Source organism: Pseudomonas yangonensis (assembly GCF_009932725.1).
In the GTDB taxonomy this organism is placed as follows: Bacteria; Pseudomonadota; Gammaproteobacteria; order Pseudomonadales; family Pseudomonadaceae; genus Aquipseudomonas; species Aquipseudomonas yangonensis.
On record NZ_BLJU01000003.1, the window covers coordinates 395,718 to 452,523 of the forward strand.

The following is a 56,806-nucleotide window of genomic DNA, read 5'->3' on the forward strand; positions in this document are numbered from 1 at the left end:
AGGAAGAGGATCCGTTCGACGATTGGTTGAGAGGTCAGTTGCTCACTCGCGGTGATGGCAGGTGGCTTGCGGACCGGCGCGATCCTGAGATCCTGAAGGCCGCCTCGTCGGGTAGCGATCGATCAGATGCCTCATGGTGTTGGCATGTCGATAGACAGTACCTGGATGATCAACTGACAACTGACGATGGCATGACGGCCCTATGGGGCCATTGGACGACCACCGATGCGGCCAACGGTGAAACGGTGTCGATAAGGTCTGTACTCGTTCCGTCTTATCATGCGGCGGCCCTCCTAGCCGCCATGCAGACTAGCCCTAACCCAGGAGACATTTATCTTCCAGACGCGGATCACATCGACCATCGGGAGGAGGTTGATGATCCAGAGCTGAGGTTGCTCGGCTGGGTCAAGACGGAAAGCGACTCGTTGAGCCTTGACGAATATGACCCATGGGCTGGCAAGGTGGCCAACCCGGGCCCGCGGCCTTGTCAGGAAATCCTCAATGTCCTGAATCCGATGACGGATCCAGACGCGCGATCGTGGACGCTACCAGGGGGTGGCAAGGCTAGAAGCGAATCGTGGTCGCGCAGCACAGGCTACGGGGAGGAGCGCGATGTCCTGACCGGCACTCGGCTCAGCGCCGACGACAAATTCATTCGCGCACTGTTGGATGGGCACCCGAGCACATCTCTGATTGTCTGCGTCAAGGTTCGTCGCAAGCCACCGAAAGAGGAGGCAGCCAGCGATGACTACTCCTTCTACAACTATCCCTACAACCGCTACTACTTGATCGGACACGATGGAATCACTAGATCGCTCTAAGGCTGTCATCGAGCTCGGCAAGCGGATCGTTGCCGGCTTGACGCTCGGCGACGATGTCACTGCCCAATGGATGGCGCACCTAGTAGCCGAGAAAATCTCCGCTGCCGAGGATGCGCCCGAAACCGCGCGCGATTCAGCGGTGGCGGAGTGCGTGGATGTCATCCTGAAACTCTGGGCACACCGGTACACCTTGCCTCCGTACATGCGGCCGCTTAGGGAGCTAGACCCACTGCTGTGTACGCTCAATTCCTTAGGTGTGAATGAGGCAGATGCACCCAGATTTTTCGCGCGCCCTCCCAGCAGCGAAGAGCTTGAAGGTGCTTCAGAGGACGAGAAGCAACTCTTCGAGTTCGCGATCGGCATCGATCACGCGGCCAGGGAGCTGATCCGTTGCGCACTCAGCGTTGCCGCCGAACGGTCAGTCAACGTGGTCAAGCCATGGCTAGAGGAGGTCGTCAAGGGCGGCTTGGAAGCAACAGTGGAATTGCGGGTCTCAAGATTCGTCGCAGAAGGCTTGCTGAAGCGCCAAAAAGAGGCAAATAAACAGGCCATGCTCAATCGAGCCGATAGGCTGGAGAGCTTTGCGAAAGTAGCTTTGTCTCTGGCCAGCGAGATGAGGGAGACGCTTCCGCAAGATACTGAGGAGGTGGATGACTGAGAAGAAAGACTCCGCGCTCCACTGAGTTGCCCTAGTTTCGTCGGCAGCTTTTGGCCGACTCCGGCCTGACACGACAGGCTCAAAGCGGCCATGTGCTCAGCGAAATTTCCGCAGAGGACAGGCCAGCCATTAGTCCCGGTAAAGCTGCTAGTTACACAGGGCTGGCTCTAAGGTGCTCTGCATTAGCATCTCTGATAACAAGTGGTGAGTCGGCAGACCTCAGCCATGCGTCTAAGGTGTCAATTTGCACAAAGTACGTGGGCACCTCATACGGGGGGAACCGTAACCAAAAGTGCATGTCCTTCGACACGTAAAGCTCCGTTATTAAGAGCGGTTTCTCTGCGGGTTCTGGCCACCCAAGCAAGTTTCGCAAAGTGTCTGTATTTTGAGCTAAGAAGTTGCGCCTCCTTTCAACTTTTCCCAGCTGGCCGGAATCGCCTCCCCGCCCGAAAATCCGATCCCGAAGTCGACGTGTGTCCTTCAGGCAAAAGGCGGGCTGATTGTATTTACACTCAGCGGTCAGCCAATGGTTTTCCTCCGGCAGGTAAGCCAGTACATCGAAATCACCCACGTCCGGAAATTGCTGTTTTGGAAAGCGGCGCTTGAAGTCTATGCCTTTAATGACATAGGGGATGAGGCGAGAACAAACTTGGTATGCGCGGTCTTCCAGTCCGCCTTCCAACTCCTTCTTAAGCTGAGCTACGGCGGAATTTACTGCTGGCCAGGGGTAGTCAGCAGGCAGATAACCCGCTGAAATTGATCCAGTCCAGATGCGTCTAGCCCTTTCCGCTGCTGCTGCCCCCCATAGCAATCGACCGCCTGATAACTCAATGAGCGGTCGCACTGTGTAACGACTGCCTCGCTTGGAGTGCTCCCAGACCGGGACATCGTCTTCAGTGACATCCCTGCCTAACAAGCGCCAGGCCTGCTCGGGCGTAAGCAGGAGAAACTCTATTACCTCTTTTGCTGCGTCTATAGACATTTCTGGGTAAGCGTTCACTATCCGCTCTGCCATAAGTTGCCTGTTGGAGACGTAGCTGCAGGCGAGCTCTTGTTCGCCGCCGGCCGATACCCACTGGATGAGTGTGGAAAGTACCTGCAACATATGTGAGTAAGAGAACCGTAGGTCTTTCAGGAACGCGGTATCTAAGAGCTCAATATATGCTTGTACTGAGAGCTCCGTCGTGACCTTGTCTTCCTCCGTCACGTTGATACCCAATCGCAGGGCCGCCATCTCTCGCCCATACAAGTCTTCCTGCGAATTACGCACTTCTGAGTAAAAGACCTCCGGAACGTACTGGTCGTCTACCCGAAGGCCGCCCACCTCAATACCGTGATGTAGTACATCGCTGGCGCCATATAGAACAAAGAGCCAGTCGACCATAGCCAGAATAGAAAGGACCGCTTCAGCTTGTGCCGGCGATTTTTGACGCGAGGTCAAAACCAATGCACTCTCGAGCAGGTAGCGGTAGTTTCTACTCTCACGGACAAATTTCCCATGGGCCTCGGCTAGAGTTTCCTCTCGGTTGAAATCAACCTCATGGCGAAGACTTTGCGTAATTCTAAGTTCGTCGCGGTCATATGAAGCGATCAAAGCGTCGTGTTGCTCAACGCAATATTGCAGCAGGCTTTCGCGATCTAGTGCGCGAATGCGCTGGTGCACTGCATCTCGGTATGCCGCACGGGCCGGGTTGATCAGCGCCTTGGCGTCATCAAGCTCGTACATACCGGGGGCCACGCCTTGCGCTTTAAGCTGGATGGCTAGATCGCGTCGGGCCACTTTGTAGTCCTCAGCTCTCGGCACCTGTGACAGAGTAAAGTCCGGTACGTCCACTGTGCGCTGCATGTGATTGAGGGTAAAGCGTGGTCGGCGAGTACCTGTGTCCGTCAGGGCTTGACGCAGCTCGAACGGCATTGCGCTCCCCAGCACGGAGAACAGGTGGTCAACGATCACCAATGCACAGTCAGCTTCGAAACGTGCATTTTCGGCATCCTCCAAATCTTGCACGAGTTTAGCCAAGTTGACGGTGAGTCGGGCTTGGTAACTGTGGGCGTCCGGGTTAGGCATATCTGCCCAACCTGGGATGAGAGGCATAGTCGCTGACTGCCTAATCTGTTCTTCCCCTGCGGACGCCAGTAGGTGATCTGCACTGAAGCAATGCAGATTGATACGACTGAAGGGAAGCTGTAGGGACGGTGCGATAATCGATGCTCGCTCGCCGATGCTATCCGCAGCACAGTGCACAAAGAGCTCAAGTAACGAGCCATCTTGCGGCGCCAAACCAACTGCCTGTGCATCAAGGATAAAGTTCAAGGTAGTTGCACCTATCACCGACGACCACGCAAGTTTTGGAGCATTTTTGGCAATGACACATGTCAACGAACTTATGCCCTTGCGTTCACGTACCTCCCAGACACTGTCCTCGTCCGGAAAGATGAGCGGCGCATGTTTCCAAAATTCTTTGAGTTGCCTGTAGCGCCAAGACGCTCCCCAGTGGGGATCCAAGCTCAGAAAGTTAGGGGTCAACGCTCCTTCAATGATCTGCGCATGGACGTCTCGGAATGACCCAAACAGATCGCCCAAATCGCTGAATGAGCCGCCACCAAATTCTTCTAGGCCATCCACGTACGTCCAGAACCGTGCCAGCTCTTCCACCGATACAATCGAATCAAAAATCGTACATGCATCTACTAGAGGCATCAGGCGAGCGTCAGGGCTCGGCTGCTTGGCCATAGAAAATTCAGTAGAAACAGAAGCATTCACCAATAGGATATGCACCGCCCGGGGCCCGGGGACCTGGCCGTTGGCATCCCGGAGCTGGAACCCTTCGGAGGTGCCTGCGAGCTGGAGACCCCAGTCCTTGTTTCGCATGATACGGCGCATAGCGGTCACAGCTTTGCCGGCCAATGCTAGTTGGTCGGGTGGTACGGGGACCACCAAGAAGTTGTGTGAACCGTCGAAGAGGGCGGCGGCAATGGGGAGCGGCGCACGCTCACTGCCCGAGCGTAGTAGCAGTGGCCCGGTCAAGCAGGAATGACTCTGGATTCGCTTTGCCACGTAACTGCTCAGGCGCGTAGCAACTCGGGCAGGGGCGTCCTGCGCAGATTTGGCCCAAGAGTCGATTACAACAGTCACTGGGTTCCGTAGCGAAACGGCAAAGAGCACTCCATGGATCCTAGCCGCAAGCCAAGGCACTGCCTTGCCTGTTATCACTGCTTCGCTGAAGCTACTTGCATCATGCCAAGAGGTAGGGTGTCCCAGCTCTACGACGTAGGGATCTCGAAGCTTCTCAACCCCTGGCAACTGTTTTAATGCCAGCGAGAGAACCTCCCAAAAAGGCGTTGGTGGCACCTCGACATGCCCAGGAGTTGTTTGGTCTTGATCTACGCCATTATTAGGAACTATGCGAAGAAGTTCGCCCTGCAGTCGGATTGCATTCTCCAGATCGCACGTGGCCTGGGTGCCATCCGCGTGGCAGATACGGAATGCTTCAATATGATCGACAATGCGTTGTACGGGGCCGCCATGCAGAATGGCAACCGGCTCTTGCCCGAGAAGAACCTTCACCTCGCCCCAGTCTAACTCCGGCACGTAATCCTCCAGCATGTGGAAATCTGGCAAGGCCTCGATTAGTGCGCTGCAGAAATCTGAGAACTCCTCGTAAGTGGTCATGCGGGCAGGGGCGAAACTATCAGCCGGTGTCGACACCAACAGGCTGAAGGCGAGTTGATGCTTCACTTGGCTAGCACGATTTGGTTGCCAGAGATCCAAGATGTTGACGGCAGTGAGCGCGTCACCTGGACGGAAGCGGGTGAGAACCTCACGGACCCGGCTGCAGGATACTTGGAAGGCTTGGTCAAATATCTTCCGCCGTTCGTCTATAACACGCTGCATTTCAGTTGACAGGTGTGGTTTTTTAGCCGGTGTGCGAGCTGACTTCTTGCACTTTTTCTTTTTCAATTCCCTTATCCCGATACCCAATCTGGCTTGACGAGATCACAGTGCAGACCGCAGCCGCAGGAGATCACCCAGACTCAGATGTGTAATTTACGTCTTTGGTTGAGACTGCCTGCTCGGATACGGATGAGTTTCAACCAGCGTCCAGTTTTCGTGACCACAGCACTTAGAGATCCAGCCGGCCAACAGGCATAAACATCGACAATGGACCGATGATTGAACCGTCACGCAGCATGCTAATTCCGCTGTAGATATCTCTGACGAGCTCAACCTCAGGCAGGCCGTCTATCAGCCTCCTTTCACCGCGGGCCACGCGCACTAGATGTTTGAAGACTGAATACTCAATACCCACAAATGTCCCGGAGTGAACACCTAACCTGAAGGGATCCCAACTGCGATGCTTAATCTGGTTGCTTACGAGGTCAATTAATGGCTCGTTGGTTTCTTTTGCATAGTAGCCGCCTACAAAATGCATTTCTTGGCCTTCAAAGGCTAACCTCCAAAGAGTCACCGGGATGATGCTCTGCCGCTCCAAGCGCAATGATCGACGTATGGCAAAAGCTAAGTGCGGCTGGTCAAGCTTCATCAGCGCATCGCTGTAGTGGCTGGCGATGACTTGCTCGGACAGAAGGAGCGCCGTGAGTCCCGAGATCGGTTCCCGACCCTCTGTGCTCGGATCCTCCGCATACAGCTTGCTGTGAACATTGGGTTTAGATTCGGTCGCAAACCTGGTCGCGACGATATGGCCTTTCACCCTCACAGCATTACCGTTGGCATCAAGCACCCGAACCCGCTTGAACTGCTCTCGCCAACGCTTAAATTCCTCCGTGTCGAAGCCTACTGAGGAGTAGCGTCCTTTCGCCTCAGCAAGCACAACAGAGCCCGCTCCATCACTACATAGGTAGTCGGGAATGTCCCCTGGTGCAGCACGCTCTACAGTGAATCCCTGCAGGTTCTTACTAGGGTCATCAATCAATCTATCCAAATGCGCGAAGTACTTAATCCCCACATGCTCGTGCAGAAACCAACGACAGAATGCTTGCCCCATCTCGCTGGATTTGCTCCTCCTGGCATTGGTTGAAGCACCCACACCATCACCTTGAAAGCGAAGCTCGTCATCCGGCATCAAGAACCTCGTGTGCTCAAAATGAGCTGGATCTGGAGATGGGGGTTGAGTGCCGTAGGTATCGAGATAGAAGTGGTGATACAGGCCAGCAAGGTCCAGATCGATGATATTTTTGGCCTTGTCTTCGGTCGCTCCCTGAAGTGTAGGAGGGATCGGCTCGTATTTGCGGAGTGCTAGCTGCAGCTTTTTCTTCATGAAACCTTCTCGCATCAACCTTCATTCTCTAGCGCGTTCAGATTGGCGCTAGACGACTGCCCACCCGGCAGAAGCACTGTCAAAAAACACAACCTCAATTTCTTCACCCAAGTGCTCTCTCAGAGTACGGAACGCATCTTCACAGAACTGTTGGTTGCGCTGGTAGACCGAACACGCAACCCGAGCCACATTCGATTTCGAAAGCCGCTGGAGTAGATGTGCCTCCTGTGCCCCCATTCCCCAGCCGAGGATGGCGAGAGCTCCCTCTAACGACGGGATAACCTCCCGGTAAACCGTGGATAGGTAGTAGCTGTTCTGGATCGCCGAGAGCTTCTGAGCCGAAGTACCTTCGCTGACAAACAAGGGAATGAAATTGCCAGAGCTCCAAGCATGGAGAATTGCCCCAAGAAGTCCGGCACCCCGATCATGAATCTTGCCCTCTCTGTCCAACACGTCTCGATACAGAGCCAAGTTACCGTGGGGGTAAAAGACCAGCGTATTTGCCCGCTCCCCAGCATTCCTTCTAAAGCGCCCCCAGTCATCGTCGAAGCTTCCATCCAAGAAGCAGTCCTTGAACCTATGTTGATCCTGCACGTCTAGCCCGTAGGTCATTGTCCAGTACACAAGCAGGTCGTAGTTCAGAGAAAGGACCGTTCTGAACTGCTTCAGGAAGCGGTACATACTTGGAAGGCGAGCAGCTACATTGGCGTGAGCAGGATGCACAGCACGCACGGTTTCAATGAGCGCGTGGCGAATTTCTTGGTACACCTGACGTGTGACGCCATCAGGAATCTGAAGCGCAGAATTGACCATGGTTGCATGCCAAACCAGGCGCAGCGCCAACTCAAAGTCATTTGTATCGAATGACCTGAAAAGGTCTTCTACCTGGGCCGTAAGCAAGCCTCGCCGACGAGCTTCCTGCAGGAGGGCGTCATAGCCAAAGTTTCTATCGACCGCGATGCTTGCCCCGTTGCCGACCAGAACGGTACCCCGCTCGAAGTCACCGGCGATCTCTTCCCAATCACGAATCTCGTAAGGCATAGATCTATCCCTGGCATCCAGTCATTTGAGCCCTGACTTCAAGGCCGATCCTCAAGCACAGCTTTAGCACGTACCCGCATATGCATAAATAGCACCTTGCCAGTACATGATTCGACTGGGCCGTACATAGCACCGTGCTTGGCCATGTGTGAATTATCTAGAATTATCTCTGCATAGATAATTGATCATTTTTTGCTCAACGGCTGCATTGCCCTCATGGGAGAGATGATTCATACCTCACGGAAGAAGTCGCCTGCAAAGGCGGCTTCTCCAGTTATCACCCCATATCATCAGGGTGCTGCTTACTCAGAAAATGAAGGCTCCTTGATCCTGGAACCCTATGGTTGGCGAAATTGCCCGGGCGATTCGCCCCTGTACCGTCCGGCGAACGGCTAGATCGATACCCCCACGGTGGTCGTTCATGATCCAGGTGCCGTTCGCCCGTTCAAGCCAACCAATTGCAGTCGCCTCACCAGACTCAAACCCACCCGAATAGCGAATACGATCATCCTTTGGCCAGCATGCGACTTTGACGGTGAGCTCACCCATCCCGTTATCGTCCACCCAGGCCAGCGTCGGTACCCCCTCCGGCATCCATACATGGAAAAAGGTACCGGTCTTGGATCGGCCGGTTCGATTGTCGATGTCAGCGCCTGGCCAGAAGTTCTCCTTAGCGCCTAACCCGAACAGGCGTTGAGTGAGTCCGGAAATAATCGCTGCGGTTAACAGATTTCGCGCACACATTGCACGTTCTGAACGGTACATCGTGCCGATCCATTTCTGCTTTGCAAAGCGAGAAAAGCCAGGCCACTCTCCGGTGTCCTCGTAGTCAAATTGGCGTAGTCGCTCTAGGAACTTCCCATCGTGAAATTCAAGCGCCGGAAAGGACGCGGGATCCTTTCCTGGCTCCCAGAGTGATGCCCGAAGAGCTGCATTGGTTCTAAAGCCAGCAGAGGACGCGAGGGCTTCGGTGAGGTGCGACGACGATATATGGGGAAGAACAGTAGACAGGCGGGTTTTTACAGTACGGAGCGCGTTAGCGCACGGAGGCACGAAGAGCATAGAGCCTTCTCCCAATAAACGGGTCATGGCCACCGATTACACTTCGACCCTGATGGGGAAGACGTAAGGGTATTACCGCAGCTTCGTTTCACCCGGTGGCAGGTGTGGTTGAGCCGACCTGCGAAAAGGATATTGCGACCTTTGGGTGTGAGCAAGCCTCATGATCATCCGAGCTGTACTGAGCGTGAAGAGGGCTGCCGGTCTTTTTTAGCCCGGACGGAGCTCAAGACGGCTGGCCAAAGATCGCAGTGACGCAGTGGGATGCTGCGTTAACCTTTGTTGGCGACATCGTTATACATCGGCAATATCCTGCGTAGCTTTGGGGCCAAGCAGCTATTTGGGCTTCGATGTGGTTTGCTTCAGGCGTGATAACGTCACAATAATTTTTTGACAGTAAAGGACTGATGTCGTGACCGACTCAAAGAAGTTGCGTAGCGCTGGGGATTTTCCGAACAAATCGGTCGTGGAGTACGCGACGGTTCGAGTCGAGATACCCCACCGTCTTATCCCGTCGAATCTTAGTAATCCCCACTATAGAGATGAGGACATCGTTGCCGGGCTCTATGCGAGCCCTACCGGTCGCCTCTCGTACAAGGCGCTCTACCTGGATAGCGTCGAGCTAGCTGAGCGATTTGTAGCTTACCTCCGGCAGCTCTTTCAGAACCGTCCCTATGCCAATGACTTCGCCCTCAAGATTGAAGTAATTACAACCACCCAGAAGGTCACTGCAACCAAAGGTAGGGCCAAGCATTCTGCCGCAGTAGCTGAAACGCTCCAGAACACTCAGTTCTGACGAAGTCGCCTGAACCAACGCATAGATCGTATGGAGCGCCGTCGAGCCAGGGGGCAAGCTAGGTAAACGGAGGGCCGCTATTTATGAGCCCTCCCAAGCTTTTCCTTAAGTGCTCAATGTAGGATTGAAGGCCAGCCTGCACGCTGTCTTTGGAAGCTGGGGCGGATACGCCGAACGCATTTGTGAGGGCCTTATCTACGCCGGCGTTGGCTCTAACCATGTGTTGGATGGCCGGTAGATCTAGGTGGGCAAATCCTTGGATCAGCGCTTCCAGAGTGATCAGCTTGTTGGTCAGCCAGGAGGTAAGCTGCATGGGATCCTGGGCTAGTAGGCTGGATAGCGCGCGCTTATCCCCTGTTAGTACCCTGCCGTTGTCATCGCCTGCCGCTGCAGCGAAAAGGAGTGCCTCTCCAGCATCGATTCCTGGCGCAGCGTTGAAGATCTCTAACGTATTGAGGTCAACCACGCTAGGCGACAACTTCGTAGCGCTATCAAGAAAATGCTCAACCTGAAGAGCCACTTCCTCGCTTCCACAGAGTTCCAAGCGACTGCGCCTAGGTAGGAGCTTGTATTTGGCAGAGTCCAGAACAATTAATTGGACGTGCTCGCTCTGGTCGCTAAATAGCTCGGGCAGGCGCTCGAGGATCCCGTACTGGGCAAGCTTCAAAATCACGTCGTTGTCTACGAAGAGATTAAGCGCCATACGAGCCCCTATTTGGCCGGTGCCACGCGGCTTAGCAGTCCTAGGGTGTCATCGGGGAGGGCTCTATGCTCAATGCATCTCCATAGCAAGTCGTTGATGACTATACCCGCCGGGGGCTTTCCCTCCTGCAGCATGTTTGTGGCTGCCATTCCCAAGGGCCAAGCATCGTTGTGCTTAGCGAAGTTGAGGACTACGTGGCCTGGGTCCACCTTATTCGCTTTGCCATAATCCATAGCGGCCAGCGCTAGGCCCCGTGCGGACATGCTGCTTGTTCCAGAGGTATAGGTCGCGTTTTCCCTGCCGTTGAGCAGGGTGATGGCGAAGTGGTCAGCTGCTTGCTCATCTTCATCCGGATCATCGAGAGCATACGATTGCTCCCCGAGAGACTCATCAATGAGTATCTCGTCCGGCCCTATGTGTCCCAGAGCGCAATGACCAATCTCGTGGGCGATGATGAACAGCTGCCAAGCCCAAGATGTGCTCTTCTTGGACAGGATGATGACTGGTCGGCCATCTACGGCGGTGACCATGCCGTCCATCTTGGGAAGACCTTCCCCGACGTGATCCAAATAGATCACTGGTACGCCATGTCGCCAGCATGCTTGCAGCGCGTTACGCAGGCCGAGCCAATTACCGCCCTCAGTACCTAGGATTTCTGCTCGCAGCTCAAACGGATCAGTAGGGAACGGCTGATATTTGAAGGGGGTCGCGTAGGCAACCGATTCAGCTACGAACATGGCAAGTGATGTCGCAGCATTGAGGTTCTTGGATTTGTTAGGGATCGAGCGCTTGTACTTCGTATCTCGTCTGCGAAGCTCTTCAAGGCCTGGGTTATCAGCAAAGAGGGGGGCGACTCTCAGGCCCAGCCGCTTCGCCAAAATAGCCGCTACCTCAAGGGTTGCTCCTTCATCCTGGAGCACTTCGCTGGTTACCCAGTGAGGAAGAAGCGAATGCTGGAAATCTCGTGGATAGCCTGCTGACTCGAGCACTCCGAAAATACGGTCAATGTGCGTGTTCGGCATTTCGACCTCCTTCAGTGGTGGTCTCGGGCGTGTGCTGAGGTTGAGCGAGCCCTTTGAGGCTTCGAATAACCTTGATCAAGGCCCGCGCATGGGCTTCCGAGCCGTCCCAGATGTTCATTATTGCACCCTTTAGCTCGCCCTCCAATGAAGCCTCACGCAGCGGCTCCTGCAATTCATTAAGCTGGTAGAAGGCGCATAGCTTAATGAATTGGCCGCTAGCTCTTATCCTCGCGGTGCTTTGGTTGCGGAGACGCCAAATCGTGGGCTGAGAAACCCCGCTTAGCCGCGCTATTTCAGAATCGTTGCGGGAGTCCTGCCGTAAGGCAGTGGAAAGACGGGCATAAGACTCGTGGATATGATTTCTATTCATGATATTCAATATATGCTATTTTATTTAATAGATGAATAGAATTTGGTAGACTGTCTGCTACCAATCTTGGAAACCACTGCGATGATTCCCTCTACCTTCTGCTGGACCAAAATGGGTGTCGAATCAGGCGAGGCTCTCGACCTGATCATTCGCCGCAAGGAGTGGGAGCGTCAGTTGGGCGATGGGCTGTTTTTCTGGGGTATAGGCCAATCGCTAGGTGACAATGCTCGCGACGCAGCCGGGTCTATGGATGGCGAAATTCAGGTCTTGTTTTCTCCCATGCCTAGTAAGGCGAAGGCCATCGATGTGACGCCGGGTGATGTGTTGGTCTGGAATAGCTGGGTCGATGAGCGAGGTAATACCCAGCCATTGCCGAAGCATGTGTTGATCACCAGTCGAGCTGATTTGCCTTCTGGTCGGCGAAAATCCAGCCATTACGCACTGGTGTGCCGATCCGTCGACAGTTTGGGCGGGGGGACGGAAATGCAGGTCACGGCCGCATTCCTGAGGAACTTCTCAAGTGACAAGCCGCTGGGGGCGTCTCAGGTGACAGCGGTAGTGCGAAACGCTGAGTATGCGGTCAGCGGGAACGTTGCTAAGAAGTATCCGGTGAGTTTTACCGCCAACATGGCTGCACCCTATTCGGTACAGCTTTCTGATCCAGCCCTGCTTACCCAATGCGATGTTGAGGCCATCGTTGAGGTCTCATCCTACGGAACCGTGGAGGATTGGAATAGGCTTGTAACCAAGCTGCGCAGTAAGCGTAGCTCGGAGAGTCGAAGCCCCATTACTTTCGATCTTTTCTGCGCTGACCAAAGCTTAAGCGCTGCTATTTGAGCTCGGGTATGCGAGTGACCTTCAGAAAGTTGCTCAACACCTCTGCTCGTGATTTTGAGGCATCCAGAAAGTACAGAGATGCTCCGGTCTCAATGGCGTAGATCGAGGCGACCTGACTCTGTAGATCAACGTGCCGTTCAAGCTCTGATTTCGGTGGTAATGGGCGGCCAGCAGGGTCAGCCTTGATGCGTGAGGCCAGAGTTTCGGCATCAGCATAAAGGCAAACAATCACATCAGGAGCTAGCTGTTGGAGCATCTCTTTGGTGAAGGGGGTAACCCTAAAGCCGAAGGATTCGATCGTGACGGGGTGCGAATCGATGACCAGGTAGCCATCGGCTTGTTTGAGACGCCTTGCTTCCTGAATAAGCTCGACATCTACCACTTCAACGTCTTCTCGAGTTATCAGCTTGGCTGACTGCTCCCTCATATCGTTTTGGGTTACCGGGCCGACTCGTGTTGAGGTAACCCGGGCGAGCTCCTTGCTGTACGTGAAAACAGTTACCTGCGAAGCCCGCATAATCAGGTCTGCAGTTAGCGTGGATTTCCCTGTGGCCGGGGCCCCAGTCAGGTAGATGATTTTTCCCAACGCTCGACCCTCTGTCAGTTCCTTAAGAAGACGGCATACGGTGGCTTCACCCTGGCAATGAGCCCTATTTGCTTGGTGATGCGCTGCTCTGGGGGGGGAGGAATATGGGGCTCATGGAAAATCAGACAGCCCTTATCGTTCTGACCTTTCAGGTAGTCAGAAGCAGCTTTGCCCCGGGATTGTCCGAGCCCGACCTCAAACTCGTTGAGGTTTACCTCAAACTCATCAATCAACAGCTCATCGAGGACTAGGGCATAGCGTGAGCCGCGGACTTCAATACCCTTTGGAACCGCAAGCCAGTCGACGCCATCTTCCGAATACTCAGCAGCGGCCACTGGCGGGGCTGTATGCTTCGAGTTCATCTCGTGCATGATGATTAGGAGGTGCTTCCCTGCTTCCTCCATCGTCCTGCCGAATGGTTGCACCATCGTTTTGGGGTGGCAGGAGCTCCCGCCATATCCCCAGAAGATTGACCCGGCCTGCTCGTACTCTCGCTGCTTCCTCTTAACGATATCTTCAAGAGTCTCCGAGGCATGGAGGCCTACCTTCATGAAAATCACACCCTGTCCATCAGTGAGCGGGTTAGGCATCTGGAGTCTCCAGGTAATGTTCAAGTGAATAGCGCTGTTCTGCCTCCCGGTTGACATTGAGGTCTGGCTTCTCCCTCACGTACTTGTAGGTCAGCGGATTGTTCTTTCCATAGAAATTGCGCAGGCGATCGCTCGAAAGCTTTTCGGAGGACTTCTCCATCAGGTCTGGTTGTACCCTGCGAAATAGGCACGAGCACGAGCGCAAATCAGGGGCATCATCCAGGTGATAAAGATGCAGTTGGGGCAGCAGCTCGGAGACAACGTAGCCAAGGTCGATTGCTCGTTTCTGAGTGTCGCGGAGCACCTCTTGAGTCCAAGCAAGGTCGGGATCATCCGCGATCACTACAATTCCCAAGCCCTTGTCATGGGTGGCCTGGCTGCCACGCTCCAGAAATGCGGTGACGCTCTGACCGGCATTGCTCGCACCCCATGGAGGGTTTATGTGGAAGCCGTCGTAGGCTCCAAAATGCTCGGTGGGAAGCGGATCGGCTACGTTGTAGAGGTGAGCAGTGATAGCCACTTTCGGAGCCAGCTTTTCGCCGAACCGAAGAACTGAGTTAACGATGCGTTCATCAAAGTCCAATAGCGTAATCGACGAGGGGCCATAGTCGATCACACCTTGTGCCTTGAGGTGGGCGGCTGAAAGGGCGATGCCGTCGCCGTCTCCCACGAAAACGACCTTCTTGTTGTTGAAAACACGAGCGACGTACTCGGCCTGGACGACCATGTCAGCTACTTTCATGTAGATCTGATCGAACTCCCGTAGCGGGGCGGGGCGATTCATGACCACATCAGAAATGCTATTAATTGCGCTCCTCAGATCAAACTTCACTATTAACATCCTTGTGTAGATGAGTTCAGTTGTCGCAGTTGGTGCTCCACCCAAGGATAGCCCAGCGTCCAGCCCGATGGGCGTTTTGATGGGGATAGGATCATGCTACCTTCGATGTGCGGCCCATGAGCTTCCTCTCCCGGGCGTTTATACCGGTGATGAAACATGGTACGAGGAGGCCCTTTTAGGGTGACCTCGCTTTGCCATAGCCGTCTCCTGATCGGAGAACGGCCCCTACTACGACCAACGCGGTACTGAGACCCGAGGAGCAGGTCACCTGTGGCAAGTGCCACAGAGCCTGCAGTAGCACCTGCTCTTGATGCCGAGTATCAAGGGTAACCTGAGTGGCCCCGGCTAGTCCTCTGATACCAATTAAGGCTCAGTTGGTGAGGTTAGGAGGCAAACCCATCTCAATAGGGGGGACGATGAGAGAGTCCAGCGAGGCAATGGTAGACGCCATGCTTGAACGACTAGCCCAAGAGGTGTTTGTAGACCACAAGCAGGCCTTTGACTGGATGGATCGGCCTAACATCGCTTTGGGGGGAGCAACCCCTAGGAGTATGAGTCGGACTGCGGCTGGATATCAAAGTGCCAAGCGAGTGCTGCATGCTATTGAGCATGGCGGAGTCGTGTAGATAGGTCAGCGGCTACAGCCTTTCAGGGCGCTCTTCTGGAAATCACGGCCCAAGGCGACCTGATATCACCTTACGAAAGGTACAAGTGTATCGAGCAGATTTAAACTTCAATCGGCGGTGTGAGGATCGCAGGATCCAACACAATTAGGATGGGGTATGTCACACCATACTGCGGTTCATTCCCGGCAACTGCCTGGTAACCGGACTTAATCGCGCCGTCTACGATATCTTCAATGCACTGCCGAGTGATCATCTTGTAGTGGTCAACCCATCCCGGACAGTAGGTTGAGTTTTTCTTCGGCCACGGCGGGCGGTAGCCCGCCGTTGTACTGATGCGACCTGATCCAGTTGTAGCGGTGCATAAGGTAATGACTGATGTCCCGTTGCGCCTCCTGCGCCGCCAGGTAGCCCGTCGACGGGATCCACTTCGACTTCAGGCTGCGGAACAGGCGCTCCATTGGCGAATTGTCCCAACAATTCCCCCGGCGGCTCATGCTCTGCTGCATCCGGTAGCGCCAGAGTCGTTGCCGGAACAGGCGACTGGCGTACTGGCTGCCCTGATCCGAATGAAACAGCACCTGCTGTGGCTTGCCGCGCTGCTCGTAGGCCATGTCCAGCGCCTTGATCACAAGGTCAGCATCTGGCTTGGCCGAGAACGCCCAGCCGATCACCCGCCGTGTATGCAGATCCAGCACCGCGGCCAGGTATCTCAGTCCGATGGAGTTTGAGCGGCGAAATGCGAGCAGTAGCTCTTAACTACCTGTCCACCAGTTCCGAGACAGACCAATATCGTTAGCGCTGATTACGGCACTCGCCGAGACCCCGGTAGCGAATACTTCGCAATTCTTCGCTTGTGTCTTCAAAAACCATGATCTGAGGTATCACACCGCAGTACTCAATTTTCGGGCTTTGGTAGATGACCTTGGCTACGTTCAGCTTCATGCCATAACGATAGTCTTGGATTTCCGGCACTGGTTTACCGGTACTGTCGGCGTACTTCTCAGCAATCGCGATGCTTTTCTGCTCGATCTGTCTGACCTTTTCATCGGGAAAGGACTGCGCGTAAGTACTGCATGCAGTGAGTAGAAGAGCGATAGAAAGGGAGCGTTTAAGCAGATTCATAAGTAGGCCCATTGGCTAATGTTTTCGACGCAAACATTAGCGATCCGGGCCTTACTTAGGCATTGCACCAAAATTACAATCGCGAAATGCCAGTAGCAGGCAGGTGAAAGCATCTTCACCTGCCTGCTACTGGCTCAGAAGGCGTATTGCAAACGCATGACTACCCCATCACCGCTGTCGTCGCCGACCGAGTTGCTGACCTTGTCGGTGCTGGACTTTACGTAATTGGCACTGACCTTCACGACGTCGTTGGCGTACCAGTTGACGCCCAGGGTGTGTGCCTTGCCAGCCGCGTCACCGACCTGCCGTGTCGCGCTACTACTGGTCACGTTGTCATCTTCTATGTTGATCGAGTCGAATCGGTAGAATAACTCCCATGCGCCTAACTGTTTGTTGGCAGGTTTGATGGTGTCGAACTTGGCTCCATCGAGTTTATAGAGGCGCGGCTCACCTGTGAGCGTATAGGCCATCTGCACATAGTAGCCCTTGGCGTCTATATCGCTGCTAGCCTGATCGGCCTTGAGTGTGCGGCTAAGGTATTCGCCCTGAATCGAAAAGGCATTCAGTGCCCATGCACCTTCTACGCCCCAAACGGCATCGTCTTCCCAGAGGTCGGCAGTGGCCGCGCTACCACCGAACAGCGCACGGTTGCCGTTGGCGCCGGCACTGTTGCCACCGTTGGTATCGACGCCGCGCATCCCCATACGCGAGCGAATGCGAGTATCCACTGCACTGCCACTGAGGTCGCGATAGGCGTACTGCAGGCCTACATGCAGAACGTTACCCGGTTGGTTCAACGGCGCAAAAACGCCGCGAGCGTTGTAGCGTTTGACGCTGTCGCCGTCGGTATCGTTATTGTTCTCGCTGAAAACGCTGCCTGACAGGAACACGCTGTCAGCGAGTACGCTGCTGGCCTGTACGCCCATGCCCGAGTTGTCATTTGTCCATTCGGCCAGGTCGTATGAAAGGTTGCGTTCCAGGGCTGTCGTCCATTTGGAACTGGTAGCCTTTTCCAAGCCGAAGTCGGTGTAGAAACGCCCGAGCTTGATGTTCAGGGGGCTGAAACCAGTGTAGGTCACGCTGGCTTCATCGAAATAACCTGCGCTGTCGTTACCGGTGTTTCGTGACAGGTCATAGTTGACCTGGTACTTCCAGTCTTTGTAAGCAGTGCCACCCAATTCCAGATAGGCGCGACGGAAGTATGCCGCATCGGCAGCGTTGCCATTACGGGTGTAGTAGTCGTCGAACATCGCATAGTCGGCCTGTAGACGCCCACCGATCTTGAAGCTGAATGCCTTGTCGGTCGTCGCGACCTCCAGGCCACCTTTGGTCTTGATAACGATGTCAGCACCATCGGTGGTGACCGTGCCGGCCATTACCGAGAAGGCCGGCAGGCTTAGCAGAATGCCGAGTGCTAGTGGGGAGAGTTGGGTGCTTTTGATCAACATGCATGGCTCCTTATCGCCGAGTGCTGGGTGTTGGCGACGCGATGCTTTGCAGTTCGGGTGACGGTTATTGGTCTGTTTTGTGACGTTTTGATTGCGGGGTGTAGGCTGGTTCTGCCAGCCCAGAGTTGGCGGGTGTTGGGGCTTTTCGGTAATCGTCCGTGGGTGGTTTCACTTCAATTACCGTTTGGTGAAACCGCAGGCTGTGATGACCCCTACGCCGAAGGTAAGGGCGATCCAGCTAGACCAGCCGAAGTTTGAGTGCTCGGTGAGGGTCACGTTCCCGCATTACAGATAAGTAATTTTCCAGCAAGGCTGGTGATAGGTGGTGGTGAGTAGGCTTGCTTGCACGCAATCACTTCTCATCTGCCTTACATGATGCTTCTGGGTCACACATCGAATCGAATACCGGACGGCGCTTATGGGGGCTGCCGTGGCTGAGGTCGAACGGCAGGTGGCCAGAAGCTTCCTGACGACTGCGCGCTGTGCCAGTTTTAAGCAGGCTGCTCGCAGTCTGAACCTGCCTCCCATGGTGCTACGCAGGCAGTTGCAGCGGCTCGAGAAAACTGTTGGAGAGGCGCTCTTCGTGTATCAGGAGCGCGCCCTTGCTCTAACGGTACGCGGTCGTTCTTTGCAGGCAGAGCTGGCTGCCCAGTATCAAGATTTGCGGCCAGAGGCCGCGTTGCTTGAAAAACCCAAGCTTCGTTTGGCGTTACCCGACAGGGTGCTCAACGATATTCTGGGACGGCATCTGGTGGCCTTTCTGCGTAGGGATGCTGGTGTGCACCTGGAACTGATCCGCCAGGAACGTGGCCCGTTAATGCAGAGTGAGGTCATGATCTGGTTGGCCGATCCGAATCAGACTCGACCCGACCCAGGTTTCGCCATGACGCGACCGCAGCGTCTGGCCTGCATCGACTTTCAGGCGTGCATAGCCAAGCGCTATGCGCGTGAGCGGCGCCTCCCCGCCAGCCTCGAAGATCTGAATGACTACATGCTGGTTCAGCAGGCCGATATCCCGACATCGGCCCTGTTCTCACCGTGGAATGCTCTGGTGGACTCAAGGCGCAGCGCAGTGACGCGAGTGCATTCTCAGCAGTGGGCGATGGAACTGGTCAAGCATGCCGCCTGCGTTGGTCTGATGCCGAACTACATCACTCATCTCGATGCGAACCTGCAATCGCTACCCACCCTCTTCACGCAGCCCATGAGGCAATCGATCTGGCTGTCCTGCGCACCATTGTCCGCGCAGCGCGAGGACGTCGTTGGGCTGGTGGCGTTGATCCAGGCTGCGTTCGAGGAGCGGTGGCAGTGGTTTCTGCCTGATGACGGTCAGTGAAGCTACATGGCGAACTCGACAACATGGTTACAAGAACAACGATGCCTCACCCATGACAATTAGAGAATAAAGCATGAAACGATCCACCCTGGCACTGGCCATCACGGCGGCGGCACTCAGTCAGGCTGCTTCCGCCGATTTTCTCGGAGACAGCAAGGCGACGCTCGATATGCGCAACCTCTACTTCAATGAGGATGTGCGTGATCGCGACATTCCATCTACTCAGGAGTGGGGGCAGGGATTCATCCTCAACTATCAGTCTGGCTTCACCGAAGGGACGGTCGGCCTGGGGATTGATGCCATTGGCCTGCTGGGGGTACGCCTCGATGGCGGTGGCCGGTCGGGCAAGGCAGGTATTGATCGTAACCCTGGCGCCCTGTTCCCGCTGGATAGCGATGGTTCTGCGGTCAGTGACTATAGCAAGGCCGGTGTAACGGCCAAGGCACGTCTTTCCAAGACCGAGTTGCGCCTAGGCACTCTGCAGCCGAAGTTGCCGGTGGTGACTTTCAACGATGGTCGCCTGTTGCCGCAGTTGTTCGAAGGTGGTCAGATCGTCTCCAACGAGATCGAAGGGCTGACCTTGACAGCCGGTCAGTTGGAGCACGCAAAAGGTCGGAGCTCGACTGACTCACGTGGCTTGTCCATCGCCGGATCCAACAATGCAACCACTGGACAGTTCGTCAATACGTTCTATTTCGCGGGTGGCGACTACAAGGTCACCAAGGATCTCACCGCTCAGTATTACTTCGGCAATCTGGAAGATTTCTACAAGCAACATTTCCTGGGATTGATCCACAACTACGCACTGGGCGGTGGCAATCTCAAGACCGACCTGCGTTACTTCTACAGCACCTCCGATGGCAAGAACAGCAGTGAGAGCGGCCGGGCTGAGGGCTATCGCAGCAACGGTTACTGGACGGTCGGTGACAGCAAGCGTGGTGAGGTAGATAACCGTACCTGGAGTGCCTTGTTCACCTACAGCCATAGCGGTCATGAGCTGAGCGCGGGTTATCAGCAGGTGTCCGGCGATAGCGCCTTCCCGTACCTGAATGCTGGCGACGGGGCAACCAGTTACCTGATCACCGATCGGCAGATCGGTCGTGGTGGTAAATTCCTCAGTGCTGGCGAGCGCACTTGGTTGGCCGGCTATGCCTATGACTTTGGCAAGGTGGGTATCTCGGGGCTAAAAGCCTCGGTGATGTATTTGTCGGGTGACAATGTCGACAGCGCACAGGGTGAGCGCAGCGAATGGGAACGTGACCTGCGCCTCGATTATGTTCTGCAGGAAGGATCACTGAAGGGACTCGGCTTCTCTCTGCGCAATGCCAGTCTGCGTGGCAATGTTGGGGCAGACGTCGATGAGAATCGGTTATATGTGACGTACAGCTTGCCACTGCTTTAAACCATCCAAAGTTGCCTCTTCTGTTCTGTGCAGAAGGGGCAACATGCCTCACTTCAATTCGCTTTTTCATCGGTTGATAAAGATAAATTGTTACCGTGGCTGCTCAACCGGAGCACGATGCCACAGCATGCCGACTTTTCACCTCCCCCCTTGCAGTGCCCGTGTAATTCGCGCAACTGTTCATGCAGTGCCTGCAAGTTCTGAATGCGTGCCTCCACATGAGCGATGTGTTCCTCCACCAGTGTACTAATGAGCGCGCAACTCGCATGCGGCCGATCATGCATGGCCAGCAATCGACCTATTTTTCTTCCAATGTCATGTCGAGTGCACGGCAATTGCGGATGAATGTCAGGCGTTCGAAGTGCAGCTGGCCATATAAGCGATAGTTACTGTTGTTGCGCGAGGGGTTGGGTAGTAATCCCTGATGCTCATAGTAGCGAATGGTTCCGACTGGACAGCCGGCTCGTCTAGCGAGTTCACCAATTTTCATAATGTGGTTTCCAGGGGACGTCAGCGCGAGAACCTGATACTGCCGCTAGAGCAGTTTGACAGCGTCTAGATTGATGGTTTCGCGACAGCCTGGAAATGAACAGGTTCTTTGATTACGAAATTGTAATGCAGCGCTCATCTTCGAGTTATCTGGAGATTGCAAGGATAGAGGTGCCAAACCCACAAAAAGAAATCGGCCTATGTCAATCCCAGAACTGCCGGTAAGCATCAGGAGCAATGCATGAAAAAAAATCCTCTCACTATGGCGATCATCTCCGCGTTGGCATTGGGTGCAAGCGCAATGGCTCAGGCATCCGATTCCCAGGCCGCAGAAGGCTTCATCGAAGGAAGTAGCCTGAATGTTCTTAACCGAAACTTTTATTTTAACCGGGACTTCCGTAAAGGGGAGGCCAGGGTACTACCCAACGGTGAGCGCAGCAGTTACACCGAAGCTTGGGCGCACGGCATCATGGCCAACTTCGAGTCCGGCTTCACGCAGGGAACCGTTGGTTTCGGCATCGACGCCTATGCTGGACTGGGTCTGAAGCTTGATACTGGTGATGGACGTTATGGTCCCGGTGGTAGCGTCAACATGTTCCCGGTCAATAGCGATGATCGTGCCGAGGATTCGTACTCGAAAGTGGGGGCCGCAGTTAAGGCGCGCTTCGCTGATACAGTCGTCAAAGCAGGTGATGTATTCCCAACCACGCCTGTCGTGCACTACGGGGACTCTCGTTTGCTGCCGCAGAGCTTCAAAGGGGTGACAGTCGTCAACGAAAGCGTTAATGGCCTAACCCTACAAGGCGGTCGTCTGCATGCCATGAGCCAGCCGCAGGAAAGTACCTCGCGTGGAGAGTTCGCGACATTTTATGCCGGGCAGGTGGACTCTCCCTGGATCGGCTATTTTGGTGGTGACTACGAGCTCAACGACAACTTAGGCTTCAGCCTTTATAGCAGCCGCTTGAAGGATGCTTGGGATCAGTACTACGCTGGTATGTCGTGGACTTACCCACTCTCCGAAGATTTGTTACTGTTTGGCGGCCTGAATTACTACAACGCCACCGACGAAGGTAAGAAGCTGTTGGGTGATTTCAGCAATAACATCTATAGCGGTAGCATCGGCGTCAAATTCGGCGCACACCGTATAGCACTGTCTCACCAGCGCAACAACGGCGATGACGACTTTGATTACTTGCGCCAGTCCGACTCAATTTTCCTCGACAACTCCCTTCAGTACAGCGATTTCAACTCGCCCAAGGAACGCTCTTGGATGGTGCGCTACGACCTGGACATGGCTGACTTCGGTGTGCCAGGGCTGAGTTTCATGGCGCGTTATGCGCTGGGACGTGATGCGGATTATTCCAATGCCAATAGCACGTATATGCGCACGGATGACACTGGTAACCCGCTGACCGATCAGAAGCGCTGGGAGCGTGATCTTGAGGTCAAATACGTGTTCCTTGAAGGCTCCATGAAGGATCTGTCCGTGCGTGTGCGTCAGATGAACACTCGCGCTACGGCTTACGAAAGCGACCTCGATGAAGTACGTGTGATCGTCGAGTATCCGCTTCAGGTGCTGTAATGACATTCAGGGGCGGCACCACCGCCCCTGTCTGACAGGATTGTAATTCGTGCCTCATGCTCATGTTAGGTGCCAATGCTTAGCATGGGACTGTCTTCGGAGCGTTCGTTTCCACGTTTGCTCAGTCAATCAGTCAGAGGTGCATATGAAAGTTTTTTCCCAGTTTCTGCTTATCGTGTGTCTTGGGGCAGCCAGCATCGTTGCCTCTGCAGAAGATGGCTCGGAGCGCTCGCTCAATGCGGTCAAGCAATTCCGTGAGAATCAGCAGCGTATTCACGGTGACAAAGCCGTTGAAGAGCGAAAGTCTCCAAGTGTTCAGAGTGAGCAAAGCGATTGAGCGCATGAGTTAACGCAAGCCATCCTGCTCGCTCTCTCCAATCCATCTCTTGGTAGCTCCCGCTCCTTTGGTGAGAGATGGTTCCTTCGCGCCCCTTTTGGGGCGCTTTTTTTGCTCGCCAAAGAACTGAACTGGAACTGCATAATATTGTGGTCGCGACGTCTCTTTGTAGTGGTCGCCTCATCCTAGAAAGTAGGTTAATTTTTTCTTCGGCAATCACAGGTGGTAATTCGCCGTTGAACTGATGCGGCCTGATTTAGTTGTATCTAGAGCATCAAGCAATGACTGATGTCCCGTTAGACTTCCGTGCGGCCAGGCATCCGGTCGTTGAGGCCTATTTCGAATTCTGGATTCGAAACAAGTGCTCCATCGGCGAGTTGTTCCGCTAATTTTCCGGCGACTCATGCTCTGCTGCATTCGTAACGCCAGCCCCGCTGACGAAATAGGCATCTTGCGTAATAGATCCCTTGATCCGAATGGAGCATTACCTTTTTGGCTTGCCACGTTGCTCGTAAGCTATATCAGGGCCTTGGCTACAACCCGATGTCCGATTCACCGGAAATGCCCAGCCAAACCACCCGAGGGCATGTGGATCCAGTACGGCCGTGAATAATGCCAACGACCTTGCGCCCAAACACAGATAATGCGGATATGGGAGTCTCGTTCGTGATCTCGCGACTCTCTGCCGACTCGGAGTATCTGTTTGCTCAAGAGTGGCTTGGTTGTAGGGTTTTAAGCCAGGCTGCTTGCTGACCAGGCTCAGCTCATGCGTTCGGAGTACGCGAAAACGACCAATCACTTCGCCACTCGCGCAGTATGCTTATCAGACGGTCCTTAATGGCGAGGACTTTCGCCTAAGTCGGCGCGGGGTCAGTAGACTACTACATGAGTTGGCGGCTGACTTAAGAAAAAGCGTCGTCTGTTGAGGGCTTATGTTCAAGGCGGGGGAGACGGAAAAGGGGGGCGCCATCCCTGGCGCAATTCGATTAAGCAGTCTTTTCCGTTGAGCTTTGGCGGGCCTGCTCGATCAAGGGCTTTGGTAAAGGGAAGTACAGCGTAAAAACTGTGGTCTGATCTGCGATGCTGCTCACGCCCACGTGGCCATGGTGCAGGCTCATGATCGAACGCACGATGGCCAGGCCCAGCCCGGTGCCGCCATCAGCACGTGACCGCCCACGATCCACGCGATAGAAACGCTCGAACAGTTTGGGTAGGTGCTCGGGAGGAATGCCTGCACCTGGGTTGCTCACTGCCAGGGTGGCGTTCGTCGCGTTAGTGATGAGGTCAATATCGATTTTCGAGCCTTCCGGGCTATGGCGGATGGCGTTGGATAGCAGGTTAGAGATAGCTCTCTGTACCATCAAACGATCGCCATTAATTGTTGCGTACCCTGATACGTTGAGTTTGATGTCCTTTTCTTCGGCCGTGAGGCTGAAAAGCTCCACTACTTTCTCTGCCTCTTCGTGCAGTGCAATTGCCTCGAAGGGGATAAGTGCTGCCGGATGGCTGACGTGGGCGAGAAACAGCATGTCCGATACGATCCGCGTGACCCGGCCGAGCTCCTCAGTGCAGTTCTCCAGCACCAGTTTGTATTCTTCTGGCGGGCGTTCCCGTGAGAGCGTCACCTGCGCTTTGCCGATCAGATTGGTGATGGGGGAGCGTAATTCATGTGCCAGGTCGTCAGAGAATTGCGAAAGCTGTTGTACGCCACCGTCCAGGCGATGAAGCATGAAGTTGATGCTGTTAGCCAATTCGCGAAGCTCCTGCGGTAGGTTATCCAGTGGCAGGCGATGGCTCAGATCCTGGGTCGAGACGAGTTCTGCAACCTTGCGGAACTGATTCAGGGAGCTCAGGCCGCGATGAGCGATCCACCAGGCTCCGGCCGCGATCAGAGCCAGTACGAAGGGCAGGGCAATCAAGGTGGATTCGACATAGGCGTGTAGCAGTGCTTGGTCAGCGGAGCGCTCCAGTGTAAGGACGGCGCGTATTCGTGATCCGTCCTTACGCAGAATAAGCTGCGAGGCGGTCAAGAGCTGCTTGTCCTGCGCATCTCGCCAATGTTCGAAGGCGATGGTCTCGCTGGCGTTTTCTATAAAGGAAGGTAGGGCCTCCTGTGTCTGGCCCACGCTCATGATTTCCTTGGGAGACGAGCTGTCGTCATAAAGAGCGAGCGAGAGGCTGTCGTGGCCTTTGATCAAATCTCTGATGTTGTGGGCCTGGTCACCGACTTCCGGGCGAGTGTTGATTTCTCTCATGCCATGGCGGATTTGCTGAAGCTTGTCCTCGAGGCTTTGCTCTGCAATGTAGTTGAGCTGCCGGCTTAACGAGAAATAAGCCAGCGCACTCAGCAGTGCAACCAGTATCAGGCCCAGTATTGCGACCGACAGGCTGAGTTGGCTTGAGAGTCTGGCAGGCCTCATTGACGAGCCTCCAGTACATAGCCGACGCCGCGCAAGGTGTGGATCAGTTTGTTCTCGAAAGGGTCGTCGATCTTGGCGCGCAAGCGCCGGATGGAAACTTCGACGACGTTGGTATCACAGTCGAAGTTCATGTCCCAGACCAGCGAGATGATCTGGGTGCGCGAGAGTACTTCGCCGCTGCGTCGCATCAGCAGGTGCAGCAGAGCGAACTCCTTGGTGGTCAGATCGATTCGTTGACCATTGCGATAGGCGCGGTGGCGGGCTGGATCCAGCTCAAGGTCGTCGACCTTGAGCACGTCTGGCGCGCTGACCTGTTCACCTCTTCGTAGCAGCGAGCGAACTCTGGCCAGAAGCTCGGGGAACTCGAATGGCTTCACCAGATAGTCGTCGGCACCGGAGTCGAAACCTTTGAGCTTGTCGGCCAGGCGCCCGCGTGCCGTCAGCATCATCACAGGGGTGCGACTATTACGGCGAATGCTGGCCAGTACGCCCCAGCCATCGATCTCTGGTAAGTCGACATCAAGGATGATCAATTCGTAGGACGCTTGGGCCGCCATGTGCAAGCCGTCGACACCATTGGTGGCAATATCGACGACATAGCCGCTCTCGGTAAGTCCCTGGTGGAGATATTCGGCAGTTTTAAGCTCGTCCTCAACAATCAGGATTCGCATGTAGTAGTTGACCTTGGTGGGGGAGAGAAATTTTTATCGAGTCGCGATGATTGTTGGACTTGGGAGCGATCGGCATTTTCATGGCAGATGATGATCCCTGTAGTAACTACAGGGTCAAGCGTCAGAGCCCCTAATTTAGGGGGCTGTAGCCTCTGTCTTTGTAAGCCGTTTGTTGCTCTTCTGATGTTTTTTATATGTCCAGTTGTAACTTCATGACTCGAATAATCGTTGCGTTGGCGTCATGGTAATACAGCGTTAAATGGCTTAGTTGGGCATTACGTATTTGTAATTTTGCAGTCACCTCGACGATAGGTGAGGCTCCCTAAATTCTGCACCGAATGAAGGTCTCGGAGATTTCATACATGTCTCCGAATTTATACAGGTGTGGAGGAAAGGCCCTTGTCGAGGCGTTATTCGAGAGTTGCTGAGGCACTTTGCCTGGCTGTTGCCTGCTCAGTTGTAGTGAATCATGCCGTGGCATCAACGCCGATCACCCTGGGCGACGCATGGGGGCAGGCACTGCAGACCAACCCGTCGCTGATGGCAGGTGATCGTAATGTCGGCATCGCAGAAGGTGAGCGTCGCCAAGCCGGTGTGATTCCCAATCCGGAGCTGTCTTGGGAGGTTGAGGACACCCGCAGTGCTACGAGGACCACGACGGTACAGATCAGCCAACCTATCGAGCTGGGCGGCAAGCGCGGCGCCCGGATAGAAATGGCCGAACGCGGTATCGACAGTGCTGCGGTCGGTCAGGAGCAGCTGCGCAATGAGCTGCGTGCCGAGGTGGTCGGGGCTTTTCAAGGAGCCTTGTTGGCGAAGATGCGCCAAGAGTTGGCTGAGCAGTCACAACGCCTGAGCGAACGCGGCGTGGCGGTCGTTGATGCGCGCGTCAAGGCTGGCAAGGCCTCTGCCCTGGAGGCATCGCGCGCCCGGCTGCAGTACGAAGAGGTTCGACTGGAGGCCGCGCGGGCTCGAGATCAGTACATCAACGCCATGAATCAGTTGCTGGCCTTGATTGGGGGGGCATCCGCCAGTGGTGAGCCTAGCCTCAGTGGCGATGTTACCGATATGCCCGCAATACCCTCTGAAGTCGCACTTCTGAGCCGTCTGGACAAAGTTCCGCAGATGCGTCTTGCCAGGGTCGAGATCGACCGGCAAGAGGCCGGAATCGCCGTTGAGAAAAGCCGGCGGATTCCCGATCTGACGGTCAGCCTCGGCAGCCAATACAGCAGTGAGGATCGTGAGCGCGTCAACCTTGTTGGTTTGTCCATGCCTCTGCCTCTGTTCGATCGCAACCAGGGAAATGTTCTGGCCGCCTCGCGGCGGGCTGATCAGGCGCGCGACTTGCGAAATGCTGCCGAGTTGCGCCTGCGCAGTGAGGTGCAGCAGGCCTATCAGCAATGGCGAACGGCGCAGGGAGCGATTAGCGGTTTCGAGGGGGGCCTGCTTGCGTCCGCGGACACAGCTTTGGAAAGCACGACGCGTGGATTTCAGATGGGCAAGTTCGGCTTTATCGATGTTCTCGATGCCCAGCGCACCTTGATCGACGTTCGCTCCCGTTACCTGCAGGCACTCGGCGAAGCGCTCGATGCCTGGGTTCGCCTTGAGCGCATCTACGGCGACCTATCTGCCCAAGCCGATAACTACTGATTTCCTGTCACGACGATCGGCGCGATGCCGGTTACTGATCATCTTTTGGGGTTGTTCATGCAGAAGAAACTTGGTGTTGCCATCGCGGCGGCCCTGACCTTGGGGTTCGTCGGTGGTGCGTTGTTTTATAACAGCGGGCGCTTTGCCGCAGAAATCGGGCACATGCTTGCCAGTAGCGACAGCGTTGTTGCAGTCAGGGCTGGGCAGGTCAGTGAGGCCGGGGACGATCATGCCGATGATGATCATGGCGAGGCTGGCGATGATCACGGTGAGTCCGCGGGTGGGCATGCCGAAGAGGGGGGGCTGGTGCTGAGTGAGGCGCAAATAGCCGCTGCGGGCATTGAACTCGTCGACGTACAAGCGCGCGCCATGAGCACATACATCTCTCTACCTGGCGAGGTGAATTTCGACGAGGAGCGCACGGCTCATGTCGTGCCGCCCAGCGCTGGCGTTGTCGAGCGCGTGCTGGTCGGGCTGGGGCAGAAGGTGGCTGCTGGGGATGGCCTGGCGACTATCGTCAGTCAGCAGGTTTCCGAGTTGCGTAGTGAAATGGCGGCTGCCGCTCGACGCGTTGAGCTGGCCCGCACGACCTTCGAGCGTGAACGCCAATTGTGGAAGGACGGTATTTCGGCCGAGCAGGATTATCTCCAGGCCCGGCAAACGCTGCAGGAGGCCGAGATCGCTCTGGCCAATGCCCGACAGAAGGGCAAGACGATCAGCCCTCAGGGCGAGGCTGGCGATGGCAGCCGTTACAACCTGCGTGCACCTTTTTCCGGTGTGGTGGTGGAGAAGCACCTGGTACCTGGCGAAGTCGTCAGTGAGACCAGTAATGCCTTCACGGTGGCTGATCTGAGTCGCGTCTGGGTCACCTTCAGCGTTTCCCCGCGTGATCTGGAACAGGTGAAAGTCGGGCAGTCAGTACGTGTCAGTGCGCCAGAGTTGGGGCGCGAAGCTACGGGTAAGGTGGCTTACATCAGCCGCCTGCTGGGTGAGCAGACGCGGACGGCGACAGGCCGCATCGACCTGGATAACGCCGACGGCATTTGGCGTCCCGGCCTGTTCGTCTCGGTTGCCTTGGCGACTGAAAGCCATGAGGCCGGGGCCGTGGTGCCGGCTTCATCGATTCAGGATGTCGAGGACAAGACCAGTGTCTTCGTGCGTACCGCTGAAGGCTTCGAAGTGCGTCCGGTGACATTGGGCACCCGCAGCGATGGCTTCGTCGAGGTACGCGAAGGCCTGAAGTCAGGCGAACGTGTAGCTGCCACAGGCAGTTTCATCCTCAAGTCCGAACTGGGCAAAGGCAGCGCCGAACACGCGCACTGATCCTCACCGACGAGTACTTTTCATGTTTGAGCGCATCATTCAATTCGCCATAGAACAGCGTTTTCTGGTGCTGTTGGCCGTTTTGGCGATGGCCGGTGTGGGCGTGGCCAGCTATCAGAAGCTGCCGATCGACGCCGTTCCCGACATCACCAACGTCCAGGTACAGATCAGTACCGCTGCCGAGGGCTTTTCGCCGCTGGAAACCGAGCAGCGCATCACTTTCCCGATCGAAACGGCCATGGCCGGCCTGCCGCATTTGAAACAGACCCGCTCGCTGTCACGCTCGGGGCTATCGCAGGTTACCGTGATTTTTGAGGATGGCACGGATCTGTATTTCGCCCGCCAGTTGGTCAACGAGCGACTGCAAAGCGCCAAGGAGCAATTGCCCGAGGGTGTCGAGGCCTCCATGGGGCCGATTTCCACCGGCCTAGGTGAAATCTTTCTATGGACGGTCGAGGCCGAGGAGGGGGCACTCAAGGAGGACGGTACGCCTTACACACCAACCGATCTGCGGGTGATCCAGGACTGGATCATCAAACCGCAGTTGCGCACGGTGCCTGGCGTTGCCGAAATCAACACCATTGGTGGCTTCGCCAAGGAGTTCCAGGTCGCTCCAGATCCCAAACGCCTGGCTGCCTACAAGCTGACGCTGGGTGACCTGCTGCTGGCGCTGGAGCGCAACAATGCCAACGTCGGTGCTGGCTATATCGAGCGCAATGGCGAGCAACTACTGATTCGGGCACCTGGGCAACTGAGCACGCTGGACGATATCGCCAATATCGTCGTGGCCAATGTGGACGGCACGCCCATTCGGGTTAGTCATGTGGCGCAGGTGATGTTGGGCCGTGAACTACGTTCTGGTGCTGCGACCGAGAATGGTCGCGAGGTCGTGCTGGGAACAGTGTTTATGCTGATCGGCGAGAACAGCCGCAGTGTGTCGCAGGCCGTGGCCGCACGTCTGGAGGAGATCAACCGTTCGCTGCCTGAAGGGGTGGTTGCGGTGACCGTCTATGACCGCACCAATCTGGTGGACAAGGCCATCGCCACGGTCAAGAAGAACCTGATCGAAGGGGCTATCCTGGTCATCGTCATCCTCTTCCTGTTCCTCGGTAACATCCGTGCGGCGCTGATCACAGCCATGGTCATTCCGCTGTCGATGCTGTTCACCTTCACCGGCATGTTCAGCAACAAGGTCAGCGCCAACTTGATGAGTCTGGGGGCACTCGACTTCGGCATCATCGTCGATGGTGCCGTGGTCATCGTCGAGAACGCTATTCGCCGTCTGGCTCATGCGCAGCACAAGCTTGGCCGCGAGCTGACCCGTAGTGAGCGTCTGCATGAGGTCTTCGCGGCATCCAAGGAAGCGCGTCGTGCGCTGATTTTCGGTCAGTTGATCATCATGGTGGTGTACCTGCCGATCTTCGCCCTGACCGGGGTCGAGGGCAAAATGTTCCACCCAATGGCCTTCACCGTGGTGACCGCCCTGTTCGGGGCCATGATCCTTTCGGTGACCTTCGTCCCGGCGGCTATCGCGCTATTCGTCACTGGTAAGGTGAAAGAAGAGGAAAACGCGCTGATGCGTGTTGCCCGGCGCACCTACGAGCCAGTGCTGGCCTGGGTCATGCGACGGCGTACGTTGGCCTTCAGTGCGGCCGTGGCGCTGGTTCTGTTCTCCGGTCTGCTGGCATCACGTATGGGCAGCGAGTTCGTGCCTAGCCTCAGTGAGGGGGACTTCGCGCTGCAGGCGCTGCGTGTACCGGGTACCAGCCTGACGCAGTCGGTGGAGATGCAGATGCGCCTGGAGGAGACCATTCTGGCCAAGGTGCCGGAAGTGGAGCGAGTATTCGCGCGTACCGGTACGGCGGAAATCGCCTCCGACCCGATGCCGCCGAACATTTCTGACAGCTACGTGATGCTCAAACCGCGCGATCAATGGCCCGATCCGAAAAAGTCGCGTGATGCTCTGATCGCCGAGCTGCAGGCCGCTGCCGAGTTGGTTCCGGGCAGTAACTACGAGCTGTCGCAGCCTATTCAGTTGCGTTTCAACGAATTGATATCGGGTGTGCGCAGCGATGTCGCGGTGAAGATATTCGGCGACGATATGGACGTTCTCAATAGCACGGCAGCCGAAGTGGCCGAAACCCTAGGCGGTATTGATGGGGCGTCCGAGGTGAAGGCCGAGCAGACAACGGGTCTTCCGGTGCTGACCGTGGCCATCGACCGAGACAAGGCGGCTCGCTATGGTCTGAATGTCGGTGACATTCAGGAAACTGTCGCCGTGGCTGTTGGTGGGCGCCGGGCGGGAACGCTGTTCGAGGGGGATCGCCGTTTCGATCTGGTAGTACGTCTACCGGAGAACCTGCGTACCGATATCGAGGGGCTTTCGCGACTGCTGATACCCGTTCCAGCAACGGGGGCAGCCACCAGCGTCGGCTTTATCGCGCTCTCCGAAGTGGCCAGTCTGCAACTGGCGCCAGGGCCAAACCAGGTCAGCCGCGAGAATGGCAAGCGCCTGGTTGTGGTGAGTGCCAACGTGCGAGGGCGTGACATCGGATCCTTTGTGCAAGAAGCCGAAGAGAGGATTCGCAGCGATGTGAAGCTGCCAGCCGGTTATTGGACGACCTGGGGCGGACAGTTCGAGCAGCTGCAATCGGCAGCCAAACGCCTGCAAGTGGTGGTGCCGGTCGCCCTGCTGCTGGTGTTCATGCTGCTGTTCATGATGTTCAACAACGTACGTGATGGCTTGCTGGTGTTTACCGGTATTCCTTTTGCGTTGACCGGTGGGGTGATGGCGCTGTGGCTGCGTGACATACCGCTCTCGATCTCCGCCGGGGTGGGCTTTATTGCTCTGTCTGGGGTAGCGGTACTTAATGGCCTGGTGATGATTTCGTTCATTCGTAACCTACGCGAAGAGGGAATGGGATTGCAGCAAGCGGTTACCGAAGGGGCCCTGCAGCGCCTACGTCCGGTATTGATGACGGCCTTGGTAGCTTCGCTTGGCTTCGTGCCAATGGCCTTAGCCACCGGAACCGGCGCTGAAGTACAACGTCCTTTAGCGACTGTTGTCATCGGCGGCATTCTTTCGTCTACTGCGTTGACCTTGCTAGTGTTACCTGCGCTCTATCGCTGGGCGTATCGGAAAGAGGAAAAGGAAGAAATGTAGTGTAGACGCACAGAGTCCCGTGGCCATATCACGTCTCCGCTGGAGCCAAATCAGAGTTCTAGGATGCTTCTGGAGCGGCTATTCATCTGAGCAGTCCATGGAACATGGTCTGTCCCGGAGTTAGTGGACACTGACTTAAGGTGGATAATGTCCACCACAAGGAGTGTTCATGACCCGTGACCAGACGACGTTTTCCTGCGAGGCGAGAGCCTCCGATCTGCAGCCTTGCCCCTGCGCCTTTGGCTGGCGCAGTCGCGCAGGCGTATTGCCGAAAACAGGCGAGGAGTAGGAGACGCCTGGCATCGGTAGTTTTGTCCGGAAGCCGTCAGAGCAATCGACGGTTAAACATCCCTGTCTATGCTCGACAGGGTATTCCTAGGTTCAGGAGGTAGCGATGACGATGCCCAGCGAGCGATCTCGCTCAGTGGTACAGACTCGCGAGTTTCTCGTCGAACTGAGCCGGAACAAAGAACTGCCCGAAAGCGTGCGCGACCAAGCGCGATTTCTATTGCGCCACTTTCCCAAGAAGGATGATGTGGTGTTGGCTGGGAGGATAGAAGAACAGTCGGAGACTCTGCCGATCGGCGTGATGGGACCTGTATTCAGCTCAGTTTTCACTGGGTAGCGCAGCGGACACTTCACGCCGGTCATCGGGATCGCCGTTGAGCGGGTTTGGGGCGACTGAAGCTGAGGGCTGATATCCTACGTCTGCAGCCCAAGAGCTTCCTCTCCCGGCCCTATTACCGGTGACGAAACTTGGTTTTCGAAGGCGGCTCATGGCCGCCTTTATTATGGTTCTTCACGGAATCCCGGGAAAGATAGAAACAAGAACGCCGGTTTGATGGATGATGTTCGTGCGAGCAAACACATCTACAAACCGGCGTTCTTGTGCACGATGTTAATACGTTCCTGCCCTTTTGGGAGGGCTTTTCTGTCATTGGCATCAGACCTGACGGCGAAGCGCTGTTGATCGATCTGATCCCCAATCCCCGCAGATTTCCTACCTGCAGCGGCTGCCATCAGCCCAGCACCACCATCCATGAATACTGTCAGCGCTCGATCCGTGACTTGCCCATTCTTGGCCGCTCGGTACGATTGAATGTGGAGCTGCGACGCGTCGAATGTGGCGCATGCGGTAAGCGAATGGAGTCAGTTAGCTGGCTTGACCGCTATTCGCGGATGACCAGACGGCTGGCCGAAGCGGTGACTCAGGCTTGCCGGCGGTTGCCCACACTGCACGTCGCTGAGCTGTTCGGCTTGCACTGGATAGCGTGCGTTTGCTGGAGCGACGAGCATTACAAGCCGCCTTGGAGAAGCTACCGAAAGCTCAGCCGAAGCGCTTGGTGATGGATGAGTTCGCCTTGTTCAAAGGGCATCGCTACGCCAGCGTTGTGCTGGATGCCGATACCCGACGGGTACTGTGGATTGGCGAAGGACGCAGTCGAGCTGCCATCAGGCCGTTCTTTGAAGAGCTGGGGCCGGAAGGCTGCGCTCGGATAGAAGCAGTGGCGATGGACATGAACACCGCGTTTGACCTAGAGGTGCGCCAACATTGCCCGCAGGCGCGGGTGGTCTATGACCTGTTTCATGTGGTCGCCAAGTACGGTCGGGAAGTGATTGATCGAGTGCGAGTGGATGAAGCCAACCGTCTGCGTCATGACAAGCCTGCACGTAAGGTCATCAAGCAAGCGCGGTGGCTGTTGCTGCGCAATCCAGAGAACCTCAAACGCGAAGAGCAGCAAGTACGCCTGCAGGACCTACTGGCCGCTAACCAGTCGCTGATGACGGTTTACCTGATGAAAGCCGAACTTAAAACGCTCTGGTCGCCCACCACTGCCTGGAGCTGGCGATCAGCCTGGAAGCAATGGCTGCGCTTGGCTGGAGAAAGCGAGATACCGGCACTGAAGCAATTTGCAAAACGACTGAGGGGCTACTGGCGCGGCATCCTGAGCCGAGTGCGCTGGCCCATGCACACGGGTCAGCTAGAAGGGATTAACAACCGGATAAAGGTCATCAAACGGATGGCTTACGGCTACCGGGACAGCGAATTCTTCTTTATGAAGATCAAGAATGACTTCCCCGGTAATCCGTGAAGAACCTTTATTATTTCGCCCACAGATCTATGTCATGGGCCGTTCTAGCTTGTTAGCACCAGCTCCTAGATTTTGCTAGCCATCTTTTGCAACTCGCAAACCTACTCGTCTGTATCCGGTACGGGCGACGTTGTTAGGAATTCGAGTGGCTCATCCAGAGAGCTCGACCAGCGCAATCTGCCGACAGACTTCTCAAGTAACCTAGAATGGCTCGTGTAGATCACAGTAGGCGTACAGACCACACCTATAATCTGTGGGAAGCCCGAAAAGTCGAAATTGTCTCCTGCCCTCTGCGCGTTAAGCTGATCGATGATGCCTGACCAGTAATCAACGCCTCTATCCACCGTTGAAGCAGCATTACGAATAGCGTTGTGGGCGCCTTGGTCATACTCGCGCGCGTATGGGATGCTCTTGTAGGAGAAACCGGAAGAAGGGTGCTATTGAATGCGCCGATAGCGTCGATGTCGGTCAAAGCTCGGCCACAAACATCCAGTGTTTTCTGGCGGAGAGCTCGGGTGGGCTGGCCGCCCCAGCGGGTTTGGTCAATGACGTCCTGAAATAGGCCCTCGAACTTAATCGCTCGCGCGTTCGCTACCTGGCCTTGAATCCTTGAATCCTTGGGAACTGGAGCCAAGCCAGGAAGCCCATAGAGGCGGCCCACATGTCGATGCAAACGTAGTCGTCGATAATTTTTACCGGGGCTCCGTGAGCAAAGGGCCAGACTTCCCCTTTGAAGGCCATGCAGTTGCTGCTGAATGCCGCGAAGTTGTTGGGCGCTTGGAATTGCGGAAGGTGCTGCCTGATATCATTACAGACGTTTGTTCCCAGCTCTTCGCATGAGGGCGATCGCAAGAGCGCCTTCTCGAATGCAGTCGCGCTTCAGTACGGCTTTTGCCAGCCTAGCGGGCTAGGTGGATTGACTGCTCTAGCACGAGCTTTATAGGGGTTTATAGTTAATTATAGAGCGATTATAAAATCCTATTTTGGACGTCCGATTTGTCCTGAAACTGGTGGACTGGTAGTTAAGAGCTGCGGTTCTGCTACCCCGCTCCGGTAGTTGCCTCTCACCATTTATAGGCGGAACTCAGGGATGAGGGTAGGCTGATATTGTCAATCTATGTTGTTCCAAGGTCGGTAATTTATTCGATGCGGCCATAGCCTTGTGTCAAACTATGTTACCGAAGTTGGCGACTAAGCCCTTGGTTTTTCTCAGTGTTTTCAAGGGGGCTTGTGTCAATCTATGTTGTTGCCGACCACCCGTCCAGATGGACGGGCTTTTGCGTTTCTATCACGCCGAAACGCCGCTCAGGTGCAGCTCTTCGGGACGCAGCGTAAGCACACGAACGCCTTCGCGGGTGACCGCCACGGTGTGTTCGAACTGCGCCGAGAGCTGGCCGTCGCAGGTCACCACCGTCCAGCCGTCGCGCAGGGTACGGACATCCGCCTTGCCCTGGTTGAGCATTGGCTCGATGGTGAAGGTCATGCCTTCGCGTAGCGTCAGGCCGGTGCCGGCTTTGCCCCAGTGCAGCACTTCCGGCGGCTCGTGCATTTCCCGGCCAATACCGTGGCCGCAGTAGTCGCGAACCACCGAATAGCCGTGGGCGCGAGCGTGTTGTTCGATGGCATGGCCGATATCGCCGAGGCGGGCGCCCGGCCTCACGGCTGCGATGCCCTTGCACATCGCTTCATAGGTCACTCGGGCGAGCTGACGAGCCTGGTCCGACACCTCGCCGATCAGGTAGGTCTTGCTCGAATCGGCGATGTAGCCGTTCTTTTCCAGGGTTATATCGAAATTCACCAGATCGCCGTCGCGCAGAATTTCGTTTGCGCTGGGTACGCCATGGCACACCACTTCGTTGCGCGACGTGTTCATGGCGTAGGCGAAACCATACTGCCCCTTGCTCGCCGGACGCGCCTCGAGTTCCTCCACGATGTACTTATCCACAAGGTCGTTGACTTGCAGAGTGGACATGCCGAGCAGATCCAGGCGATCCAGATAGCCGAACACGGACGCGAGCAATCTGCCGGACTCCGCCATCAGGGCGATCTGTTCGGGCGTCTTGCTCATGAGGCGTCCGCCATACGCGGCGGTACCGCCACGCCGGCCGCGCGCATCTCGGCGGCCATCACCTCATTAAAGCTCAGTGTCGGGTTCATCTCGCAGAGCATGCCGATGCGAATCCAGAAGCCTGCCTGGGCATTGATGGAACGGCCCGAGACGCTGCTCGCCCGGCGGATCTGGTCATGCAGCTCGTCATCGATATTGACGATACCCATGCTGATTTCCTTTATATGTTTCGTATATGAAGCGTATATAAACATGTATCGGTTCAGTTCGCCAGCGGGGGCAAGTGGGGCCCTCTCATCCCTTACACTGTGCGTCCGCCCGCCAGGCATTTTGGCAGGCGCACCCCTGACAGGCTGGAACGGGAGAACGGATGAAGCGCGCAGATGTGAAACGCAGAACGGCCGAGGGCGTTCTATTCGACACCCAGATCATGGCCAATCCGGCCAATACGGCTGAGTGGATCGTGTTTTTCAAGAAAGATGCCGGACGCAGCTTCTTTCTGGTGGATGAAACCGAGCAGGTAGAAACCTTTGCCAGTCTGGATGAGCTGGTGCCGGAGCTGCGGATTCTGGGTATCAAGCGGGTCGAGGTGCAGCTCTGAGCAGTTGCTCACAGTTGCCGTGGATCAACATGTGGATATCCTCGTGATACCTGGCTGTAGGCCTTATAGATAGGGGCTTTTAGCGACTTGTACAGAAACTGTTCGCTAACATTCAGGTTGTCCACAGAGCGTTTGGATAAAAGGCTGGTTATCTTGTTGATAAGTGGCCGAAGGCCTTGTCTGGCAGGGCTTTCAGCGAACTGTACGGTTTCTCGCCAGGCTCAGCGGCTGCCGGGACGGTAGAGATGGCGATGAGTGGCGTCATAAAGCGTCGACTCGGCAAACGCACCGGGATCCAGTACCCGCCCGACAAGGATAAGGGCCGTGCGGCGAAAGCCCTTGGCGGCGACTTTCTCCTCGATATCGGCCAGGGTGCCCACCACCCAGTCCTGATCCGGCCAACTGGCTCTGTGGATAACGGCAATGGGGCAGTCGGCGCCATAGTGCGGCAGCAGTTCGCTGACGATAGCCGGCAGTTGGCGTACACCGAGGTGGATGGCCATGGTTGCGCGGTGCCTGGCCAGGTCATGCAGCTGTTCGCCCTCGGGCATTGGCGAGGTGGTGCCATAGCGGGTGAGGATCACCGTCTGGGCGATACCCGGCAGCGTCAGCTCGGATTCCAGCAGCGCCGCGCAGGCGGCGGTGGCGGTGACGCCGGGAATGATTTCGAAGGGAATGCCCAGGGCACGCAGTTCGCGAATCTGCTCGCCGATGGCGCCGTATAGCGAAGGGTCGCCGGAATGCACTCGCGCTACATCCTGGCCACGCGCATGGGCCTGATGCAGCAGGGTGACGATTTCTGCAAGATTCAGCTCGGCGGTATTCACTACCTGTTCGGCGCTGTGGCCTTGCAGCACCGCTTCGGGCACCAGCGAGCCGGCATAAAGGATCACCGGGCAGCTGCGGATCAGGCGCTGGCCCTTGACGGTAATCAGCTCGGGGTCGCCGGGGCCGGCGCCGATAAAGTAGACGGTCATGCGGGTTCTCTATCGAATATGGCCAGCGCGCAGGTGGCCCTGGCGCTGCGGGTTTTCTCGCCGAGCCGGCGCGGCGCTGTGCCTATCTTTGCCGCCAGCGCCAGGGCACAAGGCTCGGCTACGGCGGGGCTGCCGGCGGTGGCTTGGCTAAGGGCGCTTGCGCCTGTCGGCGTCTGATAGCCAGCCAGTTGCTCGGGCGAGAAGAACACCAGCTCCAGACCCAGATGTTCGGCCAGGCCGTGCAAGCCGGCTTCGTCGCGTTTGTGGGCGATGCTGGCCAGGCCCGCGAGATTGTCCACCGTCAGCTCATGCCGAGCCAAGCTGTGGATAAGCAGTTCGAGCAGCTCGTCCCGGCTGCAGCCGCGGCGGCAACCCAGCCCGGCGACGATCTGTGTCGGTGAGGCGGATGGGTGGTCGGAGGCAGTCGGCAACATGAGTGGCATTCGGGCTGAGCGGTGGCGTAGCTCATCATGGCACCTGCCAGCGGTCAACCGCGATTGACCGGCCGCCGCGGCCTGCGTAGCCTTCTCGCTTTCGAGGTTCTTCCCGGCAAACAGTCGGGGAGCTAAGAGGGAACAGGGTCGATGCCCTGGCTGCCCCCGCAACTGTAAACGGTCGCAACTCCTTCGATACACCACTGCCTCAAGCGGGAAGGTGAAGGACGCACAGCGTGCAGACCGTGAGCCAGGAGACCTGCCTCGACTGACCAGCCACTTGCTCGGACGGGGTGATCCGACGCGGCCAGCATGCCTCTGCGTGCCCGCCTGCGCGTACCCGTCCGCCGAACTTACCGACGCCACGGGGCCTTCCATGAAAACCCTCGCCAAACTGCCTGTCACCATCGTCACCGGTTTTCTCGGTGCCGGCAAAACCACGCTGCTGCGCCATCTGCTGGCCAATGCCGGCGGCCGCCGTATCGCGGTGATCGTCAACGAGTTCGGCGAGCTGGGTATCGATGGCGAGATCCTCAAGCAATGCTCAATCGGCTGCAGTGAGGAGGAAGCCAATGGCCGCGTCTTCGAGCTGGCCAACGGCTGCCTGTGCTGCACCGTGCAGGAGGAGTTCTTCCCGGTGATGCGCGAGCTGGTAGCGCGCCGTGGCGACCTCGACCATATCCTCATCGAAACCAGCGGCCTGGCACTGCCGAAGCCGTTGGTGCAGGCCTTCAACTGGCCGGAAATCCGCAACGCCTGCACCGTCGATTCGGTGATTACCGTGGTCGACAGCCCGGCGGTAGCTGCCGGCACCTTCGCTGCCTTCCCCGACCGGGTGGACGAGCAGCGCAAGCTCGACCCCAATCTCGACCACGAGTCGCCGCTGCATGAACTGTTCGCTGACCAGCTGGCGAGCGCCGACCTGGTGATCCTCAACAAGGCCGACCTGCTCGATGCCGAGGCGTTGGCCGCGGTGCGCGCCGAGGTGGCCGAGGAACTGCCGCCGGCGGTGAAGGTAATCGAGGCGCACGGCGGCGAGCTGCCGCTGGACGTGCTGCTGGGTCTGAACAGCGAAACCGAGCTGCATATCGACAGCCGCCGCACCCATCACGACGATGAAGATGACGACCACGATCACGAGGAGTTCGACTCGTTCCACGTGGAACTACCCGAAGCCGAGGAGGCGCGCCTGCTAACCGCCCTGAAGGCCGCGGTGGCCAAGCACGGCATCCTGCGGGTGAAAGGCTTCGCGGCAATCCCTGGCAAACCCATGCGCCTTCTGGTGCAGGGTGTCGGCCAGCGCTTCGACCGCCACTTCGACCGCGCCTGGCAGGCCGACGAGCCGCGCCTGAGCCGCCTGGTAGTGATCGGCCAGCAACTCGACCGCGCGGCCATCGAGGCCGAGCTGAAGGCGGCGCTGGCCTGAGTGATTGTGGGAGGGGCTTTAGCCGCGACCCGGTTCGCTGCCAGTCGCGGCTAAAGCCCCTCCCACAGAACGACTATGCACCTCCTGCGCACCCAGCCCGGCGCCCAACTGCCGGCCGACAGCATCGCCGACCTCGGCCAGACCCCGGCCGAGCTGGTGATCCTGTGTACGGGTGATTCGCACCTCTCACTGTTGGCCGAAGCGGCACGGCAACTGCCGGACGACTACCCCAGCTTGCGCCTGGCCAGCCCGGCGCAGCTGAACAACAACGCCTCGGTGGACTACTACGTCGAGCAGGTGCTGCAGCATGCCAAGGTCATCCTGATCTCGGTGCATGGCGGCGTCAGCTACTGGCGCTATGGGGTCGAGCGCCTGGTTGAGCTGGGTGCGCGCGGCGCCACGGTGATCATGGTCCCGGGTGACGACAAGCCCGACCCGGAGCTGAGCGCCCTCGGCAACGTCGCTGAGGAAGACAGCCAGCGCCTCTGGCAATACCTGCGCCAGGGCGGGCTGGACAATGCCCGCCAGCTATTCCGCTGCATCGGCAGCCGCTGGCTGGGGCGTGACGATGCCTGGCAGGAGCCGCAAGCGCTGCCGCGCGTCGGCCTCTATCACCCGCACAGTCCAGCCACGCTGGCCGACTGGCGTGCGCAGTGGCAGCCGGACGCGCCTGTGGTGGCGCTGCTGTTCTACCGCAACCATGTGCAATCGGCGAATACCGCCTTCGTCGATACCTTCTGCCAGCACCTGTTCGGCCAGGGCCTTAACCCGCTACCGATTGCGGTGGCCAGCCTCAAGGAGGCGGCCTGCCTGGATCAGGTACAGACCTGGCTGGACGAGACGAGCGCTGCGCTGATCATCAATACCACCGGCTTTGCCCTGTCCAACCCCGAGGCGCCGCAGGAGCGGGTGTTTCGCCGGGATATTCCGGTGCTGCAGGCCATCTGCTCGCTGGACAACCAGGCGCAGTGGCAGGCCAGCGCCCAGGGCCTGGGCTCGCGCGACCTGGCCATGCATGTGGTGCTGCCGGAGCTGGATGGCCGGCTGATCGGCACGGCCATCAGCTTCAAGGGCCTGGCCTGGCGCAGCGAGCGCAGCCAGAGCGATGTGGTGTGCTATCAGGCCCATGAGTCGGGCATGGCTTATGTCGCAGAACTGGCGCGTAACTGGTGCCAGTTGGCGCTCAAAAGCAACGATCAGAAGCGAATCGGCCTGATCCTGGCCAACTACCCGACCCGCGATGGCCGCATCGGCAACGGCGTCGGCCTGGATACGCCGGCCGCCGCGTTGAATATCCTCCGCGCGCTGCAGGCGCAAGGCTATCCAGTGGATAACCTGCCCGATAGCGGCACCGCACTTGTCCACAGCCTGCTCGGTGGCGTTACCAACGATCTGGATGGTCTGGATACGCGGCCCTGTGCGCAGAGCCTGGCGCTGGACGACTACCTGACGTTTTTCCACAGCCTGCCGTCCGCCAATCAGCAAGCCGTGCGCGAGCGTTGGGGAGAGCCGCAGGATGACCATATGTTCCGCAGCGGGCGGATGATGGTTGCCGGCTTACGCTTCGGTCTGACCTTCGTCGGCATCCAGCCGGCGCGCGGCTATCAGCTCGACGCCGCGGCGGTGTATCACGACCCCGATCTGGTGCCGCCGCACGGCTATATCGCCTTCTACGCCTGGCTGCGCACGGCCTTCGCCGCCGATGCGCTGATCCACGTCGGCAAGCACGGCAACCTGGAGTGGCTGCCGGGCAAGAGCGTCGGCTTGTCCGAGGGCTGCTGGCCGCAGGCGCTGATCGGCCCGCTGCCAAATATCTATCCCTTTATCGTCAACGATCCGGGCGAGGGCGCGCAGGCCAAGCGCCGCACCCAGGCGGTGATCATCGACCACCTCATGCCGCCTTTGACCCGTGCCGAAAGCTACGGCCCGCTGCGCGATCTGGAGCGCCTGGCCGACGAGTACTATGACGCCAGCCAGCTCGACCTGCGCCGCGCCGTGGAGCTGCGTGGCGAGATCCTGGCCAAGGTGCGCGAGGCCAGCCTCGACCGCGAGCTGGGCCTGCAGCTCAACGACGATGCCGACAGTTGGCTGCCGCAGCTCGACGCCTACCTGTGCGACCTCAAGGAATCGCAGATCCGCGACGGCCTGCATGTGTTCGGCGAATCGCCGGCTGGGCAACTGCGCCGCGACACCCTGCTGGCCTTGCTGCGCATCCCACGTGGCGATGGCCAGGGCGCCAATGCCAGCCTGCTGCGCGCGCTGGCGCGCGGCCTGGAGCTGGGCCTCGATCCGCTGGATTGCGATATGGGCCAGCCCTGGGAGGGGCTGCGTCCCCAGGCATTGCAGGCTGTGGATAACAGTCTGTGGCGTACCGTTGGCGACACTCGCGAGCGCCTGGAGCTGCTGGCGCTGCGGCTGATCGAACAGCGCCTGGCAGGGGAGCGCAGCGAAGCCTTTGGCGCCGAGGTGGCGCTGATTCTCGATGGCCTGGCCGAGCATATCGCGCCGTTGCTGGATGCCTGCGGCGACGCCGAGATGGGCGGCCTGCTGGCGGCACTGGAAGGGCGTTTCGTGCCCGCCGGGCCGAGCGGCGCGCCCAGTCGCGGGCGCCTCGACGTGCTGCCTACCGGGCGCAACTTCTTCACTGTCGACGTGCGCCACCTGCCCACTCCTACTGCCTGGCGCCTCGGCGTGCAGGCCGCGGATCGCCTGCTGGAGCGCCATCTGCAGGATGAGGGCGACCATCTGCGCCAGCTCGGCCTGTCGGTATGGGGCACGGCAACCATGCGCACCGGTGGCGACGATATCGCCCAGGCGCTGGCGCTGATGGGCGTGCGCCCGGTTTGGCAGCCCGGCAGCCAGCGCGTCGAGCGCTTCGAGGTGTTGCCGTTGGAGCAGTTGGGCCGTCCGCGAGTGGACGTGACCCTGCGTGTGTCGGGCTTCTTCCGCGATGCCTTCAGCAACCTGATTCGCCTGTTCGACGAGGCCGTGCAGGCGGTGATCGAGCTGGACGAACCGGAAGACATGAACCCGCTGTCGGCGCGGGTCTGGCGCGAGTCGCTGGCGCTCAAGGATGGTGGCCTGGATGAAGCCGAAGCGCGGCGTCAGGCCGGCTGGCGGGTGTTCGGTGCCAAGCCGGGGGCCTATGGCGCCGGGGTGCAGAACGCCATCGAGGAGCGCCTGTGGCAGAGCCGCGCGGATCTGGCCGAGGTGTATCTGAACTGGGGCGGCTACGCCTACGGCAGCGGCGCCGAGGGCGCACCCGCGCGGCAGCGCTTCGTCGAGCGTCTGGAACAGATGCAGGCGGTGCTGCACAACCAGGACAACCGTGAGCACGACATCCTCGATTCCAACGACTACTACCAGTTCCAGGGTGGCATGCTGGCGGCGGTGGAAACCCTGCGCGGGCTCAAGGTCACGAGCTACTTCGGCGACAACAGCCAGCCGGATACGCCACGCATTCGCACCCTCAAGGAAGAACTCAACCGTGTCGTGCGCGCCCGCGCCGCCAACCCCAAGTGGATCGCGGGCATGAAGCGCCACGGCTACAAGGGCGCCTTCGAGCTGGCCGCGACCATCGACTACCTGTTCGCCTTCGACGCCACCAGCGAGCTGGTCGATGACCACCAGTACGCGCTGCTCACCGATGCCTACCTGCTCGACAAGGACACCCGTGACTTTATCCAGCAGCACAACCCCGGCGCGCTCAACGATATCCTCGAACGCCTGCTGGAAGCCCAGCAGCGTGGCCTGTGGGAGAATCCCGGCGAGTATCGCGAAGCGCTGGAAAACCTGCTGCTCGATAGCGAGGAAAGCTGATGCGCGCGCTTTTCTCTCCTCTCCCGTTGATGGTAGAGGGAATATTTCGTAGCCCGGATGCAATCCGGGGCGATCTGAGTCATCACTCCCGGATTTCATCCGGGCTACAGTCGCAACGCATTTATCCACAGGCCTGAGCCATGACCGAACATCACTTCCCCCTCGCCGCCGTGGTCGGCGCCGATTCGCTGAAACTGGCGTTGTGCCTGGCGGCCATCGATCCGGCCATCGGCGGCGTGTTGATCGAGGGGCCGCGCGGCATGGCCAAGTCGACCCTGGCCCGTGGCTTGGCCGACCTGCTGGAGGGGGGGCGCTTCGTCACCCTGCCGCTGGGCGCCAGTGAGGAGCGTATCGTCGGCACCCTGGATCTGGACGCGGCGCTGGGCGAGGGCCGGGCGCAGTTTTCCCCCGGGCTGCTGGCCCGTGCCGACGGCGGCGTGCTCTATGTCGATGAGGTCAATCTGCTGCCGGATCATCTGGTCGACCTGCTGCTCGATGCCGCCGCCAGCGGGGTCAACCATGTCGAGCGTGACGGCATCTCCCATCGGCATGCCGCGCGCTTCGTATTGATCGGCACCATGAACGTCGAGGAGGGCGAGCTACGCCCGCAGCTGCTCGACCGTTTCGGCCTCAACCTGGCCCTCGATGGGCAGCCGCAGCCTGCCGAGCGTGCCGAGATCGTGCGTCGCCGGCTGGCCTTCGATGCCGATCCTGCTGCTTTCCTGCAACGTTGGCAGGGCGAGCATGATGCCCTCGCTGCCCGTTGCCAGAACGCCCGCCAGCGCCTGGTCGATATCCCGCTGGATGACGCCGCCCTGGGTGAGATCAGCCAGCGCTGCTTCGCTGCCGGCGTCGATGGTCTGCGCGCCGATCTGGTCTGGCTGCGCGCCGCCCGCGCACATGCCGCCTGGCGCGGCGCGGCGGCTATCGAGCCTGTGGATATCGACGCAGTGGAGGACTTCGTTCTGCGCCATCGCCGTCGCCAGCAACGACCGCCAGCTGCCACGCCGCCCGAGCAGAGCCAGGCGCCGCAGCAGGCGCAGGAACAGAGCCAGGGCGAAGGCCAGTGGGGTGAGCTGCCGGCCCAACCACAGGCCACAGGTGAGCGGCGGGTGCCGCCGCGCTGGCCAAAAAAGCCCTGAGCATCCGCCCGCGCACAGCCACAGGCGCGGATGCCCGTAACCGGCCCGGACGACTCGGCGGCGGCCTGCATGGCGCCGCACGAGCTGGCGTGGCCGACCGTATCGACTGGGCGGCGACTCTGCGCCAGGGCCGGCCGCAACGCCGCGAACAGCTGGTGCTGCGCCCGCGCAGCCAGCAGGCCGACGAGCTGTGGCTGGTGCTGGTGGATACCTCCGCTTCCACCCGTCGCCACGGCGCGCTGAGCCTGGCTAAAGGCGTGCTCGCTGAAATGTTCGACAGCGCCTATCGCCAGCGCGCGCGCCTGGCCGTTTTGCAGGCCGGCGGCCGTGAAGCGCAATGGCTGTGGCAGGGGCGCAAGGCCAGTGCCGAGCTGCATCGCTGGCTGCACGAATTGGGCGCCGGTGGCGGTACGCCGCTGCTCGACGCGCTGCGCCAGGCCGGCGACTGGCTGTTGCGTCGGCAGCGCGTGAAACCGTACGAACGCCAGCGCCTGCTGATTCTCACCGACGGTCGCCTGCGCGACCTGCCAGCGCTGGCGCCGCTGCCATGCCCAACCCTGCTGCTCGACACCGAGCGCGCGCCCATCCGCCTGGGCCGCGCCCGCCAGTTGGCGCAGGCGCTGCAGGCTGACTACCACCATATCGACGACCTGGCGCCGAGCGCACCGGGCCGCACCTGGAGAACCCCATGAAAACCCTGCTGCTGGTCGGCATCGGCGCCGGCGACCCGGACTACATCACCTACCAGGCGATCAAGGCGCTGCGCCGCAGCGACGTGATCTTCCTGATGGACAAGGGGGCGGCCAAGCACAAGCTCAACGCCCTGCGCCGGGAAATCTGTGCGCGCTTTCTGGAAGGCCACACGCCGCGCTTCGCCGAAGGCCTGCAACCGGAGCGTGAACGTGATGCCGCCGACTATCGCGCCAGCGTCGACGAACTCAACCGCGACAAGCAGGCGGTGTTCGAGCAGCTGATCGATGAGCAGATGACCGATGGCGAGACGGCGGCATTCATGGTCTGGGGCGACCCCTCGCTGTACGACAGCAGCATCCGCATCATCGAAGCCATCGCCGCGCGCCGTAGCGATTTCGTCTATGACGTGATCCCCGGCATCACCAGCCTGCAGGCGCTGACCGCGCGTCACCGCATTCCGCTCAACAGCATTGGCCGCGCCGTGGAAATCACCACCGGCCGCCTGCTCGCCGAAGGCTGGCCGCAAGGCGTGGACAGCGTGGCGGTGATGCTCGACGCCAAGGACACCTACCGCCGCTTCGTCGGCCAGGGACTGCATATCTACTGGGGCGCGTACGTCGGCACGGCCGATGAAATCCTGATTGCCGGCCCGTTGGATGAGGTGGCCGAACGCATCGCCGCGACCCGTGCCGAGGCACGGGAGCGCAATGGCTGGATCATGGATAGTTATCTGTTGCGCAAGGAAGGGATGGAGCAGGGCTGAGAATAGAAGTGGTGAACGAGAAGCAGACGTAGGGCGGACATCGTTTTTTATGTCCGCCAGTCTGTGGACTGCGCCCCCAACTGGTGGATGAGAAACGCGTCAACCACCCTACGCGGCTGCTGGACAGTAGCAAGTTCTCCGCATAGCAGCGCAGCGTTATCCACAGGCCTGCAGCGTCTTTTCCATCACCACGGTGCGTTCCGCCCCGTGGTATTCATCGCGCACTTTGCGATAGCCCAAGCCGGCGTAGAAGTCTTCGGCGGTGAGTGAGGACGGCACCCTCAGCTTAGCCATGCCGGCGTTGATTGCCTGGGCGTGGAGGGTTTCCATCAGCCGGCGGCCTACTCCGTTGCCCTGGTGTGCGGGATCGACGAAGACCGATCTGACCACATCGCCGTCGAGGCTGGCGGTGGCAATCAATGCGCTGTGCAACGAGGCGACGAAGACCATGCGCTTGCCGAGCAGCGCAGCAACAGCTTCAGGCGTGAAGCTTTGCTCGACCCGATCGATCACCTCGGGTGGGTAGTCCAAGGCATTCGACTCGCGTAGTGCGGTGATCACAATTCGGCTGATTGCTGCCGCATCTTCCTTTGTCGCCAACCTGATCATGCAGTCCATGCGTTCTCCCTCCGTTGCCGCTCGATGACTCAATCAGCGTTATTGTCGATTGCTTCCTTATAAACCTGCACGCCCCCCGTGCCTTGTGGTTGGCCAGCGTTGCCGGACGGTTGTTCACCGTACGCGGGCGGGTGGCTTACAACCAACTCCAGGACAGCCCGGTATACACCCCAAACCCTTCCCCGGGCGTGGAGCGCGCCGCGTCTGCGCCCTTGTCGTTATAGCCCGGCGTCACGGTGGCGGCGTAACGTTTGTCGGTCAGGTTGCGCAGGTCGAGCCAGGCTTGCCAGTCGTCTTTCGGCGCGGCATAGCCGAGGGTGGCACCGATGGTGGCGTAGGCGTCGGCATGGTAGGAGTTGGCGTAGTCCACCGCCACCTTCGAGGCGTACTGGGTATTCACGCCGGCATAGAAGCCGCTCGGGTGGTCGTAGCGTAGTTCGGCCTGGTAATAGTGGCGCGGCAGGCCAGGCAGGCGGTTGTCGCCGAAGGCGTCATCGTCGCGGTAATGGAAGTCGCTGAAGGTGTAGGCCTGGCGCAGGCTCAGGGCGCCGGCCGCGCCGCCTTGCCACAGCGGGCTGGTCAGGCCGGCTTCGATGCCCTGGTGCACGGTGGGACTGGCGTTGGATTCAGCGAAGACGTTGGGCTCGATCTCGACGGTGAGCAGTTCATGGCGCACCTGCGAGTAGTAATAGGTCAGCTCCCACTGGCCCGGTGCGGAATCACCTCGGCCGCCAATCTCGAAGGTGGTGGCGGTCTGGTTGTCCAGGCTGATGGCGGCGCGCTGGCGCGCGGCATAGGGTTGAGTGGTGGTGCTGGAGAAGCGCAGCGGCGAGCCCCAGAGCATCGACCAGGCATGCGGCGGCTCCACCGAGCGGCTGATATTGCCGAATAGCTGCACATCCGGGTTGAGCTGGTAGCGCAGGCCGATACGTGGCGCGTAGTCCCAGGAGCTTTCGTCGAGCTTGTCGTCGTTGGCCGGCCAGGTTACCTGCACTTTGCGGCGGGTATTGATCAGCGCCAGGCCGCTGGTCAGCCACAGGTCGGGCCTCAGCTCAGTGTCGTTGCTGAAGTGCAGCACATTGTCCGAGCCCAAATGTTCATAAGCACGCATCAGGGTGCCGGCGGGATAGGTCGTGCCGTTGACATCGATCGGCAACGCTGCGGTTTCCTTCGCTTTGCTACTCGGCAGATTGGTGGTGCTGCGCCAGCCGATGGTCGTGCTGCTATTGAGGCCGAACAGGGTGTGGCGGCGCGTGTAGTTCAGAGTGCCGCTGATATCGCTGTAGTCCACACGGATGCGATAGGCGCCCCCGCGATAGGCGGTCTCGGTGATATCCATGGGATAGTGGTGGTAGGCCAGGCCGGCGACCAGGGTGGAGTCGTCGTCGATGCGCCAGGTGGTCTTGTTGGCCAGCCAGGTGCTGCCGGGCTGGTCGCGGTGGGCATCGATGCGCAGGTTGTTTACGGCAGCCTGGCGTGGATCGTCCTTGAGCTGGGCCTTGGTCAGGCGGCCAGGCGTTTCGTGTTCGGTTTCGCGATAGCGCAGGTAGAACCGCGTTTCCAGGTTCTCGTTGAGCCGGTAGCCGAAGTTGGCGGCGATGCCTTTGCCCTTGCCGGAGGCCTGATCCTGATAGCCGTCGGTGTGGCTGTCGGTCAGGGCGAGGTAGTAGTCGAAGTCCCCCAGCACCTGGCCGGAAGCGATGTTGCGCTTCTGGTAGCCATAGCTCCCGGTTTCATAGCGCAGTTGCAGCTTGGGTGCGGTGTAGCCGGTGTGGGTGATGTAGTCGATGGCGCCGCCCAGGGCCAGGGAACCACGGTCGAAGCCATTGACGCCGCGCAGCACTTCGGCGCGACTTATCCACAGGGGTTCCAGCAGCTCGTAGGGCGTACCGCCGGAGCCAGTCAGCGGCAGGCCGTCGAGCAGAATATGGGTGCCGGAGGCGTGCGAGCCGGGGCCGCGGTTGATGCCCGAGCCGCGCAGGCTGATCTTCACACCCTCGTTGCCGGGAGACTGGGCGTAGACGCCGGGCTGGTAGGCCAGCACATCGGCGACACCAGCCACGCGGCCCTGCTCGACCTTGCCCATGTCCACCAGATTGGTGGCGCCGGGTACGCGGGCGAGTTCTTGCGCTGCTTCCTCCGTTTCGCTCAGCTGCCTGCCGCTGACTTGCAGCGAGTCGAGCTGCAACGGCTCGTCAGCCATGACGCTGGGGGCGGTCAGGCAGGCGAGGGCGAGCAGGGTAAGACGTGCAGGTTGGCGGGAAAATGGCAGGGGTGGCATGCAGGGCTCCATTGAGCGGGCGGCGAGTCTGTCTGATGGTGGTCGCGGGGTGTAGGTCACCGTCGAGCCGCCAGCCGGTGCAGGTTGTGCGCCTGACCGTTGGCGGCCTGATCCTGCCGCTGCTAGATCTCGTAGCCTTCGCGGCTCAGGCGCGCCTTGATGCGCTCATCGATCAGCGGCGCTATCGACTGCCCCCAGGCCTGGCCGGCCTGCATGCTCTGGCCCATCAGGGTGGGCATGACGGCGATGGTCTTCTTGCCAAGGTCGGTCGAGTAGAAATCGATCATGCCGCGGATGTCTTCGCGAGTGAAATGCTCGTGGTAGACGAGCACGATCAGCTCCTTCAGGTCATCCTGCTGTTCGACCAGCACGGCATTGACCTCGCTGGGCAGGGTATCGAGTACCTTCTGCGGAATGTCGGGGCGCAGCTTGCGGATCATCTGGTTGATCTGCGCGATCACCCCTCCCCCGAATTGCCGGCCGATATCCAGTGCGTTGGTAACCTGCAGCAGGTGTTCGATATCGGCACGTTTCTGAGCGGAAAGCTCGTCAGCGTGGCTCAACTGGCTGAGGCTGGCAATCAGAAGAAAACAGAGCAGGCGGATAGTATTCATTGGGCGTCCTTTCGAATGGCGACCATCTGGCGATGGTGTCCTTGTGGGTCTGCGATCTGCTGCGGTTGCGGCAGTATCGGCGAGCCTTGGCAGGCTGCGCGGCAGACTGTGTATAGGACTGTGGCGGTGGATGCAAGGAGCAGGGCGCGGTTGCCAAGGTGTGCCGCCGGCAGGCGTAGCCTCTGCTGGGGCGGTCGTCATCGGCGTGGCGGGCGCCACGGGGTAGATGAAAGCGATATCGGCGCTCAGCACATCCAGCGGCTACCGGCTGGATGTGCCGTCGAAGATCTGTCGCGACAGGCGCAGGTTCCTGGTGCGGTCGCGCAACGGGCCGACCGCCTCCTGTGGATAAAGCTTCAGGCCAGCCCGGACTTGTCCAGCCCGAACTGCTTGTCGGCGGTACCCGGCACGGTGCGGAACGCCACGTTAAGGCGGTTCCAGCCGTTGATGGCGACCACCAGGAAGGTCAGGTCGGACAGTTCCTGTTCGGAGAACTGCTCGCGCACGCTGGCGTAGATGGCATTGGAGACACCCTGCGGCGCCAGCTGGGTCAGCGCCTCGGTCCACTCCAGAGCGGCGCGCTCGCGTTCGGAGAACAGCGTCGACTCGCGCCAGATGGCCACGTGGTGCAGACGCAGCTCACGCTCGCCATGGATCTTGGCTTCCTTCACATGCATGTCGACGCAGAAGGCACAGCCGTTTATCTGCGAGGCACGCAGGGTGACCAGATGGCCGATTTCGGCGAGGAAAGGCGTTTTGTTCAGCAACATGGAAAATTCCACGTACTTGCCGGAGGCCTTGGGCGAAAGCTGGAAATAGTCGAGACGCTGGCTCATGGTTTTCATCCGTATTCTGTTGAGAGGAAACCGATGCCCCTCTGCGACTGGCAGTACCACTGCGGCCCGGTGCGAATGAATGTACGCACCAGTGGCCTAGCCACATAGATCCATTTTTACGGATTGTTATTGGTCCACTTTTCGCGAACACACTCCTGAGTGGCCAGCGACCATCGAGGCAGCTGTTCTTGAAGTGAGGCGTGCGACTGAGGAGCGGCAAGCCTTTAGCCACGTCTGTTGCCGTTTCAGGCGGGTTGATAGTTCAACGGCCGCTTCGAAGACTCCGGCAGGGCCAGGCCGCCGGCCAGCGCCAGCAGAGCGATGACGATCAGGTAGTAGGCTGGCGCCATGCGGTCGCCGGTCTGCTCGATCAGCCAGGTCGCCACCAGCGGCGCGGTGCCACCGAAGATGGTGTAGGCCAGGTTGTAGGTGAAGGCCGAGGCGGTGTAGCGCACCCGGGTCGGGAACTGCTCGGACAGCAGCACGGCGGTGACCACGCCGCAGATCACCGCGCCGACGGCCAGCAGCATGGCGCCCAGCGCCGAGGGCAGCAGCGCGCCGGAGGTGGCCAGGGTAAAGGCTGGGTACACCGCAACGATCAGCGCGACCCCTGCGGTCAGGATGGTGCGGCGGCGGCCAACGCGATCCGAATAGCGTCCAACCAGGGGGCACAGCAGCGCAGCGAAGATCAGCGCCACCAGGCTGGCCAGCAAGGCGGTCGAGCGTGCCGCACCACCGACCACCTGCATGTAGGTAGTGAGATAGGTGGTGAACATGTAGAACGACAGCGCCGTGGCGGAGATGAACGCGCCCAGGCAGGCGATGGTGGCGCCGTGCAGGCGCAGAGTTTCCTTCAGCGGCGAATGCTCCGGCGCAGGTTCGGTGGCCATTGCCTTGAACGCCGGCGACTCGTCCAGGCGCAGGCGCATGTACAGCCCCACCAGGCCCAGCGGCGCCGCGATGAGGAAGGGCAGGCGCCAGCCCCAGGCCTGCATCTGCTCGCTGCTGATGATCTGGTCGAGGCCGAACACCAGGCCAGCCGCGCAGGCGAAGGCGAGGAAAGTCGACACCGGCACGAAGCTGCCGTAACGGGCCTTCTGTTCGGTGGGTGCGTGTTCCATGACGAAGGCACAGGCGCCGGCGTATTCGCCACCGGCGGAGAATCCCTGCAGGCAGCGCGCCAGCGCCAGCAACAGCGGGGCGAGCAGGCCGATGCTGGCGTAGGTCGGCAGCAGGCCGATCAGTGTGGTGGCGCCGGCCATCAGCAGCACGGTGATCGACAGCACGCGCTTGCGTCCTATGCGGTCGCCGAGGATGCCGAAGAAGATCCCGCCCAGCGGACGCAGGGCGAACGACACGGCGAACACCGCGAAGGTTTGCAGCAGCGCCAGGGTCGGATTGCCCGGTGGGAAGAACAGCGAGGCGATGGTCACGGCGAGGAAGCCGTAGACGGCGAAGTCGAACCACTCGACGAAGTTGCCGATGGCCGAGGCGGCGATGACCTTGTGCAAGGTGGCCGGGCTGACTTGCTGACCCCTGTGGATGGCATTCATGCGGCGCTCCTGATCCCTGATTCAGACGGTTTCAGGCAGGTTACGGAGCCATGGCGCGCCTGAGGGCTTCGCAGGCGACGGTGGCGTTGCCGTGAGCGACGCCTCTGCAGCCTCAGCGCGCCAACGGCAGTGCGATGCCGATCAGCACGAAGAGCACCCCGCAACTGCGATTGAAGGCGCGACCGCCGCGCTGCAGCCAGGGCCGCACCCGAAAGGCCAGCAGCGCCAGTAGCAGCTCGACGAGAAACTCGACCACGGCGAAGGTGGCAGCCATCACCACGAACTGCACCGCCAGGCCGCGCTGCGGGTCGAGGAATTGCGGCAGGAAGGCGCCGTAGAACAGGATCACCTTGGGGTTGGACAGCGCCGACAGCAGGCCCTGGCGAAACAGCCGGCCGGCGCTGGGGCGGGCGCCGCTATCGGCCAGCGTGAGGTTCATCGGTGGCGAGCGCCATAGCTGCACGCCCAGCCAGATCAGGTAGGCGCCGCCGATCCACTTGAGTGCCAGCAGCGCGGTGGGAGCGGTCTTGAGCAGGGCACTGAGACCGAACATGGCCAGGGCGATCAGCACGCTGAAACCCACCACACCACCGAGGATGGTGGCCAGCGCCATGCGCGCGCCGTAGAGCCCGCCGTGGGTCAGCGCCAGCAGGCTGTTGGGGCCTGGCGTCAGCGCCAGGCCGAGGGTAGCGACGAAGTAGACGAGCCAGAGTTCGACGGCCATGTGGGTCTCCTGAGAATGCGCGGCCAGTCTAATCAGCAGCAGGGGCTGGATTGAGGTAAATTCTGGTCATATAACAGTCGATTCTGGACTAGGCATGAGCGAAAGCCCCGATCTGCGTTTCCTTCTGCTGCCGCTGCCGGAGTTCGCCCTGCTGCCGTTCGGTGGCTTTCTCGACAAGCTGCGTTTCAGCGCCGATGACGAGGACTACAGCCGCCAGCGCTACTGCGCCTGGACGATTCTCGGCCTGCAGCCGGGGCATGTGTCGTCGAGCAGCGGTGCGGCGTTGCGAATCGAGGTCACGCCGGAGGAACTCGATCTGGCCGACTACGACTATCTGGTGCTGTTCGGCGGGCGCAGCGCACAGGCCACGGCGGCGCTGGCGCCGGCCTACCGTCCCTTGTTGCGGCGCGCCGTGCGCGCTGGCGTGAAGCTGGCTGCGATCGACAATGCGAGCTTTCTGCTGGCGTCCTGTGGCCTGCTCGATGGCCATCGGGTTGCGCTGCACTGGCGTCACGAGGCGGAGTTTCGTGCCAGCTTCCCGCGCCTGCGTCTGGCGCGCGAGCGTCTGTACAGCATCGAGTCCGAACGGATTTCCTGTGCCGGGGGCACGGCGGCCATCGACCTGGCGGTGGAACTGCTGGCGCATGGCTGTGGCCGGGCGCGGGCGCTCAAGGGCCTGGCCGATATGCTGGTGGACGAGACGCGTAGCGGCCAGCACGCGCTGCGCTCGCTGCAGGGCACTTCCAGCGGCGAGCGCCACGTCGATCGTGCCATCGCTCTGATGCGCCAGGGTCTGGCCAGCGCCGAGGGCATCGAACGACTGGCGGCCAGCGTGGGGATCAGCCGTCGTCAACTCGACCGCCTGTTTCACGCCCGTCAGGGCATGAGCGCGCGCGAGTACTGGAACGAGCTGCGCCTGCAGCACGTGCGCTGGCGCCTGCTCAATTCCAGCCACAGCCTGGCGCAGATCGCCGACGAGGTCGGCGCCAGTGATGCCAGCCACCTGGGCAAGCTGTTCCGCCAGCGTTTCGGTACCACGCCCGGGGCGATGCGCCGCCAAGCCAAACCCACGGCGTAGGAGCGGCTTCAGCCGCGAAGCTGTGACAGCAACGGCACCCACACCGAGGCCAGCAGCAACAGGGCCATGCAGCGGTTGAACAGCAGCAACCGCGACGGTTGCCGCAGCAAGCGCGTGCTGCCGATGCCGAGCAGGCCCCAGGCCAGCAGGCAGGGCGTGGACACCAGCAGAAACAGCGTCGCGTAGCTCGCCACCGCGCCGAACGAGGCCCGGCCGTCGAGGAAGATCGCGGTGACCGACACGGTCATCAGCCAGGTTTTGGGGTTTATCAGTTGCAGGCCGGCCCCCTGGATGAAGCCCTGACGCTGGTCGACCCCTTGCTCGTGCAGATCGGACGCGTCATGGCGCATCAGCTTGCAGGCCATCCAGCTGATCCAGATCGCGCCGGCCCAGGTCATCGCTATCTGCAGCAGCGGCGCACGGGCCAGCAGTTCACCCAGGCCCAGGCCGACCAAAAGCAGCATCAGGCTGGCGCTCAGGCTGGCGCCGACCGCGATGGCCAGGGCGATTGACAGGCCGAAGCGGGCGGCACTGCCGAGGATCAGCAAGTTGGTCGGCCCTGGCGTGATCGAGGCCGCCGAGGCGAAGAGGATGAAGGGCAGCCACTGGTTCATGGCCAGCCTCGGGATGCGGTAACAGGCATGGGGTTCGCTCCATAACGGGTATGGCGCGATTGTCCGGCGGCCGCATTCAGCGGTCTTGAAGCTTTGTGCAGAGGCTGCGGTAGGCGCCGGGGGTGAGGCCATTGGCGCGGCGAAACCATCGGCCCAGATGGCTCTGGTCGGCGAAACCCAAGTCACTGGCGACCTGCGCCGGTGCCGTGCCGAGAGCCAGCAGCCGGCGGGCGCGCACCAGACGCAGCTGGATCAGGTAGCCATGCGGGGCGATGCCGAAGGCCGCCTTGAACGCGCGGCTGAGGCGAAAGCGGTCGACGCCGCAGACCCGTGCCAGTTCGTCGAGGCCGATGTTCTCGTGAAAGTGTGCGTGCAGGTACTCGCGGGCACGCAGCGCCACGCTGGGAATCTGCGGGTTGCCCGGCAGGCGCTGGCGCCAGTGCAGGCTGCGCGAGATGCGTTCGAGCAGCGCATCCAGCGCGGCGTCGCGCACCATGCGCGGCTCGTCGTCGTTCAGCGCTTGCAGGGCATTGGCGATGCACGGCAGCAGGCCGGGGTCGTCCGGCTGGGTGCGCGGTACGCCGGGCAGGCAATCGCTGGGCGCCTGTTCGAACAGCGCCGGCAGCGCGCGCTGCAGCCAGGCCGGCTCGAGGTAGAGCGTGGAGTAGGTGAAGCCGCCCGGTGTCGGTGCGTGGCCGTCGTGGATGTCGCCGGGTTCGAGGAAGAAGGTCTGCCCGGCGACGCTGCTGAACAGCGCACGGCGGCAGTGGAACTGCTGCACGCCCTGTTCGGTGAAGCCGATCAGGTAGCTGTCGTGCCAGTGCGGGTCGTAGGCGTGGCCCTCGAAATGCGCGCGGATCACCTCGATGCCGGTATCGGCATCCTGCTTGAGGTCGACCCATGATTGCGCGTTCATTGCTTGCTGCCTATCGCTGCCGTTGACCGATGAGCTTAGCGCGTTCGCCGTACAGGCCTAGAAGGTTTGTGCAGATGCGCCTGGCCGAGTCTGTTGAAACTCGAACACGAGCAGTTTTGCTCCGCGCTTGCCTGGATGCCATCCCGACCCGCTGACTCGGATTGATCTGCGCCAACAGACGAGATGAACCGGCTCATTCGATGGAGCCATGAAGGGCCCAGATGTATCCGAATGGATCAACCAAGACGCCAAGCTCCATTCCGTCTTCCGATTGATGCGTGAGTGAGTCACCTAACCTTTGAGATGCCCCGAGCTGAATCGCCCGATTCATGACGCCAGGAACATCGTCGACCAGAACCGGGATCAGAGTGCTAACACCGCCCAGTCGCCCGGGACTGTTTGCCCAGCCGTGCCGAGGAGCTGTTTCGACTCGTGGGTTCACCGAGATAAGGCGGAAAATGCCGTTGCCTATTCGAATATCGACCGACGGAGGACGGGACGGCTCGATAGAAGTCCAACGCTGAAGAACCTGCGCCCCGAATCCATTAACGTAGAAGTCTAGGGCTGCTACTGAATCGGGGACGAAGAGGCATAGGCCTACCCAATATCCTTGAGTTGCTGATGCACTGGCTGCGATCAGGTCACTTGGAGTCAGATCGAACGCAGAGGCCAGGGCCATTTTCGATTCTGTGGAGCACACTCCACTGCGCTCTATACGTTGAATGGTGCGAACACTGAGGCCTGATATGGTGGCCAATTCATCCTGCGACCAGAATCGCTGCTGACGAAGCTGCTTGAGCCTAGCTGTGTCGAATGTTGGTTGCATCCCTGACCTCCTTGTTATGCGGTGCCGAGAGAATCGCATAAGACTCTCTTCAAGAGGACGTCAGGCACGCGACAGGGGCAATAGCCCGCGCCCATGGATTTGGCTTCCCTCTCAATCCGCAGCCAGATCGGTGAGTCGGCGAACGTGACGGCAGGCAGCATGATGGGGCAGTTACCGGGAGGACAGCAGCGCCTGTTCTACTTGTTCAATCTGGAAGATCATGTCCCGGACCAACACCTCCTGCGCAGCATCGACTGAAGAATCGCCACGGCCGGTTCCGTGACGGCGATCCGTTCCGCTGGTTGTTCAATGAAGTGCTGCGGCGCTGCTTGGCGCCCTGCCTGATAAAAGGGGAAGGTTTCTCCGTCGACGCCAGCATCATCAGTCTAATGCCAGTCTTAACGTGGACTGGCTGGTGATGAAAGCTCGCGGACAAGTCCGCTTCCATGCAATGCCGTCAGAGTTGTTGTGGACGCGGACTTGTCCGCGAAGCTGTTTCTCCCCGGCAGGCACCTAGGGTTCGGGGTACCAACGCGGTGTGTAGACCCACTCGCCGCC

General features: G+C 59.1%; 48 protein-coding genes, 4 pseudogenes and 1 riboswitch (2 of these 53 only partly in view). Of the genes and pseudogenes, 23 read left to right on the forward strand and 29 right to left on the reverse strand.

Annotated elements, in window-relative coordinates; all coding sequences use genetic code 11:
• On the forward strand, positions 1-821 hold the end of the coding sequence (gene avs3a / locus GYB81_RS07415) for an AVAST type 3 anti-phage nuclease/ATPase Avs3a (protein WP_161864276.1). 5,437 nt of this gene lie to the left of the window's left edge; the window shows 821 of its 6,258 coding nt (coding positions 5,438-6,258); the start codon falls outside the window, past its left edge; it ends in the stop codon at positions 819-821.
• The gene (gene avs3b, locus GYB81_RS07420) at positions 799-1,479 is read left to right on the forward strand and encodes an AVAST type 3 anti-phage protein Avs3b (RefSeq protein ID WP_161864277.1); all 681 of its coding nucleotides are present in this window, start codon (positions 799-801) and stop codon (positions 1,477-1,479) included. Before avs3a ends, avs3b begins: the two co-directional genes overlap by 23 nt.
• Positions 1,480-1,630: 151 nt before the next feature.
• On the opposite strand, the gene GYB81_RS07425 is transcribed toward avs3b, so the two are convergent.
• From GYB81_RS07425 to GYB81_RS07440, 4 genes are all read right to left on the reverse strand, one after another.
• Positions 1,631-5,440 carry a hypothetical protein gene (locus GYB81_RS07425; protein ID WP_161864278.1) on the reverse strand — a complete coding sequence of 1,270 codons (3,810 nt, stop codon included), beginning with the start codon at positions 5,438-5,440 and terminating at the stop codon, positions 1,631-1,633.
• 163 nt (positions 5,441-5,603) lie between these two features.
• Complete coding sequence (locus tag GYB81_RS07430; RefSeq protein ID WP_161864279.1) at positions 5,604-6,758, reverse strand: hypothetical protein; 1,155 nt, start codon at positions 6,756-6,758, stop codon at positions 5,604-5,606.
• Between the two features lie 48 nt (positions 6,759-6,806).
• On the reverse strand, positions 6,807-7,799 hold the full coding sequence (locus tag GYB81_RS07435; RefSeq protein WP_161864280.1) for a DUF4917 family protein: 993 nt from the start codon (positions 7,797-7,799) through the stop codon (positions 6,807-6,809).
• 306 nt (positions 7,800-8,105) lie between these two features.
• Positions 8,106-8,888 (reverse strand): hypothetical protein, encoded by a 783-nt coding sequence (locus GYB81_RS07440; RefSeq protein ID WP_161897778.1) that lies wholly within the window; start codon positions 8,886-8,888, stop codon positions 8,106-8,108.
• A 382-nt stretch (positions 8,889-9,270) separates the two neighbouring features.
• Between GYB81_RS07440 and GYB81_RS07445 the strand changes: the two genes are divergently transcribed.
• Entirely contained in the window at positions 9,271-9,654 is a 384-nt protein-coding gene (locus tag GYB81_RS07445; protein WP_233787498.1) for a hypothetical protein, read from the forward strand.
• 58 nt (positions 9,655-9,712) lie between these two features.
• Here the strand turns inward: GYB81_RS07445 and GYB81_RS07450 are convergent, their stop codons facing one another.
• Together GYB81_RS07450 and GYB81_RS07455 are read right to left on the reverse strand one after the other, a co-directional pair.
• Complete coding sequence (locus GYB81_RS07450; protein ID WP_096825039.1) at positions 9,713-10,357, reverse strand: hypothetical protein; 645 nt, start codon at positions 10,355-10,357, stop codon at positions 9,713-9,715.
• Positions 10,358-10,365: 8 nt separating this feature from the next.
• Positions 10,366-11,379: a M78 family metallopeptidase domain-containing protein gene (locus GYB81_RS07455; protein ID WP_096825040.1), complete on the reverse strand. Its 1,014-nt coding sequence runs from the start codon at positions 11,377-11,379 to the stop codon at positions 10,366-10,368.
• Between the two features lie 203 nt (positions 11,380-11,582).
• Between GYB81_RS07455 and GYB81_RS25065 the strand changes: the two genes are divergently transcribed.
• The gene (locus GYB81_RS25065; protein ID WP_124169872.1) at positions 11,583-11,648 is read left to right on the forward strand and encodes a GlyGly-CTERM sorting domain-containing protein; all 66 of its coding nucleotides are present in this window, start codon (positions 11,583-11,585) and stop codon (positions 11,646-11,648) included.
• 182 nt (positions 11,649-11,830) lie between these two features.
• A complete protein-coding gene (locus GYB81_RS07465; RefSeq protein ID WP_096825042.1) occupies positions 11,831-12,586 on the forward strand; it encodes a hypothetical protein in 756 nt (251 codons plus the stop codon).
• On the opposite strand, the gene GYB81_RS07470 is transcribed toward GYB81_RS07465, so the two are convergent.
• From GYB81_RS07470 to GYB81_RS07480, 3 genes are read right to left on the reverse strand one after another with little or no spacing between them, the layout of a single operon-like run.
• Positions 12,579-13,172 (reverse strand): ATP-binding protein, encoded by a 594-nt coding sequence (locus GYB81_RS07470; RefSeq protein ID WP_157761642.1) that lies wholly within the window; start codon positions 13,170-13,172, stop codon positions 12,579-12,581. The two genes, GYB81_RS07465 and GYB81_RS07470, sit on opposite strands and share 8 nt — an antisense overlap.
• Before the next feature lie 14 nt (positions 13,173-13,186).
• A complete protein-coding gene (locus GYB81_RS07475; RefSeq protein WP_096825044.1) occupies positions 13,187-13,762 on the reverse strand; it encodes a hypothetical protein in 576 nt (191 codons plus the stop codon).
• Positions 13,755-14,603 carry a bis-aminopropyl spermidine synthase family protein gene (locus tag GYB81_RS07480; protein WP_178101749.1) on the reverse strand — a complete coding sequence of 283 codons (849 nt, stop codon included), beginning with the start codon at positions 14,601-14,603 and terminating at the stop codon, positions 13,755-13,757. Before GYB81_RS07480 ends, GYB81_RS07475 begins: the two co-directional genes overlap by 8 nt.
• Before the next feature lie 449 nt (positions 14,604-15,052).
• Here GYB81_RS07480 and GYB81_RS25070 point away from each other — a divergent pair, with 449 nt between their 5' ends.
• Positions 15,053-15,229: an antitoxin Xre/MbcA/ParS toxin-binding domain-containing protein gene (locus GYB81_RS25070; RefSeq protein ID WP_157761643.1), complete on the forward strand. Its 177-nt coding sequence runs from the start codon at positions 15,053-15,055 to the stop codon at positions 15,227-15,229.
• A gap of 263 nt (positions 15,230-15,492) precedes the next feature.
• Here GYB81_RS25070 and GYB81_RS07490 read toward each other — a convergent pair.
• The 3 genes and pseudogenes from GYB81_RS07490 to GYB81_RS07500 all read right to left on the reverse strand — a co-directional run.
• Positions 15,493-15,936: pseudogene (locus GYB81_RS07490) on the reverse strand (IS3 family transposase); the annotation flags it as partial.
• Between the two features lie 85 nt (positions 15,937-16,021).
• Positions 16,022-16,351 carry a DUF2790 domain-containing protein gene (locus GYB81_RS07495; RefSeq protein WP_161864282.1) on the reverse strand — a complete coding sequence of 110 codons (330 nt, stop codon included), beginning with the start codon at positions 16,349-16,351 and terminating at the stop codon, positions 16,022-16,024.
• Between the two features lie 134 nt (positions 16,352-16,485).
• Positions 16,486-17,727, reverse strand: coding sequence for an OprO/OprP family phosphate-selective porin (locus GYB81_RS07500; RefSeq protein WP_230090036.1), 1,242 nt, complete (start codon positions 17,725-17,727; stop codon positions 16,486-16,488).
• A gap of 502 nt (positions 17,728-18,229) precedes the next feature.
• Here GYB81_RS07500 and GYB81_RS07505 point away from each other — a divergent pair.
• Positions 18,230-19,135 carry a LysR family transcriptional regulator gene (locus GYB81_RS07505; RefSeq protein WP_037020081.1) on the forward strand — a complete coding sequence of 302 codons (906 nt, stop codon included), beginning with the start codon at positions 18,230-18,232 and terminating at the stop codon, positions 19,133-19,135.
• Positions 19,136-19,208: 73 nt separating this feature from the next.
• Positions 19,209-20,537 carry an OprD family porin gene (locus tag GYB81_RS07510; protein ID WP_161864284.1) on the forward strand — a complete coding sequence of 443 codons (1,329 nt, stop codon included), beginning with the start codon at positions 19,209-19,211 and terminating at the stop codon, positions 20,535-20,537.
• Positions 20,538-20,590: 53 nt separating this feature from the next.
• On the opposite strand, the pseudogene cadR reads toward GYB81_RS07510, so the two are convergent.
• A pseudogene (gene cadR / locus GYB81_RS07515) lies at positions 20,591-21,027 on the reverse strand (Cd(II)/Pb(II)-responsive transcriptional regulator).
• Positions 21,028-21,327: 300 nt separating this feature from the next.
• Here cadR and GYB81_RS07520 point away from each other — a divergent pair.
• Positions 21,328-22,608 (forward strand): OprD family porin, encoded by a 1,281-nt coding sequence (locus GYB81_RS07520; protein ID WP_233787510.1) that lies wholly within the window; start codon positions 21,328-21,330, stop codon positions 22,606-22,608.
• A 145-nt stretch (positions 22,609-22,753) separates the two neighbouring features.
• Entirely contained in the window at positions 22,754-22,945 is a 192-nt protein-coding gene (locus tag GYB81_RS24450; RefSeq protein WP_115290335.1) for a hypothetical protein, read from the forward strand.
• 986 nt (positions 22,946-23,931) lie between these two features.
• On the opposite strand, the gene GYB81_RS07525 is transcribed toward GYB81_RS24450, so the two are convergent.
• Both GYB81_RS07525 and GYB81_RS07530 read right to left on the reverse strand, forming a co-directional pair.
• Positions 23,932-25,365, reverse strand: coding sequence for a heavy metal sensor histidine kinase (locus GYB81_RS07525; RefSeq protein WP_012017834.1), 1,434 nt, complete (start codon positions 25,363-25,365; stop codon positions 23,932-23,934).
• Positions 25,362-26,036: a heavy metal response regulator transcription factor gene (locus tag GYB81_RS07530; RefSeq protein ID WP_003464910.1), complete on the reverse strand. Its 675-nt coding sequence runs from the start codon at positions 26,034-26,036 to the stop codon at positions 25,362-25,364. Before GYB81_RS07530 ends, GYB81_RS07525 begins: the two co-directional genes overlap by 4 nt.
• Positions 26,037-26,435: 399 nt before the next feature.
• Here GYB81_RS07530 and GYB81_RS07535 point away from each other — a divergent pair, with 399 nt between their 5' ends.
• The 5 genes and pseudogenes from GYB81_RS07535 to GYB81_RS07555 all read left to right on the forward strand — a co-directional run bounded on the left by GYB81_RS07535 (position 26,436) and on the right by GYB81_RS07555 (position 34,265).
• Positions 26,436-27,686 (forward strand): TolC family protein, encoded by a 1,251-nt coding sequence (locus tag GYB81_RS07535; protein ID WP_003464906.1) that lies wholly within the window; start codon positions 26,436-26,438, stop codon positions 27,684-27,686.
• 57 nt (positions 27,687-27,743) lie between these two features.
• A complete protein-coding gene (locus GYB81_RS07540; RefSeq protein WP_012017835.1) occupies positions 27,744-29,009 on the forward strand; it encodes an efflux RND transporter periplasmic adaptor subunit in 1,266 nt (421 codons plus the stop codon).
• A 22-nt stretch (positions 29,010-29,031) separates the two neighbouring features.
• A complete protein-coding gene (locus tag GYB81_RS07545; protein WP_096825055.1) occupies positions 29,032-32,172 on the forward strand; it encodes a CusA/CzcA family heavy metal efflux RND transporter in 3,141 nt (1,046 codons plus the stop codon).
• Positions 32,173-32,566: 394 nt separating this feature from the next.
• Entirely contained in the window at positions 32,567-32,797 is a 231-nt protein-coding gene (locus tag GYB81_RS07550) for a BPSL0761 family protein (RefSeq protein ID WP_003464900.1), read from the forward strand.
• Between the two features lie 263 nt (positions 32,798-33,060).
• Positions 33,061-34,265, forward strand: a pseudogene (locus GYB81_RS07555) (ISL3 family transposase).
• 1,288 nt (positions 34,266-35,553) lie between these two features.
• Here the strand turns inward: GYB81_RS07555 and map are convergent.
• Together map and GYB81_RS07565 are read right to left on the reverse strand one after the other, a co-directional pair.
• Entirely contained in the window at positions 35,554-36,333 is a 780-nt protein-coding gene (gene map / locus GYB81_RS07560) for a type I methionyl aminopeptidase (RefSeq protein ID WP_161864286.1), read from the reverse strand.
• Complete coding sequence (locus GYB81_RS07565) at positions 36,330-36,542, reverse strand: ParD-like family protein (RefSeq protein WP_090431653.1); 213 nt, start codon at positions 36,540-36,542, stop codon at positions 36,330-36,332. The genes map and GYB81_RS07565 overlap by 4 nt, the downstream gene beginning before the upstream one ends.
• Before the next feature lie 161 nt (positions 36,543-36,703).
• On the opposite strand from GYB81_RS07565, the gene GYB81_RS07570 reads away from it, so the two are divergent.
• On the forward strand, positions 36,704-36,934 hold the full coding sequence (locus GYB81_RS07570) for a hypothetical protein (RefSeq protein ID WP_161864287.1): 231 nt from the start codon (positions 36,704-36,706) through the stop codon (positions 36,932-36,934).
• Positions 36,935-37,155: 221 nt separating this feature from the next.
• On the opposite strand, the gene cobM is transcribed toward GYB81_RS07570, so the two are convergent.
• Positions 37,156-37,911: a precorrin-4 C(11)-methyltransferase gene (gene cobM, locus GYB81_RS07575; protein WP_161864288.1), complete on the reverse strand. Its 756-nt coding sequence runs from the start codon at positions 37,909-37,911 to the stop codon at positions 37,156-37,158.
• On the reverse strand, positions 37,908-38,345 hold the full coding sequence (locus GYB81_RS07580; protein ID WP_161864289.1) for a cobalamin biosynthesis protein: 438 nt from the start codon (positions 38,343-38,345) through the stop codon (positions 37,908-37,910). Before GYB81_RS07580 ends, cobM begins: the two co-directional genes overlap by 4 nt.
• A gap of 86 nt (positions 38,346-38,431) precedes the next feature.
• Positions 38,432-38,626: riboswitch (cobalamin riboswitch) on the forward strand.
• A 95-nt stretch (positions 38,627-38,721) separates the two neighbouring features.
• Here GYB81_RS07580 and cobW point away from each other — a divergent pair.
• From cobW to cobF, 5 genes are all read left to right on the forward strand, one after another.
• Positions 38,722-39,771: a cobalamin biosynthesis protein CobW gene (cobW, locus tag GYB81_RS07585; protein ID WP_161864290.1), complete on the forward strand. Its 1,050-nt coding sequence runs from the start codon at positions 38,722-38,724 to the stop codon at positions 39,769-39,771.
• Positions 39,772-39,846: 75 nt separating this feature from the next.
• Positions 39,847-43,590, forward strand: a complete 3,744-nt coding sequence (cobN, locus tag GYB81_RS07590) for a cobaltochelatase subunit CobN (protein WP_161864291.1) — start codon at positions 39,847-39,849, stop codon at positions 43,588-43,590.
• 140 nt (positions 43,591-43,730) lie between these two features.
• Complete coding sequence (locus GYB81_RS07595) at positions 43,731-44,732, forward strand: magnesium chelatase ATPase subunit I (protein WP_161864292.1); 1,002 nt, start codon at positions 43,731-43,733, stop codon at positions 44,730-44,732.
• On the forward strand, positions 44,714-45,424 hold the full coding sequence (locus GYB81_RS07600) for a vWA domain-containing protein (protein ID WP_178101753.1): 711 nt from the start codon (positions 44,714-44,716) through the stop codon (positions 45,422-45,424). The genes GYB81_RS07595 and GYB81_RS07600 overlap by 19 nt, the downstream gene beginning before the upstream one ends.
• Positions 45,421-46,188, forward strand: a complete 768-nt coding sequence (cobF, locus tag GYB81_RS07605) for a precorrin-6A synthase (deacetylating) (RefSeq protein WP_161864293.1) — start codon at positions 45,421-45,423, stop codon at positions 46,186-46,188. Before GYB81_RS07600 ends, cobF begins: the two co-directional genes overlap by 4 nt.
• A 156-nt stretch (positions 46,189-46,344) precedes the next feature.
• Here cobF and GYB81_RS07610 read toward each other — a convergent pair whose 3' ends face one another.
• From GYB81_RS07610 to GYB81_RS07635, 6 genes are all read right to left on the reverse strand, one after another.
• Positions 46,345-46,806: a GNAT family N-acetyltransferase gene (locus tag GYB81_RS07610; RefSeq protein ID WP_161864294.1), complete on the reverse strand. Its 462-nt coding sequence runs from the start codon at positions 46,804-46,806 to the stop codon at positions 46,345-46,347.
• A gap of 136 nt (positions 46,807-46,942) precedes the next feature.
• Positions 46,943-49,087: a TonB-dependent receptor family protein gene (locus GYB81_RS07615; RefSeq protein WP_161864295.1), complete on the reverse strand. Its 2,145-nt coding sequence runs from the start codon at positions 49,085-49,087 to the stop codon at positions 46,943-46,945.
• 122 nt (positions 49,088-49,209) lie between these two features.
• Positions 49,210-49,701, reverse strand: a complete 492-nt coding sequence (locus tag GYB81_RS07620; RefSeq protein WP_161864296.1) for a DUF2059 domain-containing protein — start codon at positions 49,699-49,701, stop codon at positions 49,210-49,212.
• A 356-nt stretch (positions 49,702-50,057) separates the two neighbouring features.
• Positions 50,058-50,546, reverse strand: a complete 489-nt coding sequence (locus GYB81_RS07625; RefSeq protein ID WP_161864297.1) for a carboxymuconolactone decarboxylase family protein — start codon at positions 50,544-50,546, stop codon at positions 50,058-50,060.
• Positions 50,547-50,782: 236 nt separating this feature from the next.
• Positions 50,783-52,090 (reverse strand): MFS transporter, encoded by a 1,308-nt coding sequence (locus GYB81_RS07630; RefSeq protein ID WP_161864298.1) that lies wholly within the window; start codon positions 52,088-52,090, stop codon positions 50,783-50,785.
• Between the two features lie 112 nt (positions 52,091-52,202).
• Complete coding sequence (locus tag GYB81_RS07635; RefSeq protein ID WP_161864299.1) at positions 52,203-52,814, reverse strand: LysE family translocator; 612 nt, start codon at positions 52,812-52,814, stop codon at positions 52,203-52,205.
• A gap of 94 nt (positions 52,815-52,908) precedes the next feature.
• Between GYB81_RS07635 and GYB81_RS07640 the strand changes: the two genes are divergently transcribed.
• Entirely contained in the window at positions 52,909-53,892 is a 984-nt protein-coding gene (locus GYB81_RS07640; RefSeq protein ID WP_161864300.1) for a GlxA family transcriptional regulator, read from the forward strand.
• An 8-nt stretch (positions 53,893-53,900) separates the two neighbouring features.
• Here the strand turns inward: GYB81_RS07640 and GYB81_RS07645 are convergent, their stop codons facing one another.
• The 3 genes from GYB81_RS07645 to GYB81_RS07655 form a co-directional block, all read right to left on the reverse strand.
• Positions 53,901-54,506, reverse strand: coding sequence for a LysE family translocator (locus GYB81_RS07645; protein WP_161864301.1), 606 nt, complete (start codon positions 54,504-54,506; stop codon positions 53,901-53,903).
• A 76-nt stretch (positions 54,507-54,582) separates the two neighbouring features.
• Entirely contained in the window at positions 54,583-55,422 is an 840-nt protein-coding gene (locus GYB81_RS07650) for an AraC family transcriptional regulator (RefSeq protein ID WP_161864302.1), read from the reverse strand.
• Positions 55,423-55,615: 193 nt separating this feature from the next.
• Complete coding sequence (locus tag GYB81_RS07655; RefSeq protein ID WP_161864303.1) at positions 55,616-56,248, reverse strand: helix-turn-helix domain-containing protein; 633 nt, start codon at positions 56,246-56,248, stop codon at positions 55,616-55,618.
• A 159-nt stretch (positions 56,249-56,407) separates the two neighbouring features.
• Here GYB81_RS07655 and GYB81_RS07660 point away from each other — a divergent pair.
• Positions 56,408-56,689, forward strand: a pseudogene (locus tag GYB81_RS07660) (hypothetical protein); the annotation flags it as partial.
• Between the two features lie 72 nt (positions 56,690-56,761).
• On the opposite strand, the gene cobJ reads toward GYB81_RS07660, so the two are convergent.
• Positions 56,762-56,806, reverse strand: the 3' portion of a protein-coding gene (cobJ, locus tag GYB81_RS07665; RefSeq protein ID WP_161864304.1) for a precorrin-3B C(17)-methyltransferase. The gene runs 1,605 nt beyond the window's last position; 45 of the gene's 1,650 nt are visible here — the last part of the coding sequence; its start codon lies beyond the right edge, outside the window; its stop codon occupies positions 56,762-56,764.

What these genes read in the sequence shown, in the direction of transcription:
- avs3b (WP_161864277.1), top strand. Translation starts at nt 799, where the DNA reads ATGGAATCACTAGATCGCTCTAAGGCTGTCATCGAGCTCGGCAAGCGG.
- GYB81_RS07430 (WP_161864279.1), bottom strand. Translation starts at nt 6,758, where the DNA reads ATGAAGAAAAAGCTGCAGCTAGCACTCCGCAAATACGAGCCGATCCCT.
- GYB81_RS07435 (WP_161864280.1), bottom strand. Translation starts at nt 7,799, where the DNA reads ATGCCTTACGAGATTCGTGATTGGGAAGAGATCGCCGGTGACTTCGAG.
- GYB81_RS07440 (WP_161897778.1), bottom strand. Translation starts at nt 8,888, where the DNA reads ATGACCCGTTTATTGGGAGAAGGCTCTATGCTCTTCGTGCCTCCGTGC.
- GYB81_RS07450 (WP_096825039.1), bottom strand. Translation starts at nt 10,357, where the DNA reads ATGGCGCTTAATCTCTTCGTAGACAACGACGTGATTTTGAAGCTTGCC.
- GYB81_RS07455 (WP_096825040.1), bottom strand. Translation starts at nt 11,379, where the DNA reads ATGCCGAACACGCACATTGACCGTATTTTCGGAGTGCTCGAGTCAGCA.
- GYB81_RS07465 (WP_096825042.1), top strand. Translation starts at nt 11,831, where the DNA reads ATGATTCCCTCTACCTTCTGCTGGACCAAAATGGGTGTCGAATCAGGC.
- GYB81_RS07475 (WP_096825044.1), bottom strand. Translation starts at nt 13,762, where the DNA reads ATGCCTAACCCGCTCACTGATGGACAGGGTGTGATTTTCATGAAGGTA.
- GYB81_RS07480 (WP_178101749.1), bottom strand. Translation starts at nt 14,603, where the DNA reads ATGTTAATAGTGAAGTTTGATCTGAGGAGCGCAATTAATAGCATTTCT.
- GYB81_RS25070 (WP_157761643.1), top strand. Translation starts at nt 15,053, where the DNA reads ATGCTTGAACGACTAGCCCAAGAGGTGTTTGTAGACCACAAGCAGGCC.
- GYB81_RS07495 (WP_161864282.1), bottom strand. Translation starts at nt 16,351, where the DNA reads ATGAATCTGCTTAAACGCTCCCTTTCTATCGCTCTTCTACTCACTGCA.
- GYB81_RS07500 (WP_230090036.1), bottom strand. Translation starts at nt 17,727, where the DNA reads ATGGCCGGCACGGTCACCACCGATGGTGCTGACATCGTTATCAAGACC.
- GYB81_RS07510 (WP_161864284.1), top strand. Translation starts at nt 19,209, where the DNA reads ATGAAACGATCCACCCTGGCACTGGCCATCACGGCGGCGGCACTCAGT.
- GYB81_RS07520 (WP_233787510.1), top strand. Translation starts at nt 21,328, where the DNA reads ATGGCTCAGGCATCCGATTCCCAGGCCGCAGAAGGCTTCATCGAAGGA.
- GYB81_RS24450 (WP_115290335.1), top strand. Translation starts at nt 22,754, where the DNA reads ATGAAAGTTTTTTCCCAGTTTCTGCTTATCGTGTGTCTTGGGGCAGCC.
- GYB81_RS07525 (WP_012017834.1), bottom strand. Translation starts at nt 25,365, where the DNA reads ATGAGGCCTGCCAGACTCTCAAGCCAACTCAGCCTGTCGGTCGCAATA.
- GYB81_RS07530 (WP_003464910.1), bottom strand. Translation starts at nt 26,036, where the DNA reads ATGCGAATCCTGATTGTTGAGGACGAGCTTAAAACTGCCGAATATCTC.
- GYB81_RS07540 (WP_012017835.1), top strand. Translation starts at nt 27,744, where the DNA reads ATGCAGAAGAAACTTGGTGTTGCCATCGCGGCGGCCCTGACCTTGGGG.
- GYB81_RS07545 (WP_096825055.1), top strand. Translation starts at nt 29,032, where the DNA reads ATGTTTGAGCGCATCATTCAATTCGCCATAGAACAGCGTTTTCTGGTG.
- GYB81_RS07550 (WP_003464900.1), top strand. Translation starts at nt 32,567, where the DNA reads ATGACGATGCCCAGCGAGCGATCTCGCTCAGTGGTACAGACTCGCGAG.
- map (WP_161864286.1), bottom strand. Translation starts at nt 36,333, where the DNA reads ATGAGCAAGACGCCCGAACAGATCGCCCTGATGGCGGAGTCCGGCAGA.
- GYB81_RS07565 (WP_090431653.1), bottom strand. Translation starts at nt 36,542, where the DNA reads ATGGGTATCGTCAATATCGATGACGAGCTGCATGACCAGATCCGCCGG.
- GYB81_RS07570 (WP_161864287.1), top strand. Translation starts at nt 36,704, where the DNA reads ATGAAGCGCGCAGATGTGAAACGCAGAACGGCCGAGGGCGTTCTATTC.
- cobM (WP_161864288.1), bottom strand. Translation starts at nt 37,911, where the DNA reads ATGACCGTCTACTTTATCGGCGCCGGCCCCGGCGACCCCGAGCTGATT.
- GYB81_RS07580 (WP_161864289.1), bottom strand. Translation starts at nt 38,345, where the DNA reads ATGTTGCCGACTGCCTCCGACCACCCATCCGCCTCACCGACACAGATC.
- cobW (WP_161864290.1), top strand. Translation starts at nt 38,722, where the DNA reads ATGAAAACCCTCGCCAAACTGCCTGTCACCATCGTCACCGGTTTTCTC.
- cobN (WP_161864291.1), top strand. Translation starts at nt 39,847, where the DNA reads ATGCACCTCCTGCGCACCCAGCCCGGCGCCCAACTGCCGGCCGACAGC.
- GYB81_RS07595 (WP_161864292.1), top strand. Translation starts at nt 43,731, where the DNA reads ATGACCGAACATCACTTCCCCCTCGCCGCCGTGGTCGGCGCCGATTCG.
- cobF (WP_161864293.1), top strand. Translation starts at nt 45,421, where the DNA reads ATGAAAACCCTGCTGCTGGTCGGCATCGGCGCCGGCGACCCGGACTAC.
- GYB81_RS07610 (WP_161864294.1), bottom strand. Translation starts at nt 46,806, where the DNA reads ATGGACTGCATGATCAGGTTGGCGACAAAGGAAGATGCGGCAGCAATC.
- GYB81_RS07615 (WP_161864295.1), bottom strand. Translation starts at nt 49,087, where the DNA reads ATGCCACCCCTGCCATTTTCCCGCCAACCTGCACGTCTTACCCTGCTC.
- GYB81_RS07620 (WP_161864296.1), bottom strand. Translation starts at nt 49,701, where the DNA reads ATGAATACTATCCGCCTGCTCTGTTTTCTTCTGATTGCCAGCCTCAGC.
- GYB81_RS07625 (WP_161864297.1), bottom strand. Translation starts at nt 50,546, where the DNA reads ATGAAAACCATGAGCCAGCGTCTCGACTATTTCCAGCTTTCGCCCAAG.
- GYB81_RS07630 (WP_161864298.1), bottom strand. Translation starts at nt 52,090, where the DNA reads ATGAATGCCATCCACAGGGGTCAGCAAGTCAGCCCGGCCACCTTGCAC.
- GYB81_RS07635 (WP_161864299.1), bottom strand. Translation starts at nt 52,814, where the DNA reads ATGGCCGTCGAACTCTGGCTCGTCTACTTCGTCGCTACCCTCGGCCTG.
- GYB81_RS07640 (WP_161864300.1), top strand. Translation starts at nt 52,909, where the DNA reads ATGAGCGAAAGCCCCGATCTGCGTTTCCTTCTGCTGCCGCTGCCGGAG.
- GYB81_RS07645 (WP_161864301.1), bottom strand. Translation starts at nt 54,506, where the DNA reads ATGAACCAGTGGCTGCCCTTCATCCTCTTCGCCTCGGCGGCCTCGATC.
- GYB81_RS07650 (WP_161864302.1), bottom strand. Translation starts at nt 55,422, where the DNA reads ATGAACGCGCAATCATGGGTCGACCTCAAGCAGGATGCCGATACCGGC.
- GYB81_RS07655 (WP_161864303.1), bottom strand. Translation starts at nt 56,248, where the DNA reads ATGCAACCAACATTCGACACAGCTAGGCTCAAGCAGCTTCGTCAGCAG.